General features: G+C 66.1%; 49 protein-coding genes (1 of these 49 only partly in view). 31 read left to right on the top strand and 18 right to left on the bottom strand.

Annotation, left to right across the window (positions count from 1 at the left end; all coding sequences use genetic code 11):
- Positions 1-11: 11 nt before the first annotated feature.
- The gene (locus QRN53_RS06200; RefSeq protein ID WP_285243131.1) at positions 12-632 is read right to left on the bottom strand and encodes an L-threonylcarbamoyladenylate synthase; all 621 of its coding nucleotides are present in this window, start codon (positions 630-632) and stop codon (positions 12-14) included.
- Between the two features lie 174 nt (positions 633-806).
- Here QRN53_RS06200 and QRN53_RS06195 point away from each other — a divergent pair, with 174 nt between their 5' ends.
- The 5 genes from QRN53_RS06195 to QRN53_RS06175 all read left to right on the top strand — a co-directional run bounded on the left by QRN53_RS06195 (position 807) and on the right by QRN53_RS06175 (position 4,390).
- Positions 807-1,238, top strand: a complete 432-nt coding sequence (locus QRN53_RS06195; RefSeq protein ID WP_285243130.1) for a VOC family protein — start codon at positions 807-809, stop codon at positions 1,236-1,238.
- A gap of 109 nt (positions 1,239-1,347) precedes the next feature.
- A complete protein-coding gene (locus QRN53_RS06190) occupies positions 1,348-2,034 on the top strand; it encodes a hypothetical protein (protein ID WP_285243129.1) in 687 nt (228 codons plus the stop codon).
- A 256-nt stretch (positions 2,035-2,290) separates the two neighbouring features.
- The gene (locus QRN53_RS06185) at positions 2,291-3,544 is read left to right on the top strand and encodes an inorganic phosphate transporter (protein WP_285243128.1); all 1,254 of its coding nucleotides are present in this window, start codon (positions 2,291-2,293) and stop codon (positions 3,542-3,544) included.
- Complete coding sequence (locus QRN53_RS06180) at positions 3,541-3,762, top strand: hypothetical protein (protein ID WP_285243127.1); 222 nt, start codon at positions 3,541-3,543, stop codon at positions 3,760-3,762. The genes QRN53_RS06185 and QRN53_RS06180 overlap by 4 nt, the downstream gene beginning before the upstream one ends.
- Before the next feature lie 61 nt (positions 3,763-3,823).
- On the top strand, positions 3,824-4,390 hold the full coding sequence (locus tag QRN53_RS06175) for a dihydrofolate reductase family protein (protein WP_285243126.1): 567 nt from the start codon (positions 3,824-3,826) through the stop codon (positions 4,388-4,390).
- 1 nt (position 4,391) lies between these two features.
- On the opposite strand, the gene QRN53_RS06170 is transcribed toward QRN53_RS06175, so the two are convergent.
- Entirely contained in the window at positions 4,392-4,856 is a 465-nt protein-coding gene (locus QRN53_RS06170) for a hotdog fold thioesterase (RefSeq protein WP_285243125.1), read from the bottom strand.
- Positions 4,857-5,073: 217 nt separating this feature from the next.
- Here QRN53_RS06170 and polA point away from each other — a divergent pair, with 217 nt between their 5' ends.
- The 3 genes from polA to rpsA all read left to right on the top strand — a co-directional run bounded on the left by polA (position 5,074) and on the right by rpsA (position 10,803).
- Positions 5,074-7,716 carry a DNA polymerase I gene (gene polA / locus QRN53_RS06165; protein WP_285243234.1) on the top strand — a complete coding sequence of 881 codons (2,643 nt, stop codon included), beginning with the start codon at positions 5,074-5,076 and terminating at the stop codon, positions 7,714-7,716.
- Positions 7,717-7,792: 76 nt separating this feature from the next.
- Entirely contained in the window at positions 7,793-9,091 is a 1,299-nt protein-coding gene (locus tag QRN53_RS06160; RefSeq protein ID WP_285243124.1) for a GNAT family N-acetyltransferase, read from the top strand.
- Between the two features lie 236 nt (positions 9,092-9,327).
- Complete coding sequence (rpsA, locus tag QRN53_RS06155; RefSeq protein ID WP_285243123.1) at positions 9,328-10,803, top strand: 30S ribosomal protein S1; 1,476 nt, start codon at positions 9,328-9,330, stop codon at positions 10,801-10,803.
- Positions 10,804-10,916: 113 nt separating this feature from the next.
- Here the strand turns inward: rpsA and QRN53_RS06150 are convergent, their stop codons facing one another.
- Genes QRN53_RS06150 through QRN53_RS06140 form a run of 3 tightly spaced genes read right to left on the bottom strand, consistent with a single transcriptional unit; the run spans position 10,917 to position 12,090 of the window.
- A complete protein-coding gene (locus tag QRN53_RS06150; RefSeq protein WP_350224160.1) occupies positions 10,917-11,117 on the bottom strand; it encodes a GNAT family N-acetyltransferase in 201 nt (66 codons plus the stop codon).
- A 45-nt stretch (positions 11,118-11,162) separates the two neighbouring features.
- Entirely contained in the window at positions 11,163-11,417 is a 255-nt protein-coding gene (locus tag QRN53_RS06145; RefSeq protein ID WP_285243122.1) for a hypothetical protein, read from the bottom strand.
- Entirely contained in the window at positions 11,401-12,090 is a 690-nt protein-coding gene (locus QRN53_RS06140; protein WP_285243121.1) for an IMPACT family protein, read from the bottom strand. The genes QRN53_RS06145 and QRN53_RS06140 overlap by 17 nt, the downstream gene beginning before the upstream one ends.
- 106 nt (positions 12,091-12,196) lie before the next feature.
- Here QRN53_RS06140 and coaE point away from each other — a divergent pair, with 106 nt between their 5' ends.
- Positions 12,197-13,411, top strand: a complete 1,215-nt coding sequence (coaE, locus tag QRN53_RS06135) for a dephospho-CoA kinase (protein WP_285243120.1) — start codon at positions 12,197-12,199, stop codon at positions 13,409-13,411.
- Positions 13,412-13,491: 80 nt separating this feature from the next.
- Positions 13,492-15,606 (top strand): excinuclease ABC subunit UvrB, encoded by a 2,115-nt coding sequence (gene uvrB, locus QRN53_RS06130; RefSeq protein WP_285243119.1) that lies wholly within the window; start codon positions 13,492-13,494, stop codon positions 15,604-15,606.
- A gap of 102 nt (positions 15,607-15,708) precedes the next feature.
- Here the strand turns inward: uvrB and QRN53_RS06125 are convergent, their stop codons facing one another.
- A complete protein-coding gene (locus tag QRN53_RS06125) occupies positions 15,709-17,028 on the bottom strand; it encodes an ABC transporter substrate-binding protein (protein ID WP_285243118.1) in 1,320 nt (439 codons plus the stop codon).
- 290 nt (positions 17,029-17,318) lie between these two features.
- On the opposite strand from QRN53_RS06125, the gene QRN53_RS06120 reads away from it, so the two are divergent.
- Positions 17,319-18,347 carry a TerC family protein gene (locus QRN53_RS06120; protein ID WP_285243117.1) on the top strand — a complete coding sequence of 343 codons (1,029 nt, stop codon included), beginning with the start codon at positions 17,319-17,321 and terminating at the stop codon, positions 18,345-18,347.
- Positions 18,348-18,448: 101 nt separating this feature from the next.
- Positions 18,449-19,792 carry an MFS transporter gene (locus QRN53_RS06115; RefSeq protein ID WP_285243116.1) on the top strand — a complete coding sequence of 448 codons (1,344 nt, stop codon included), beginning with the start codon at positions 18,449-18,451 and terminating at the stop codon, positions 19,790-19,792.
- On the opposite strand, the gene QRN53_RS06110 is transcribed toward QRN53_RS06115, so the two are convergent.
- The 3 genes from QRN53_RS06110 to QRN53_RS06100 all read right to left on the bottom strand — a co-directional run bounded on the left by QRN53_RS06110 (position 19,778) and on the right by QRN53_RS06100 (position 24,211).
- Complete coding sequence (locus QRN53_RS06110; protein WP_285243232.1) at positions 19,778-21,061, bottom strand: alpha/beta fold hydrolase; 1,284 nt, start codon at positions 21,059-21,061, stop codon at positions 19,778-19,780. The genes QRN53_RS06115 and QRN53_RS06110 overlap by 15 nt on opposite strands.
- 64 nt (positions 21,062-21,125) lie before the next feature.
- Positions 21,126-21,641 carry a GNAT family N-acetyltransferase gene (locus tag QRN53_RS06105; protein WP_285243115.1) on the bottom strand — a complete coding sequence of 172 codons (516 nt, stop codon included), beginning with the start codon at positions 21,639-21,641 and terminating at the stop codon, positions 21,126-21,128.
- Between the two features lie 26 nt (positions 21,642-21,667).
- Complete coding sequence (locus QRN53_RS06100) at positions 21,668-24,211, bottom strand: DEAD/DEAH box helicase (RefSeq protein WP_285243114.1); 2,544 nt, start codon at positions 24,209-24,211, stop codon at positions 21,668-21,670.
- Positions 24,212-24,307: 96 nt separating this feature from the next.
- On the opposite strand from QRN53_RS06100, the gene QRN53_RS06095 reads away from it, so the two are divergent.
- The 17 genes from QRN53_RS06095 to QRN53_RS06015 all read left to right on the top strand — a co-directional run bounded on the left by QRN53_RS06095 (position 24,308) and on the right by QRN53_RS06015 (position 43,665).
- Positions 24,308-25,087 carry a trans-aconitate 2-methyltransferase gene (locus QRN53_RS06095; protein ID WP_285243113.1) on the top strand — a complete coding sequence of 260 codons (780 nt, stop codon included), beginning with the start codon at positions 24,308-24,310 and terminating at the stop codon, positions 25,085-25,087.
- 143 nt (positions 25,088-25,230) lie between these two features.
- Positions 25,231-27,018, top strand: a complete 1,788-nt coding sequence (locus QRN53_RS06090; protein ID WP_285243112.1) for an ABC transporter ATP-binding protein — start codon at positions 25,231-25,233, stop codon at positions 27,016-27,018.
- Entirely contained in the window at positions 27,015-28,826 is a 1,812-nt protein-coding gene (locus QRN53_RS06085) for an ABC transporter ATP-binding protein (RefSeq protein WP_285243111.1), read from the top strand. The genes QRN53_RS06090 and QRN53_RS06085 overlap by 4 nt, the downstream gene beginning before the upstream one ends.
- Complete coding sequence (locus tag QRN53_RS06080; protein ID WP_285243110.1) at positions 28,823-29,203, top strand: GntR family transcriptional regulator; 381 nt, start codon at positions 28,823-28,825, stop codon at positions 29,201-29,203. Before QRN53_RS06085 ends, QRN53_RS06080 begins: the two co-directional genes overlap by 4 nt.
- Positions 29,204-29,250: 47 nt before the next feature.
- Positions 29,251-32,175: an excinuclease ABC subunit UvrA gene (gene uvrA, locus QRN53_RS06075; RefSeq protein ID WP_285243109.1), complete on the top strand. Its 2,925-nt coding sequence runs from the start codon at positions 29,251-29,253 to the stop codon at positions 32,173-32,175.
- An 82-nt stretch (positions 32,176-32,257) separates the two neighbouring features.
- Positions 32,258-32,974 carry an HAD hydrolase-like protein gene (locus tag QRN53_RS06070; protein ID WP_285243108.1) on the top strand — a complete coding sequence of 239 codons (717 nt, stop codon included), beginning with the start codon at positions 32,258-32,260 and terminating at the stop codon, positions 32,972-32,974.
- The gene (locus QRN53_RS06065; RefSeq protein WP_285243107.1) at positions 32,961-33,629 is read left to right on the top strand and encodes a lysophospholipid acyltransferase family protein; all 669 of its coding nucleotides are present in this window, start codon (positions 32,961-32,963) and stop codon (positions 33,627-33,629) included. Before QRN53_RS06070 ends, QRN53_RS06065 begins: the two co-directional genes overlap by 14 nt.
- Positions 33,630-33,674: 45 nt before the next feature.
- On the top strand, positions 33,675-35,675 hold the full coding sequence (uvrC, locus tag QRN53_RS06060; protein WP_285243106.1) for an excinuclease ABC subunit UvrC: 2,001 nt from the start codon (positions 33,675-33,677) through the stop codon (positions 35,673-35,675).
- A 68-nt stretch (positions 35,676-35,743) separates the two neighbouring features.
- A complete protein-coding gene (gene rapZ / locus QRN53_RS06055) occupies positions 35,744-36,667 on the top strand; it encodes an RNase adapter RapZ (RefSeq protein WP_285243105.1) in 924 nt (307 codons plus the stop codon).
- Positions 36,667-37,686, top strand: a complete 1,020-nt coding sequence (locus QRN53_RS06050) for a gluconeogenesis factor YvcK family protein (RefSeq protein ID WP_285243104.1) — start codon at positions 36,667-36,669, stop codon at positions 37,684-37,686. Before rapZ ends, QRN53_RS06050 begins: the two co-directional genes overlap by 1 nt.
- Before the next feature lie 9 nt (positions 37,687-37,695).
- The gene (gene whiA, locus QRN53_RS06045) at positions 37,696-38,676 is read left to right on the top strand and encodes a DNA-binding protein WhiA (protein WP_015937022.1); all 981 of its coding nucleotides are present in this window, start codon (positions 37,696-37,698) and stop codon (positions 38,674-38,676) included.
- A 99-nt stretch (positions 38,677-38,775) separates the two neighbouring features.
- Entirely contained in the window at positions 38,776-39,402 is a 627-nt protein-coding gene (locus QRN53_RS06040) for a superoxide dismutase (protein WP_285243103.1), read from the top strand.
- 259 nt (positions 39,403-39,661) lie between these two features.
- A complete protein-coding gene (gap, locus tag QRN53_RS06035; RefSeq protein ID WP_285243102.1) occupies positions 39,662-40,672 on the top strand; it encodes a type I glyceraldehyde-3-phosphate dehydrogenase in 1,011 nt (336 codons plus the stop codon).
- 10 nt (positions 40,673-40,682) lie between these two features.
- Complete coding sequence (locus QRN53_RS06030) at positions 40,683-41,909, top strand: phosphoglycerate kinase (RefSeq protein WP_285243101.1); 1,227 nt, start codon at positions 40,683-40,685, stop codon at positions 41,907-41,909.
- A gap of 101 nt (positions 41,910-42,010) precedes the next feature.
- The gene (gene tpiA / locus QRN53_RS06025; protein WP_285243100.1) at positions 42,011-42,826 is read left to right on the top strand and encodes a triose-phosphate isomerase; all 816 of its coding nucleotides are present in this window, start codon (positions 42,011-42,013) and stop codon (positions 42,824-42,826) included.
- A 48-nt stretch (positions 42,827-42,874) separates the two neighbouring features.
- Positions 42,875-43,132, top strand: a complete 258-nt coding sequence (secG, locus tag QRN53_RS06020) for a preprotein translocase subunit SecG (RefSeq protein WP_141941218.1) — start codon at positions 42,875-42,877, stop codon at positions 43,130-43,132.
- A gap of 137 nt (positions 43,133-43,269) precedes the next feature.
- Positions 43,270-43,665 (top strand): RNA polymerase-binding protein RbpA, encoded by a 396-nt coding sequence (locus QRN53_RS06015; RefSeq protein ID WP_285243099.1) that lies wholly within the window; start codon positions 43,270-43,272, stop codon positions 43,663-43,665.
- On the opposite strand, the gene pgl is transcribed toward QRN53_RS06015, so the two are convergent.
- From pgl to tkt, 6 genes are read right to left on the bottom strand one after another with little or no spacing between them, the layout of a single operon-like run.
- Positions 43,618-44,436 (bottom strand): 6-phosphogluconolactonase, encoded by an 819-nt coding sequence (pgl, locus tag QRN53_RS06010; RefSeq protein ID WP_285243098.1) that lies wholly within the window; start codon positions 44,434-44,436, stop codon positions 43,618-43,620. The two genes, QRN53_RS06015 and pgl, sit on opposite strands and share 48 nt — an antisense overlap.
- Complete coding sequence (locus QRN53_RS06005) at positions 44,426-45,367, bottom strand: glucose-6-phosphate dehydrogenase assembly protein OpcA (RefSeq protein WP_285243097.1); 942 nt, start codon at positions 45,365-45,367, stop codon at positions 44,426-44,428. The genes pgl and QRN53_RS06005 overlap by 11 nt, the downstream gene beginning before the upstream one ends.
- Positions 45,364-46,923 carry a glucose-6-phosphate dehydrogenase gene (zwf, locus tag QRN53_RS06000; RefSeq protein WP_285243096.1) on the bottom strand — a complete coding sequence of 520 codons (1,560 nt, stop codon included), beginning with the start codon at positions 46,921-46,923 and terminating at the stop codon, positions 45,364-45,366. The genes QRN53_RS06005 and zwf overlap by 4 nt, the downstream gene beginning before the upstream one ends.
- Before the next feature lie 15 nt (positions 46,924-46,938).
- The gene (locus tag QRN53_RS05995) at positions 46,939-48,570 is read right to left on the bottom strand and encodes a phosphoglucose isomerase-related protein (RefSeq protein ID WP_285243095.1); all 1,632 of its coding nucleotides are present in this window, start codon (positions 48,568-48,570) and stop codon (positions 46,939-46,941) included.
- 6 nt (positions 48,571-48,576) lie between these two features.
- Positions 48,577-49,692, bottom strand: a complete 1,116-nt coding sequence (gene tal, locus QRN53_RS05990; RefSeq protein WP_285243094.1) for a transaldolase — start codon at positions 49,690-49,692, stop codon at positions 48,577-48,579.
- 26 nt (positions 49,693-49,718) lie between these two features.
- Positions 49,719-51,836: a transketolase gene (gene tkt / locus QRN53_RS05985; RefSeq protein WP_285243231.1), complete on the bottom strand. Its 2,118-nt coding sequence runs from the start codon at positions 51,834-51,836 to the stop codon at positions 49,719-49,721.
- A 514-nt stretch (positions 51,837-52,350) separates the two neighbouring features.
- On the opposite strand from tkt, the gene QRN53_RS05980 reads away from it, so the two are divergent.
- On the top strand, positions 52,351-53,310 hold the full coding sequence (locus QRN53_RS05980) for a heme o synthase (RefSeq protein ID WP_285243093.1): 960 nt from the start codon (positions 52,351-52,353) through the stop codon (positions 53,308-53,310).
- A 203-nt stretch (positions 53,311-53,513) separates the two neighbouring features.
- Positions 53,514-55,781, top strand: coding sequence for a SulP family inorganic anion transporter (locus QRN53_RS05975; protein WP_285243092.1), 2,268 nt, complete (start codon positions 53,514-53,516; stop codon positions 55,779-55,781).
- 88 nt (positions 55,782-55,869) lie between these two features.
- On the opposite strand, the gene QRN53_RS05970 is transcribed toward QRN53_RS05975, so the two are convergent.
- The 3 genes in view from QRN53_RS05970 to QRN53_RS05960 are tightly spaced (at most 7 nt apart) and all read right to left on the bottom strand, a layout consistent with a single transcriptional unit that may run on beyond the window.
- Positions 55,870-56,814 carry a COX15/CtaA family protein gene (locus QRN53_RS05970; RefSeq protein WP_285243091.1) on the bottom strand — a complete coding sequence of 315 codons (945 nt, stop codon included), beginning with the start codon at positions 56,812-56,814 and terminating at the stop codon, positions 55,870-55,872.
- A 7-nt stretch (positions 56,815-56,821) separates the two neighbouring features.
- Positions 56,822-57,589: an ABC transporter permease gene (locus QRN53_RS05965; protein ID WP_285243090.1), complete on the bottom strand. Its 768-nt coding sequence runs from the start codon at positions 57,587-57,589 to the stop codon at positions 56,822-56,824.
- Positions 57,586-57,671, bottom strand: partial view of an ABC transporter ATP-binding protein gene (locus tag QRN53_RS05960; RefSeq protein WP_285243089.1) — the end only. It continues 883 nt past the right edge of the window; 86 of the gene's 969 nt are visible here — the last part of the coding sequence; its start codon lies beyond the right edge, outside the window — the gene reads right to left on this strand; its stop codon occupies positions 57,586-57,588. The genes QRN53_RS05965 and QRN53_RS05960 overlap by 4 nt, the downstream gene beginning before the upstream one ends.

Raw genomic sequence — 57,671 nt, 5'->3', positions numbered from 1 at the left:
GACGGCCGCCGTTACTCGAACCGGGACGCGTCGCCCATGCCGTGCCGGACAACTTCCGCTTCGCCGCTGGAGAAATCGACCACGGTGGTGGGCTCGGCGCCGCAATCACCGGCATCGATCACCGCATCCACCTGATGGTCCAGGCGCTCCTTGATTTCCCAGCCCACGGTCAGCGGTTCCTCCTCATCCGGCAGCAGGAGCGTGCTGGAGAGGAGGGGCTCGCCGAGCTCGGCCAGCAGCGCCTGGACCACGCGGTTGTCCGGAATGCGCACCCCCACCGTCTTCTTCTTAGGGTGCAGCAGCCGCTTCGGAACCTCCTTGGTGGCAGGGAGGATGAACGTGTAGCTGCCCGGAGTGACGGCCTTGATGCTGCGGAAGACGTCGTTTCCAATGTTCACCAACTGTCCCAGCTGGGCGAAATCCCTGCACACGAGCGTGAAATGGTGTTTGTCATCCAAGTGGCGGATGCTCCGGATCCGGTCCAGGGCCTCCTTATTGCCCATCTGGGCTCCCAAGGCGTAGCAGGAGTCCGTGGGGTAGGCGATCAGGCCGCCGTCACGAATGATTTTGACTGCCTGCGCAATGGCGCGCGGCTGGGGGTCATGCGGGTGAACATCAAAGAATCTGGCCATCCCCCGAGCCTACGTTCCCGAGGCGGCACCGCACCATCACCGGCGGCACATCGCGGCCGCCATTTCGTGCCGCCAAACACGGGATGAACAGGGGAGGCATCCCCTATCGGGCCGGCACCGGATCGGGCAGGATGGTGAGTGCACCCGTTCCGGCCAAGTGAAGGAGAAACCGCTATGCCCACCATCCTCAATCCCTACCTGAGCTTCAGGGACAACGCCCGCGAGGCAATGAACTTCTACCAGTCCGTCTTTGGCGGCGAACTGACGCTGAGCACCTTTGCCGATTTCCAGGCCAGCGATGATCCCGCCGAAGCCGAAAAGATCATGCACGGCATGCTGACTACCACGCAGGGCCTGGTGCTCATGGGCGCAGACACCCCCAACAGCATGGAATACCACGCGGGCTCATCGATTTCCGTTTCCCTGAGCGGCGACAACGAAGCAGAGCTGCGGGGATACTACGAAAAGCTCAGCGGCGAGGGTGGCGCGGTCACTGTCCCAATGGAAAAAGCGCCGTGGGGAGACGTTTTCGGTATGTGCGTGGACCGTTTCGGCGTGTCCTGGCTGGTTAACGTCAACGGCGCCCAAGCCACGCAGGCACCCTGACAGCAGCCCATCGTGTGGGGACGCGGGCCACTGCCTTCCCCGCCAGGGCAGCTGAATCCACCCCGCCCAACTCCTTGAGGCGGACCCTCCGTCCTGCGAGGATGGAGACGTGAGTCCCCTCATGGAATTTCTTTCCGACAAGTGGTGGCTGGTTTTCCCGCTGATGGCGTTCGCCGGCCGCTGGGCCGGTGGCTGGCGGCGTGCCGCCGAGCGGCGCCACCGGCGCCGGGTTGAACTGTATAACCTCAAGAACCAGGCGCGCGAAGTCGAGAGGGCCTCCCTGGCGGAGGTGCAGGCGGTGATGGCCGCCCATGACGCCACCAACAAACGGTGGCTGGACTACGAACTCGATGTTGGTAAACTCATCGACTTTCCGCTGATGACCGACGTCCGTGAGCCGCTGACGGTCGCTTTCCTGCGGGCCAAGCGGGAAGCCGACGGCCAGCGGCCGGCATCCGCCACGGGCCTCACCTCCGTGACCGGGTTCGAGTCGTACCGGCAGGTCGTCAACAACTTTGCCGTGGCGCTGGACGTCGCGGAACGCGAAGCCAAGCGGATCAGGGACAGCCGGTTCAGCGGCCCGGAGCGCCAACGGCTGGCCACGGCCAGGAAACTCCTGATGATCGCAGAGAACCAGGCCGCCACCCCCGCCGAACGCCAGGCCGCCTACAAACGGGCACGCCGCGAACTGGACGGGCTGATTGTCCTTCCGGATGTGACTGTCGCTGCGGTCGAGAAAAAGATCGCCCCGGAACTGGACGCACCGCCCAGGCCGGCGCAGCTCCACCAAGGCTGACGCGGCGCCGCACACGGCGGCCCGCATCCCCGCCGCGATGCCACGGAACGTGGCCGAAGACGGCGGGCCGCCGCCCGGATTGCAGGGCCGGCCACTGTTTTGTCCTCATGCCGGGGACGCGTACGATCGATAAGGTTTCCCGCCGGTCCTGGCCCCCGCCGCAAGTCATTCCAAGCAAACAGCTGGTGAACTATGCTGTGCAAGGCAGCCTGGTAGGAGAAACTGCTGAACGTCGACTCTGCAGATTGGGCAACAGGTGGATATCACCTTCATGGTGGCGCTGGTCATAGCACTGGCACTATTTTTCGACTTCACGAACGGGTTCCACGACACCGCGAACGCCATGGCCACACCCATTGCAACGGGCGCCATCAAACCACGGACAGCGGTTGCCTTGGCGGCCGTCCTGAACCTGGTAGGCGCCTTCCTCTCCACAGAGGTGGCCAAAACGGTATCGGGCGGAATCATCCGCGAAGGATCGGGCGGCGTGCAGATCACCCCGGAGATCATCTTCGCCGGTCTCATGGGAGCCGTCCTGTGGAACATGGTCACCTGGCTCAAAGGCCTGCCGTCCAGCTCATCGCATGCACTCTTCGGCGGTCTGATCGGCGCCGCCGTGGTCGGGGCCGGGTTCAGCTCGGTCAACTTCGAGAGCCTGTTGCAGAAAGTCATCCTTCCCGCCGTCTTCGCGCCGGTCATCGCAGGCCTTGCCGCCTACGTCTGCACCCGGCTGGCCTACGCGCTCACCGCCCGCCACGACCCTGAGACGGGCAGCAAACTCACCCAGAAGCGCGGCGGTTTCCGCACCGGCCAGATCTTCACCTCCAGCCTGGTTGCACTTGCCCACGGCACCAACGACGCGCAGAAGACCATGGGCATCATCACCCTGGTGCTGATCGCCGCCGGAAGCCAGGCTCCCGGCTCGGGCCCGCAGCTCTGGGTCATCACCGCCTGCGCCATGGCCATCGCCATCGGCACCTACGCCGGCGGCTGGCGCATCATCCGCACCATGGGCTCGGGCCTGACGGAGGTCAAGCCCGCGCAGGGTTTCGCGGCCGAGACCAGCACCGCCTCCGCCATCCTCGCCTCCTCCCACCTTGGCTTCGCCCTCTCCACCACCCAGGTGGCGTCCGGTTCCGTGATCGGCTCCGGAATGGGGCGCCGCGGAACCACGGTCCGCTGGAACATGGTGGGCAAGATCGCACTCGGCTGGCTCTTCACCCTGCCGGCAGCGGGAATCGTCGGCGCCCTGACCGCCCTGCTGGTAAAGACCGGGGCCGTGGGCGTACTGATCGCCGCCGTGGCAGGCAGCGCCGCCGTGCTGTTCATGTTCTTCTACTCGCGCAAGTCTGACGTGGGCCACCAGAACGCGGTCGAGGTCGAGGAAGCCGGCCAGGCCGTCCGCTTCGCCAAGAAGAAGGCCATGGCACGTGCCCGGGCCAAAGCGAAGGAACAAGCCAAGGCCGAGACTGACGCCGCCGCCAACACCCCCAAGGAGAATCAGCGATGAAGTGGTTGGAACTCCTGACCGTCGCGGGTACCACCCTCATTTCGGCCGCCGTCGTGGTCACCCTTTACTCGCTGGGCGTCAGGTTTACGGCAATCGCCGCCGACGCCCAGCAACCCTCTCCCGGAATCAAGCGGTCGGTGGCCTATGTGTGCTTCGGCCTCTGCGGCGCGGCCGTACTCTTCGGGCTCTACCTGATCATCCCGTACTTCACTAAATAGCGTGCCCCGCAGGCTTGGCCCGGTCCTGGGCAGCGCCGCGGGCGTTGGCTAGGCTGGGCTCATGCCGCGCATCCAATACTTCGTTGCCGCCTCCCTGGACGGATTCATCGCCACCTCCGCGGACGACCTCGGCTGGCTCCTGCAGTTCGACGGTTTTGAGGGCGGAGCGGAAAGCTACGACACCTTCATGTCCGGGGTGGGATGCATTGTCATGGGCGGAGAGACCTACGCCTGGCTGCAGGAGCACGACGCCGGCACCTGGCCCTACGCGGGCACGCCAACATACGTCTTCACGCACCACGAGTACACGGCCCCCGCCGGCGCCGATGTCACATTCGTCCGGGGCGACGTCCGCGAATTTGTCACCGACTTTCGGGCATCCGCGCAAGGCAGGAACATCTGGGTGGTGGGCGGCGGCAACCTGGCCGCCCAGTTTGCCGACGCCGGGCTGCTGGAAGAGATCATCCTCTCCCTGATTCCGGTGGTGTTGGGGGAGGGAAAGCGTCTGCTGCCGCTCAAGGGCCCGACGCCGCCGCTTGAGCTGGCTGCCTCGCGCACCCTGGGCCGGGGGATCGTTGAGCTGCGCTACCTGATGGCTGCGGCGGCGCCAGGGCCCGGCGCTGCCTGACTCAGCCGGCGTTGTCGCGGAGCATGTTGGTGATCCGCGCGGATGACAGCCGCCGCCCCCGGGCATCGGTCATGACCACTTCGTGGGTGGCGAGAGTGCGGCCCAAATGGATCGCGGTGCAGGTACCAGTGACGAGGCCCTGTGCTATGGACCGGTGATGGGTGGCGTTGACCTCGATGCCGACAGCGTGCCGGCCGGGGCCCGCATGCATCCCGGCGGCGAACGAACCAAGGGTTTCCGCCAGCACCACGTGGGCACCGCCGTGGAGGATTCCCGCCACCTGCGTGTTGCCCTCCACCGGCATGGTGGCCACGGTCCGTTCGGGGCTCATCTCCAGGAAATGGATCCCCATTTTGACCACCAGGGCGCCGACGCCGAAGGTGCCCAGCCAGTCGTGCATATGGTCGGGGATTCCGGCGGCTGCGAGCTCTTCGGCGAAGGGGCCCGGCGTGAAATTGTCTGTCATGGCAACTAGGCTGGCACCTGTGAGTGAAACAACCAAACCGGCCCCTTTCCCGTCCCAGGTCTTGGAGGCAGAGCCCGCGGCGCAGCCCGACTCAACCCCCAAGGATCCGGCAGCCCAAGCCGCTGCCCCTGCTGCCGCCGGCCCGGTTTCCGCAACGGTTGCCCCCGTGGTCCCCATCACCGGCCAGCCGCGGCTCCTGGTGCTTGACGGACACTCCATGGCGTTCCGGGCGTTCTTCGCGCTTCCGGCGGACAAATTCTCCACCGCCAACGGCCAGCACACCAACGCCATCCACGGGTTTACGTCCATGCTGATCAACCTCATCAAGGAGCAGCAGCCTACCCACATCGCCGTTGCCTTCGACGTCTCGGACGAATCCACGCACCGCAAGGTCGAGTACAGCGAATACAAGGGCGGCCGGAACGAGACACCCCGCGAGATGAGCGGGCAGATCGACCTCATCGGCCAGGTGATGGAGGCCTGGGGGATCAAGACCATCAAGATGCCCGGCTACGAAGCTGACGACATCCTGGCCACCCTTGCCGCGATGGGGGAAAAGGCCGGCTTCGAGGTCCTCCTTGTTTCGGGCGACCGGGATGCCTTCCAGCTCATCACGGACAACGTCTTTGTTCTCTATCCCAAGAAGGGCGTCAGCGACATCCCCCGGATGGACGCCGCAGCCATCGAAGCCAAGTACTTCGTGAGCCCGTCCCGCTACTCCGACCTCGCTGCCCTGGTAGGAGAGTCGGCGGACAACCTGCCCGGCGTGCCCGGTGTCGGGCCCAAGACGGCGGCGAAGTGGATCAACCTCTACGGCGGCCTCGAAGGGGTCCTGGAACACATCGACTCCATCGGCGGCAAGGTGGGCGACGCCTTGCGCGGGAACGTGGATGCCGTCAAGCGCAACCGCCGGTTGAACCAGCTCCACACCGACCTCGACCTGCCGGTGACACTGGACGACCTCTACCAGCCCCGGCCCGACCAGGCAGTGCTGGAGGATCTCTTCGACCAGCTCGAGTTCAAGGCCATCCGCGGCCGCCTTTTCGCCCTGTACGGCGACGCTGACACCCCGGCGGCGGAGCGCGACAGCATCGACACACCGGAGTACAGCACCCCCGCGGACGCTGCGGAACTTGCGGCGTTCCTGGCCGCCTCAGCCGGCCACCGGTCCGCCCTCGCCGTGGACCTGGTACCCGGGCGGATCGGCGAGGACGCGGCGGCGCTGGCGATCGCCCGCGCCGATGCCGCCGCCTACATCGACCTCACCGGCCAGGATGCCGGCACCGAAAACGTGCTGGCCGCGTGGCTCCGTGACCCGGAGGCGCCCAAGGTGATGCACGGCTTCAAGGCCGCGCTGAAGGCATTGGCGGCCCGCGGGCTCGAGCTGGACGGCGTGGTGGATGACACCTCCATTTCCGGTTACCTGATCGAGCCGGACCGGCGCACGTACGAGCTCGCCGAGCTGGCCCAGCACCACCTCAACGTGGGTATCTCCGCGGCCACCGCCAAGGCAGGGCAACTCGAGTTGTCCTTCGACGGCGAGGACACAGCCGCCGCTGACGCCCTGGTCCAGGCCGGCGCCGTGGTGCTCGCCCTCAGCCGTTTCTTCGACGACGAACTCAAGGAGCGCCGGGCCGAAGAGCTGCTGTCCACCCTTGAGCTTCCGGTCAGCCGTGTCCTTGCGGACATGGAGCGCTCGGGCATTGCCATTGACATGGACAAGATGGACGAACAGCTCGCCGACCTGGCGCGGGTGATCGACCAGGCCCAGGAGCAGGCGTTCGCTGCCATCGGGCACGAGGTTAACCTCGGCTCGCCCAAGCAGCTCCAGACCGTGCTGTTTGACGAACTGCAACTGCCCAAGACCAAGAAGATCAAGTCCGGCTACACCACGGACGCCGCATCCCTGAAGAACCTCCTGGAGAAAACCGGGCACGAGTTCCTGGTCCAGCTCATGGCCCACCGCGAGGCCGCCAAGCTGCGCCAGATGCTGGAGTCGTTGAAGAAGTCGGTGGCCGAGGACGGCCGCATCCACACCACCTACGCCCAGAACGTGGCGGCCACGGGCCGGATCTCCTCGAACAACCCCAACCTGCAGAACATCCCCATCCGCAGCGAGGAAGGCCGGCGGGTCCGCGGCATCTTTGTGGTCAGCGACGGTTACGAGTGCCTGCTGTCTGCCGACTACTCCCAGATCGAAATGCGGATCATGGCGCACCTCTCCGGCGACGAAGGCCTGATCCAGGCCTACAAGGACGGCGAGGACCTGCACCGGTTCGTCGGTTCAAACATCTTCCACGTCCCCACGGACCAGGTCACCAGCGCCATGCGGTCCAAGGTCAAGGCCATGTCCTACGGGCTGGCTTACGGCCTGACCTCGTTCGGCCTGTCCAAGCAGCTGGAGATCTCAGTCGACGAGGCACGCACCCTGATGAAGGACTACTTCGACCGCTTCGGCGCCGTCCGCGACTACCTGCGGGGCGTGGTGGACCAGGCCCGGGTGGATGGCTACACGGCCACTATTGAGGGCCGCCGCCGCTACCTCCCGGACCTCACCAGCACGGACCGGCAGCTGCGCGAAAACGCTGAGCGCATCGCCTTGAACAGCCCCATCCAGGGTTCCGCCGCGGACATCATCAAGCGGGCCATGCTGGGTGTGCAGGGTGAGCTGAAGGCGGAGGGGCTGAAGTCCAGGATGCTGCTCCAGGTCCATGACGAACTGGTCCTTGAGGTGGCTGCGGGGGAGCGGGCAGCCGTGGAGAAACTGGTCACCGAGCAGATGGCGGCCGCTGCCGAGCTCAGCGTGCCCCTCGAAGTGCAGATTGGGGTCGGCCCCAGCTGGTACGACGCCGGCCACTAGGCGGCCAGGCAGACCGTAAGGCGGCAGGCGTGTCCGTGCTGGTCAAGCGCCGGATTCATTAGCTAGGCTCGGGCAAATGGGTGATCTGAGCGGAAACTATGAAATCCGGCGCTTTCCGGCGGTGTCCAAGGGCAACGAAGGGTACGCGGAAGCCGAAACCTGGGCCCAGGCCGTAGGGTTCGGTTTCCACGAGTCAACCCGCACTCCCGAACATCGGGAACGGTCCCTTGCCACCTATGAGGCCGACGGCCGGATCTTCACCGGGGTCTACCAGACCGGCCCGGTGGCGCCCTCGTCGCTGCCGGCCCAGGTGCCTGTGGCCACGTTCGGGAGCTTCCGCAAGACCCTGAACGTCGGGTTTGGCCGCATGCTGGAAACCCAGATGGTCACGGCTGTGACCGTGCGCACCTCGCACCGGCGCCGCGGCCTCCTGCGCCGCATGATGACCGAAGACCTCCAGGCCGCCAAGGACGACGGCATCGCCATGGCAGCGCTGACGGCCTCGGAAGGCAGCATCTACGGCAGGTTCGGCTACGGCGTGGCAAGCCTCGAACGCACCGTAAAAGTGGACACCACCGGCCGGTTCGCCCTGCGGCACCAGGCGACCGGTGCCGTGGAGGTCGCGGACCCGAAAATCCTGCTTGACATAGCCCCTGCCGTATTCGAGCGGGTCCACCGCCATACGCCCGGGTCCCTTGGCCGTCAGGAGTGGTACCGTCAGCTGGCCTCGGGGTCGCTGGGACGCGACGGCAAGGAGGATCCCGCCATCAAGGTGGCGCTGCACTACGGCCCGGATGCAACCATCGACGGCTACGTCTCCTATAAGTTCCTCGGCTGGGAAACCTCCCCGTACACGGTGGAAGTGGTGGACCTGGTGGCGGCCACGGACCACGCCTACCTTGAACTCTGGCAGTACCTGGCGGCCATCGACCTGGTGGAACGGGTCACCTGGAACGAAGCGCCGGTGGACGACCCCCTCACCTGGGCTCTGGCGGACCCGCGGTGCATTGACGCCTCGGACAGCAGGGACATGCTCTGGCTGAGGATCCTCGAAATCCCCCAAGCCCTCGCCGCACGGCACTACCCGGCCGACGGACGGCTGGTGCTCGGGGTCGAAGACCCGCTGGGCCTCACGCCGGGGACCTTCGCGCTGACGGTCCAAGGCGGCCAGGCCGACGTCGAACGCCTGCCGGATGGCACCGCGGCCGATCTTGAGCTGGGTGTCTCCGCCCTGTCTTCGATCTTCCTGGGCGGGGTGTGCCCGGTAACCCTGAAGGCTGCCGGCGCCATCGGCGAGCCATCGCCCGGGGCCGCGCTCACGGCGCGGCAGATGTTTGCGGTGGAACGGGCGACGCACTGCCTGACCCACTTCTGAGGCCCCGTCTTCGTCCTGCCGCCGCTTTGACCGGCGTTGCCGGCACCGACTAGAATAAACGGGCGTGTACCACGTGCACGTCTTTACGGCCCTCTCGGGCTGCATTGAAAGTAATCCACAAAATCAGGATGACCCGGAGGATCCGTCGGATTCGCCGTGAATCGCGCCTGCGTTCCATAACGTGGGCGCGCCGGTTTGCCTGACCGACTAACTATCCACAACGGAGCCCCTACTACATGACCATCACCTCCACCGAGAAGCCCGGTACCCCCGTAGTCGCCATTAACGACATCGGTACCGCTGAGGACTTCCTCGCAGCTGTCGACGCCACCATCAAGTACTTCAACGACGGAGACCTCGTCGAAGGTACCGTCGTCAAGGTCGACCGCGATGAAGTCCTGCTCGACATCGGTTACAAGACCGAAGGTGTCATCCCCTCCCGCGAGCTGTCCATCAAGCACGACGTTGATCCCGGGGACGTTGTCTCCGTTGGCGATCAGGTCGAAGCCCTGGTGCTCACCAAGGAAGACAAAGAAGGCCGCCTGATCCTCTCCAAGAAGCGTGCTCAGTACGAGCGTGCCTGGGGCGACATCGAGAAGGTCAAGGAAGAAGACGGTGTTGTCACCGGTACCGTCATCGAGGTTGTCAAGGGTGGTCTTATCCTCGACATCGGCCTGCGCGGCTTCCTGCCCGCATCCCTGGTCGAAATGCGTCGCGTGCGCGACCTGGCTCCGTACATCGGTCAGCAGATCGAAGCCAAGATCATCGAGCTGGACAAGAACCGCAACAACGTTGTGCTGTCCCGCCGTGCATGGCTCGAGCAGACCCAGTCCGAGGTCCGCTCCACCTTCCTCAACAAGCTGGAAAAGGGCCAGGTCCGTCCCGGCGTTGTTTCCTCCATCGTCAACTTCGGTGCCTTCGTGGACCTGGGCGGCGTAGACGGCCTGGTTCACGTTTCCGAGCTGTCCTGGAAGCACATCGACCACCCGTCCGAGGTTGTCGAAGTTGGCCAGGAAGTCACCGTCGAGGTTCTCGAGGTGGACCTGGACCGCGAGCGCGTCTCCCTGTCGCTCAAGGCTACGCAGGAAGATCCGTGGCAGACCTTCGCCCGCACCCACGCCCTCGGCCAGGTTGTTCCGGGTAAGGTCACCAAGCTGGTTCCGTTCGGTGCGTTCGTTCGCGTCGAAGACGGCATCGAAGGCCTGGTCCACATCTCCGAGCTCGCCGTGCGCCACGTTGAACTGGCCGAGCAGGTTGTCTCCGTTGGCGACGAACTGTTCGTCAAGGTCATCGACATCGACCTCGAACGCCGCCGCATCTCGCTGTCCCTCAAGCAGGCCAACGAGGGCGTCGACGCCGACAGCACCGAATTCGATCCGGCTCTCTACGGCATGGCCGCAGAGTACGACGAAGAGGGCAACTACAAGTACCCGGAGGGCTTCGACCCGGAGTCCAACGAGTGGCTTGAAGGCTACGAGAACCAGCGCGCCGCCTGGGAGCAGCAGTACGCTGACGCCCAGACCCGTTGGGAAGCCCACAAGAAGCAGGTTGCCCAGCACGCTGCCGACGACGCTGCTGCTGCAACGTCCGGTGACAGCGACTCCGGCACCACCAGCTACTCCTCCGAGCCTGCTGCCACCGAGTCCGGTGCCGGCACCCTGGCTTCGGACGAGGCACTTGCTGCACTGCGTGAGAAGCTGACCGGCAACTAATTGCCACCGGTGCCGGTTCTTCCGGCACCAACGGAAACAGGCCCCCTGCCAAAGGCAGGGGGCCTGTTTTCTTTATGCCACGGCCTGTGCCGCCGCGGCAGCGTACTGCACCCTCACAGGAGGACGACGGCGTGCACCGTCCCGTCGTCCCCGGGCGTCAGCACGGCGCCTGCTGCTGCCAGGAGGTGCCGGGCGCCCAGGTTGCCGGCGAGGGTGCGGGCAGTGACGCGGTGCAGTCCCGCCCGCCGGGCTTCATCGAGGACCAGTGCAAGGGCGGCGTGGGCGATCCCGCGTGAGCGAAAGCTCCGGCCCAGCCAAATCCCTGTTTCGGCCGAAGCCGGTTCCGCGTCGGGTTCCCGCTAGAGCCGGATGGAACCGGCCACATCACCGCCGCTGAATACAGCCCAGGACTTCTCCGCCGCGGGTCCGTCAAGGCCGGCGGCTGCCGCGTGGTGGTAGCTGAAGAACCAGGCGGTGCGCTCAAGGTTCCAGCCGGGGCCGCCGAGCGGTGGCGCCACTTCGTCGGGGGAGGCATCCCGTTTGGCCAGTTCGAGCAGCTGGTCCGCGACTGCCCGGTCAACATCCACGATGGTGACCTCAGGCAACTTGTTCATCTATCCATTCCGTTCCTTCCGGAGCGAGCGCGGCAGCCCCTGCGGTCAGTTGCTGGATCCGTTCCGTCGCGGCTGCAATGACTTCCGCGTGATCGGGTACGGCAACGCGCAGCACCGTGAGGCGGTCCTCGTAAGTGGTTTCAGCCATCACCAGTCCGGCAGCACGCAGATCGTTCTCCAGCCGCCCGGCCCCGGCATGCGGCACCGCAGTGGAGCATATCCGCAGCCTGCTGCGGCGGATCAGGGGTGCCAGCTCCAAGGACGCGGAGACGGATTCCGAGTAGGCGCGGACCAGGCCGCCCGCGCCCAGCAGCACGCCGCCAAAATACCGTACGACGACGGCACTGATGTCGCTGAGGTCGGTCACCCCGGGTGCCGTCTCCCTTTTCAGCAGGGCTTCGAGCATGGGGATCCCTGCGGTACCGGCGGGCTCGCCGTCGTCGCTGGAACGCTGGATGGTGCGGTCCGGGCCGAGGACGAACGCGGAGCAGTGATGGCGGGCATCGTGGAACTCGCGGCGGAGGCCGGCGACGAGTTCGCGGGCCTCTTCTTCCGTGCCGGACCTGCGGAGGACGGTGATGAACCTGGACCGCTTGATCTCCAGCTCATGCCGGTAGCCCGGGCCCGCTGCCAACGTGGTGTAGGAGGTGGTCCTGCTGTCTTCCGTCTGCACCCGCCCCAGTCTAGCGGCGGCCCATATCAGTGCCTTACGGGTGCGGCGGGCACTCCACAGTGCTCCCATGGCAGCCGGCCGCTCCGCGGTTCAGTAGGGTGGAAGGGTGTTGAAAATCGGCTTGACGGGCGGAATTGCCTCAGGGAAATCGGTGGTGGCGGCCCGGCTGGAGGAGCACGGTGCCGTCCTGGTGGACGCCGACGCGCTGGCCCGGGAAGTGGTTGAGCCCGGAACCGAAGGCCTGGACCGGATCGCTGCGGAGTTTGGCGCGGACATGCTCGACGGCGACGGGCGGCTCGACCGCGCCCGCCTCGGCGCGGCGGTGTTCGGCCGGCCGGAACGCCTCGCCGCACTGAACGCGATTGTCCACCCCCTGGTGCGCTCCCAGGCCGCCGCACTCACGGCGGCAGCCCCGGATGACGCCGTCGTGGTCCAGGACATTCCCCTGCTGGTCGAGACCGGTCAGGGGAGCAGCTTCCACCTGGTGGTAGTGGTGGACGCCCTCGACGACCTCCGGCTGCAGCGCATGCAGGAGCTGCGGGGAATGACCGCCGAGGCGGCCCGTTCACGGATGGCGGCCCAGGCATCTCGAAGTGACCGGCTGGCCGCTGCCGACGTCGTCGTGGACAACTCCAGCACCCTGCAGCACCTCCTGGAGCAGGTGGACCGGCTGTGGGACACGCGACTGGTGCCGTTCGCCCACAACCTCGCGGCGGGGACACGTGCACCGCGCCGGGGGGGAGCGGTGCTGGAACCGCACCGCGAGGAATGGGCCCGCCAGGCCGCCCGGATCGCGGCGCGGCTTGTGGCTGCGGCCCCGGAACTCATCTTGGCGGTGGACCATGTTGGATCCACCGCCGTTCCCGGCCTGGCCGCCAAGGACGTCATCGACCTGCAGGTAGCGGTACAGGATCTCGGGGCGGCCGAACAGCTGGCCCCGTTCCTGGCCGCCGCCGGATACCCGGCGGTCCGGGGGGTCGAATCGGATACGCCTAAGCCAGGTACACCCGATCCCGCAGCCTGGCTCAAGCGATTCCACGCCAATGCGGATCCCTGCCGTGCGGTGAACGTGCACGTCCGGCCGGCCGGTTCGGCCGGATGGCGGTATGCGCTGATGTTCCGCGACTGGCTGCGGGCCGATCCCTCCGCGCTCACCCTCTACCAGGAGCACAAGGCGGACCTCGCCCGCCGCTTCTCCGGCTCCGCCGGAACCGCACCCTACGCGGAGGCAAAGGAACCGTGGTTCACCGATGTCGCGTGGCCGCTGATGTCGGCCTGGGCCCAGGCAACCGGCTGGGAGCCGCCGTCGTACGCGTCCTGAAGCTGCCGGCCGCCCCGGCGGCTGTTCGCCTGTAACGGACGCGGCCACCCAGTGTCAGTGCGCGGCTGTAAATTAGATTCATGAGCCTTGCGCAGGAGATCAACCGTGTTGTAGCGCCCTTCGAAGTCATCAGCGAGTTCAAACCTGCGGGAGACCAGCCGGCCGCCATCGCGGAGCTGACGGAGCGCATCAACAACGGTGAGAAGGACGTGGTGCTGCTCGGTGCCACCGGTACCGGCAAGAGCGCCACCACCGCGTGGCTCATTGAGCAGGTTCAACGGCCCACCCTGGTGATGGTCCAGAACAAGACCCTTGCCGCCCAGCTGGCCAATGAGTTCCGTGAATTGCTGCCCAACAACGCGGTGGAGTACTTCGTTTCCTACTACGACTACTACCAGCCCGAAGCCTACGTGGCGCAGACTGACACCTTCATCGAGAAGGACTCTTCCATCAACGAGGAAGTCGAACGCCTCCGGCACTCCGCCACCAACGCGCTGCTGACGCGCCGCGACGTGATTGTGGTGGCCACCGTGTCCTGCATCTACGGCCTTGGAACCCCCGAAGAATACATTTCCGGGATGGTCACCCTGCGGAAGGGCGCCGAAATGAACCGGGACGACCTCCTGCGCAAGTTCGTCTCCATGCAGTACGCGCGCAACGACATGGACTTCCACCGCGGGACGTTCCGGGTCCGCGGCGACACCGTGGAAATCATTCCGATGTACGAGGAACTGGCCATCCGGATCGAGTTCTTCGGCGACGAAATCGAGAACATCCACACCCTCCACCCGCTCACCGGCGAGGTCATCCGCGACGAGGAAGAGATGTACGTCTTCCCCGCCTCGCACTACGTCGCCGGACCGGAGCGGATGGCACGGGCCATCAAGCGTATCGAGGATGAACTGGCGGACCGGTTGAAGGTGCTGGAGAGCCAAAACAAGCTCGTCGAAGCCCAGCGGCTGCGGATGCGCACCACGTACGACCTCGAAATGATGCAGCAGATGGGCTTCTGCAACGGCATCGAGAACTACTCCGCGCATATCGACGGCCGCGGGCCCGGCACTGCGCCGCACTGCCTGATCGACTACTTCCCGGACGACTTCCTGCTGGTGGTGGACGAGTCCCACGTGACCATTCCCCAGATCGGCGCCATGTACGAAGGCGACATGTCCCGCAAACGGAACCTCGTGGACTTCGGCTTCCGGTTGCCTTCCGCCATGGACAACCGGCCGCTGAAATGGGACGAGTTCCTCCAGCGCGTAGGCCAGACCGTCTACCTGTCGGCCACCCCAGGCAAGTATGAGCTCGGCAAGGCGGACGGATTCGTCCAGCAGATCATTCGTCCCACCGGGCTGGTGGACCCCGAGGTGGTGGTCAAGCCCACCAAGGGACAGATCGACGACCTCCTCGGGGAGATCAAGACCCGGGTGGAGAAGGACGAACGTGTCCTGGTGACCACGCTGACCAAACGCATGGCGGAGGACCTAACCGACTACCTGCTGGGCCACGGCGTGAAGGTGGAATACCTGCACTCCGACGTTGACACCCTGCGCCGTGTGGAACTCCTGCGCGAGCTGCGGATGGGTTCCTTCGATGTCCTGGTGGGCATCAACCTGCTCCGTGAGGGCCTCGACCTGCCCGAAGTGTCGCTGGTCAGCATCCTTGATGCGGACAAGGAAGGGTTCCTGCGCTCGTCCACCTCGCTCATCCAGACCATCGGACGTGCCGCCCGTAACGTCTCGGGCCAGGTGCACATGTACGCGGACCGGATTACCGACTCCATGGCTCTTGCTATCGACGAAACCAACCGCCGACGCGCCATCCAGGTGGCGTACAACAAGGAACACGGCGTCGATCCGCAGCCGCTGCGGAAGAAGATCGCCGACATCACGGACCAGTTGGCCAAGGAAGATGCCGATACCGATGCGCTGCTGGGCAGCTTCGACTACGGCAAGGGCAAGCGCGGCATCACCGGGTCCAACAAGGCCGGCGCCAAGAAGGGCGCGGCGCAGGTCCGTTCGGACGGCCTGGCGGCTGCCCCGGCAGAGGATCTGGTGGGCCTGATCGCACAGCTCACGGAACAGATGCATGGCGCCGCGGCGGACCTCCAGTTCGAGGTGGCGGCACGGATCCGTGACGAAGTCAGCGAACTTAAGAAAGAGCTGCGCCAGATGCAGGCCGCCGGCCACGCCTAGGACGCATACCCGCCACGCGGCCCGGAGTGGGCGATGCAGAATGCGGCGGGCACCTCCCGTGGGGAGGTGCCCGCCGCATTCATGCCAAGCGGTCCCGGCGCGCTACTTCCTGGCGGAGTCGATCATGGACTGCGCCTCCTGCATCAGGCCCTTGGCTGCATCCGAGGGGGACTTGCGGTCGAAGAGGACGTCCGTGCAGTACCGCTGGATCAAGGCCTGCACCCCGGATGAACCGGTCGGAGGCACCGGCGGCCCGCTCTGCAGGTCAGGCTTGATGTCCTTCAGGAACGCTGCGGCGGACTTGTCTGCCGGGGTCAGCAGCGGGTCGATTGCCGTCTGGACCTCCGAATTCGTGGGGAAGCCGCGCTCGGTCAGGATGGTCTTGGCGGAGTCCAGGTTGTTGAGCATGTAGTTGACCACCTCCGCAGCTTCCTTTGGATGCTTGCTGCGCGAGGACACGGACCAGAACATGGACGGCTTGTAGGACATTCCGTTGTCCTTGGCGCTGCCGGTGGAACTGGGCGCGCGCAGGATCTTGACGTCGGTCTTCAGCGCGGACTGGAGGGCGTTCACCTGGTTGGTCCACCACCACGACATCGCGGTCTTGCCGGTGGCGAACAGCGTCTGTTCCACCGGGGCGCTGACGTCCTCGGTGGCAATGTTTGCCGGCGGGGCTGCTCCCGCGTTCCGCAGGTTCAGCAAGTTCTGGAAGAAGGACGTGGCGGTGCCCTCCTTGAAGCCGAGGCCGCCGTCCGACGAGTAGAGCGACTCGCCGTGCTGCATCGCCCAGGTGTTCAGGTCGGAGTCCGTCAGCGAGTAGGAACTGCCATAGTTGGTCTGGCCGCCCTTGGCTGCCGCCTTCGCGATCTGGGCGGCAGTCTTGGTGTAGTCATCCCAGGTCCAGGTCTTGTCGTCCGGGATGGGAACACCGTAGTCCTGGAACATCTTGGTGTTGATCATCACTGCCTTGGCGTTCTGCCCGGTACTCAGGCCGAACTGCTTGCCGCTGACCTGACCGGAGTTCAGGGCGTCCTGGTCGATCTTGGAGGTGTCGATATTGCTTTGCTTTGAAAGGTCCAGGAGGGCGCCGCGGCCGCCGTACTCGGCGATGTAGGCCTGGTCCATCTGGATGACGTCGGGGGAATCGTTGGCCGCCGTGGTCGTAGCCAGTTTGTCCCAATAACTGCTCCAGACTCCGGGCTCGGCCTGGATCTTGATGGTGGGGTGGGAGGCCTGGAACGCGTCAATGACCTGTTGTGTTTCTTTGTTTCGAAGGTCGTTGCCCCACCACGTGAAGCGGACCGTGACGTTGCCGCCGCTGTCGCCGGAGGAGGCGTGAGAGCAGCCGGTGGCAACCATGGCGAGGGTGGCCGCAGCGGCGAGCGACTTGACCACCGTGCTGGTGCGAAGCGAAGTCTTCATGACCGTGACTTTCTGGAAGGTCTAACAGATGGGGCGAGAAACCGCTTTCTCACTGGATGTGATTATGACAGCAGCGCTTGCTGGCGGTCAATGGTTCCGGGAAACCGTTATCCGATGGCGCCGCTGGGGTAGAGTTGAACCCACGTAGGGGAGTATCCCAAGCGCTACGATCGTCAACACGCAGGGCATGGTTGCCCGGCCGGGCGTAGCGGGCCGCCACATCAGCACCAAGTGCACTGGCCGGCCGGAGAGACTTACACCATTTTGTGTACCCTGCGAAAGGCTTTCCCGTGCTCGACTTGCCCGTATGGTTCGAGGTTGGCTCATTTGTCATCCTCGGCCTGATCCTCCTGACCGACCTCTTCCTGGTGGTCCGCCGGCCCCATGAACCCTCCATGAAGGAAGCCGGCCTGTGGGTGGCCTTCTATGTGGCGCTGGCCATGGCGTTCGCCGGAGCGATGTTCGCGTTTACCGGCCCCGAATTCGGCAGCCAGTTCGTCGCTGGCTGGGTCACGGAATACAGCCTCAGCATCGACAACCTGTTCGTCTTCATCATCATCATGGCCAGGTTCTCCGTGCCGCGGAAATACCAGCAGGAGGTGTTGATGGTGGGGATCATCATCGCGCTCATCCTGCGCGGCATCTTCATCCTCCTCGGCGCCATTGTCATCGAACAGTTCAGCTGGGTGTTCTACATCTTCGGCGCATTCCTGCTGTGGACGGCCTGGAAGCAGGCGCAGGACGAGGGCGAAGAGGAAGAAGACCGCGAAAACCCCTTGATTGCCAGGATCCGCAAAGTGATTCCCATGTCGGAGAAGTTCGACGGCGGCAAGCTGCGGACCGTGGTGAACGGCAAAAAGGTGTTCACCCCGATGGTGATCGTCTTCATCACCATCGGCCTCACGGACCTCCTGTTCGCGGTGGACTCCATTCCGGCCATCTTCGGCCTCACCCAGAGCCCCTTCATCGTCTTCACCGCGAACCTTTTCGCCCTGATGGGGCTCCGCCAGCTGTACTTCCTCCTGGGCGGCCTGATGAACCGGCTGATCTACCTCAAGCACGCCTTGTCCGTTATCCTGGCGTTCATCGGCGTCAAGCTGGTCCTGCACGCCATGCACGTTAACGAACTGCCCTTCATCAACGGCGGCCGCCACATTGAGTGGGCGCCCGAGATTCCCACCTACGTCTCGCTGGCAGTCATCGTGGGGACCATCATCGTCGCCGTGGTTGCCAGCCTGCTCAGCTCCAAGGCCAAAGCCGCGGCGATCGATCCGCGGCTCGAGGAAGACGCCCGGAGGAGCCACAGCGACATCGACTAGGCGCCCTGCCGCATCTGTGCAGCGGGTAAGCCCGGGCAGGCCGGGCTTACCCGTTGCACAAGCCCCTGCTGCGCCCGCCGGCACAGGACTATGCTCGTAGCATGGCCCGCACAGCAGCCGAACAGCGGGTGCACCAGGTGCAGCGGCGCACCGTTGTGTTCCTGGACGCAGCCCAGGTTTTTGGCGGCATCGGCACGGGAGCCACCGTATCGATCGGATCCATCCTGGCCGTGGAACTGTCCGGTTCCAGCGCGTGGGCGGGCGCCGTGGCAACGGTCATGACGCTGGGTGCCGCGGCCGCCGCGCTTCCGCTGGCCTCGTTGGCCGACCACCGCGGGCGCAGGGCCGGCCAGGTGGCGGGTCTCTCGGCAGCCTTGGCCGGTGCCCTGCTCATGGTGCTGGCCGTGGTCTCCGGGCTCTTTATCCTGCTGCTCCTGGGCGCCGCAGGCATCGGCGTCGGCACCGCAGCCACCCTGCAGGCGCGGTTCGCGGCCGTGGACCTTGCAGCTTCCGAACACCGGGGGAGGGCACTGTCGGCGGTGGTCTGGGCAGTCACCGTGGGCGCCGTGACGGGTCCCAACCTCATCCAGCCCGGCACGGTGGTGGGGTCGGCGCTGGGCCTGCCGCCCGTAGCCGGACCATTCGTCATCTCCGCGGCCGGCCTGCTTATTGCCACCGTGCTCCTGTTCGCCGGGCTTCGCCCGGACCCGCTGCTGCTGGCACGCCAGCTCGCTGCCGCCGGGACCGGCACCGTCCAAGACCGTGCACCTGTGACTCCCGCCGGCACGGGGGCACCATATGCGGGCAGCTCCCTGATCCGCGGGCTCCGCGCCATCAGGGACTCCCGGACGGCAATCCTGGCAGTGACCGCCGTCATCGCGGCCCACGCGGTGATGTTGGGCGTAATGTCCATGACCCCGCTGCACCTGCAGCACCTGGTGGAAGGCCCGGCGTTCCACCCCGGGCACGTCGCGGAGGGGGACGTGCTGGTGATTATCGGCTTCACCATTTCACTGCACATTGCCGGGATGTTCGCGCTCTCGCCGGTCATGGGCTGGTTGACGGACAAAGCGGGCCGGATCGAGACCATCCTGATTGGCTTCACAGTGTTGACCGGTGCGGTGGTGGTTGCGGGGTTGGGGCAGTCTTCAACGCCGGCCGTGGCGGCAGGCCTTGTGCTGTTGGGCGTTGGCTGGTCGGCGGCCACAATCTCAGGCTCCACCCTGCTGGCCGAAAGCGTGGGGCGGGATGCCCGCGTGGCGGTGCAGGGTGTCTCGGACATGCTGATGGGTGCTGCCGGAGCGGCCGGCGGTGCGGTGTCGGGGCTTGTCCTGGGCGTCGTCGGCTACCTCGGCCTGAACCTGATCGGTGCCGCCATAGGGGCGGCCGTGCTGGCGGCAGCCCTTCTCGCCCGCACGTGGCGCCGCCAGTCAGCGGCTGCCTGACCGCGCCATCCCCAGCAGGCGGCCGAAGATCCGCTCACCGTCATCGGCGATTCCGTCGTGATGGAAGTCGGCGGTTTCCCACGCCTGCAACCCGCGGACCGCTGCCGCCGTCCGGAGGGAGAGGTCCCGGTCAACATAGATGTCGTCGGTGTACACGGCCGCTGCCACGGGGACTGTGTTGGCGGCCAGCGCCCGGGGGTCGTAGAGGGGCTTCCAGTCCTGCTTGGCTGCCAGCAGTTCGGCTACCTCCCGCAGCGGCTGGAGGGCGGGATCCTGCTCGAAGTACCACGGGTACACCATCTCGCCGGTCAGGAGCAGCGGCTCGGCGTCTGGCCTGAACCAAGGGTTTTCGCCAAGGATCCGCCACGCGGACCAGGCAGTGGCCTCCCCTTGGCCGTAGATGGATTCGTGCATCAGCGCATACAGCGGGTTGGAGCGGCGGGAGACGAGGCCCTGGAGCTGGTCCAGGAAGGAGTCGGACAGCCGGGGTCCACCTGGCGTGTCCACGAAGGCATCTTCCAGGAGGTAATGGAGGCTGTCCACGCGCGTGTTGCCGCCCAGGAACGCCCCAGCCATCTGGAACCGCTCCACGGTCAGGGGTGCGCCGTCGGGCATGATCTCGGTGGTGGACCGCAGGTGCCGGGCGATCCGCTCCACCCTGTGCCGGTCTTCGGGGTACCAGCCGAAGTATTCCTCGTTCCGGGCAGCCACGCGCTGGAATGTGGCGCGGTAGACGTCGTCGGCGCTGCCCGTCAGCGGTGCCAGCCCCCCGGTGATGAGCGCTTCGCGGAGCCCTTCGGGAGCGAAGGAAAGGTAGGTCAGGGCGCAAAATCCGCCGTAGCTTTGGCCGTAGATGGTCCAGGGCGGTGACTCGAGGGCGGCACGGATCAGTTCCGCGTCCGCCACGATCGAATCGGCCCGGAAGTGCTCCAGGTAGGCGGCCTGTTCCGCCGCATCCCCGCGCGCCGGCAGCGTATGCCGGTCGATGGGTGTGGACAGGCCGGTACCCCGCTGGTCCAGCATCAGGATACGGAAGTCGGCCGCCGCGGCTTTCGCCCAGCCGCCCAGCGATGCCCACCGGTTGCCGCGGCCGCCGGGGCCGCCCTGAAGGAAAAGGAGCCAGGGCAGGGCGGCCGCTGCCTCTTCACTGTGCGCGGCGGACACGTACTCACGCGCAAACACAGTGATGGTCTCAGCCGCCGGGGCTGAAGGGCCTTCCGGGGCGAAGTGGTCCAGGGGGACGGTGAACCAGTGTTCCACGGTCCGCATGCCGCGGAAGGAATGGCTGGCACCCACGTGGTGCCTGGCGGCCAATGCTGCTCCGCTTCGCCGCTCAACCACGGGCGGCTGCGGAGACGGGGGTGGTGGACTGCGCCCGGCCGAACCGGTCCAGCGCCTGGCCGCTCAGGCGGAAGGTCGACCACCCGTCCATGGGAACGGCGCCGGCACGGCGGTAGAAGTCGATGGACGGCTCGTTCCAGTCCAGCACGCTCCATTCAACGCGCGCGTAGCCGTTCTCGACGGCGATCCCGGCCAAGTGCTGCAGCAGGGCCTTGCCGTGCCCTTCGCCCCGGGCCCCCGGACTGACGTAGAGGTCCTCCAGGTAGATCCCGTGCACGCCCTCCCAGGTGGAGTAGTTCAGGAACCATAATGCAAAGCCCTGCACCTCGCCGCCGGCGTTCTCGGCCATGGCCGCGAATACGCTGGGGTTGCTGCCGAACAAGGCCCGCTGCAGCAGTTCGGGAGTGTTCCGGACGGCGTCGGGTTCCTTCTCGTATTCGGCCAATTCGTGGATCATCCGGAGGATGGCGGGAACATCGTGCGTGGTGGCGGGGCGGATAACACTCATTGTTCGAGCTTACCGCCGCTCCTGCGTCAGAGCCGGTTCACGTCCGTCACTCTCACCGCGGCGGTGCCGGACTCGTCCGATTCCGCCAGGTCCACCTCCGCGGAGATCCCCCAGTCGTGGTTGCCGGCGGGGTCGTCGAAGATCTGGCGGACCTTCCAGGTGCCGCGATCCTCGGTAATGATCAGCAGGCCGGGCCCGCGCGCGTCCGGGCCGGTGCCAATGTCGTCGTGTTCGTCGAAGTAGTCGTCCAGCGCGTCTTCCCAGCGCTCGGCACCCCACCCGGATTCGGCGTCGAGCTCGCCCAATGCTGCGGCGTCCTCGTCGGCGAACAGTTCCACGCGCCGGAACATCTCGTTGCGCACCATCACCCGGAAGGCGCGGATGTTGGAGGTCAACGACGGCGGGGGAGGCGGCGGCGCGTCATGCGGTGTGGGCGCGGCGCCGGAAGCCAGTTCCTCCCATTCGTCCAGGAGGCTGGAATCCACCTGCCTCACCAGCTCGCCCAGCCAGGCGGTCAGGTCCTCAAGGTCTTCCCGCAACATGTCCTGCGGCACGGTCTGGCGGAGAGCCTTGAAGGCATCGGCCAGGTAGCGCAGGACGATCCCCTCGGAACGGGCCAGCCCGTAGAACTGGACGAATTCGCCGAAGTTCATGGCGCGCTCGTACATATCGCGGACCACCGATTTGGGCGCGAGCTCGAAGTCGCCCACCCACGGCGCTGCCTTCCGGTACACCTCGAAGGCTTCGCCCAGGATCTCCGCGAGCGGTTGCGGGTAGGTCACTTCGTCCAGCATGGCCATCCGCTGGTCGTAGTCGATCCCGTCCGCCTTCATGGCCGCCACGGCTTCGCCGCGGGCCTTTTTCTGCTGTGCGGAGAGGATCTGCCGGGGTTTTTCGAGGGTCGCCTCGATCACGGACACCGCGTCCAGGGCGTACGACGGCGACTCCGGGTCGAGGAGGTCCAGTGCGGCGAGTGCGAACGGGGAGAGCGGCTGGTTCAGGGCAAAGTTCGCCTGAAGGTGGACGGTCAGCCGCACCGTGCGGCCGTCGGGACCCTGCTCTTCCGGCGGAATCCGCTCGACGACCTCGGCGGCCAGCAGTTCCCGGTAGATGCCCAGTGCCTTCTTCATCAGCCGCAGCTGGGAGGACCGTGGCTCATGGTTTTCGGTCAGCAGCCGCCTGGCCGCGGCAAACGGGTCCCCGGGCCTCTCCATCAGGTTCATCAGCATCGCGTGCGTGACCGTGAAACTCGAGGTCAGCGGGTCCGGCACCGATTCCACCAGCCGCTTGAACGTCGGCTCGCCCCACGAGACGAAGCCCTCGGGCGGCTTCTTCTTCACCACCTGGCGCAGTTTCTTCTGGTCATCGCCGAACTTTGCGGTGGCCTTGGCCATCGCCTTGACGTTCTCGATCACGTGCTCAGGCGCCTGTACCACCACCGTCCCGGCGGTGTCGTAGCCCGCGCGTCCGGCACGGCCGGCAATCTGATGGAACTCACGTGAGTTGAGCAGCCGGGTGCGGACGCCGTCGTACTTGCTGAGCGCGGTGAGGAGCACTGTCCTGATGGGGACGTTGATGCCGACACCCAGCGTGTCAGTGCCGCAAATAACCTTCAGCAGCCCCGCCTGTGCCAGCTGCTCCACCAGCCGGCGGTACTTGGGCAGCATGCCGGCGTGGTGGACTCCAATTCCGTGGCGCACCAGCCTGTTCAGCGTCTTGCCGAACCCGGCGGCAAACCGGAAGTTGGCGATCAGCTCGGCAATCTTGTCCTTTTCCTCCCGCGTGCACACGTTGATGCTCATGAGGTTCTGGGCGCGGTCGATCGCTTCGAGCTGGCTGAAGTGCACCACATAGACGGGCACCTGCCGGGTGGACAGCAGCTCCTCCAGCGTCTCGTGCACGGGGGTCTGGTGGTAGTAGTAGTGCAGCGGAATGGGCCGCTCCGCCGAGCTCACCGTGGTGGTGGGCCGGCCCGTCAAATCCGTCAGGCCTTCTTCGAAGCGGGCCACGTCCCCCAGCGTGGCGGACATCAGCAGGAACTGTGCCTGCGGAAGCTCCAGCAGGGGAACCTGCCATGCCCAGCCGCGCTGCGGGTCAGAGTAGAAATGGAACTCGTCCATGATCACTGCGCCCAGTTCGGCTGCGGAACCCTCGCGCAATGCGATGTTGGCGAGGATCTCGGCCGTGCAGCAAATGATGGGCGCGTCCTGGTTGACGCCGGAGTCGCCGGTAATCATCCCCACGTTCTCTGCGCCGAAGATGTCGCAGAGCGCAAAGAACTTTTCCGAGACGAGGGCCTTGATGGGCGCCGTGTAATAGCTGCGCCGGCCCTGCGCCATGGCCTGGAAGTGCGCCGCGATGGCCACCAGCGATTTGCCGGATCCGGTGGGGGTGGCCAGGATGACGTTCGCCCCGGTTGCCAGCTCCATGATGGCCTCATCCTGCGCCGGGTAGAGCGAGAGTCCCCGGCTTCCCGTCCACTCCACGAACCGGGTGTACAGGGCGTCGGGGTCGACGGCGGAGGCCTGGTTGGGGGCGGACAGATCGGTCAGCTGGTCAACGAGTTTCATTGAGTTCAACCTTACTGGCACGTGGCGCGCGTGCTCCCGCCCGAGGCCGGGTTAGGCTCGCCCTGGCCGTGTGTGCAGCAGAACCTGGAGAACCTCATGAAATGGGACCCCCTCAAGTACGTCGAGTTTGGCGATTACCGGAACCGGCCCTTTTTTGACCTCACCGCCAGGGTCCTTGCCGGGCACCCCGCAAAGGTGGTTGACCTGGGCTGCGGGCCGGGAAACCTGACAGCGACACTCAGCGACCGCTGGCCCGGCGCCGAGGTGGTGGGAGTGGATTCCTCCGCGGAGATGCTGGCCAGGGCCGCACGCCTCGCGCAGGAGCGTCCGTCGTTGCGCTTCGAACAAGCAGACATCGCTGAGTGGGCGCCCTCGCCGGATACGGACGTCGTGGTCAGCAACGCCGCCCTGCAGTGGGTCCCCGGTCATCAGGCCATGCTGCCGGGGTGGCTTGCGGCGCTCCGCCCGGGTGCCTGGTTCGCCCTGCAGGTTCCGGGCAATTTCGACGCCCCCTCGCACGCGCTTATGCGGGAACTGGCGTCCTCTGCCCCGTGGGCCGGCAAGCTTGCCGGGGTGTTGAGGGGCGGGGAGTCCGTGGGGGAGCCGGGTGACTACCTCGGGATCATGCTCGACGCCGGGTACGTCGCGGATGCGTGGGAAACCACCTACCAGCAGGTCCTGCCGGGACGGGACCCGGTCCTGGAGTGGGTGCGGGGCACGGGGCTGCGTCCGGTCCTCGCCGCGCTGGCGCCGGATGATGCGGAACGGTTCGAAGCCAAGTACGCCGACGCGCTGCGGGACGCCTATCCACAGGGCCCCCACGGCACGGTTTTTCCGTTCCGCCGGATCTTCGCCGTCGGGCGCAGGGACGGCTAAACGGGCGCTCGCTCGTGGGGTGTTTCGCGCTGTCACACCGCCTGACACCAGCGGAATGTGATCTGGCTTACAATGGCGTCTGTGGTTGAGGGGGGTCGAGCCGCCGGCCCGCTTGTCGGCTGTGTGCATTTACGGGGGGTATTTTGCTGGTCGGTCTCATCAGGCGGCAACTCGCGGGGCAGCAGGCCCAGGTCTGGGCCATCGTGCTGCTCCAATTAATCCAGGCAGCGGCCAACCTGCTCCTGCCCACAGTGAACGCCGCAATCATCGACGACGGCATCGTTGCCGGTGATACTGCGGTGATTTCCAGGCTGGGTACGGTGATGGCAGTCATCGCCATTGTGCAGGCTGCCTCCGCGATCGGGGCCGGCTACCTTGGGGCCGTGGTGGCCATGCGGATCGGGCGCCGGCTACGGGCGGAGGTCTTTGCCCGCATCCAGTCGCTGTCCTCGCAGGACGTGGCACTGTTCGGAACCCAGAGCCTCACCACGCGCGCCACCAACGACGCCCAGCAGATCCAGGCCTTCGCCGTTCTTGTCTTCACCATGCTCTTCGCAGGGCCTGCCATGGGCGTCGGGGGCATCGTCCTGGCCGTGCAGCAGGACGTGGCCCTGTCAGCTGTGGTGATCGTCATCGTGCCGCTGCTCCTGCTGATCATGTACCTGATCGTGCGCCGCCTGATCCCGCTGTACCGGCAGGGCCAGCACCTTCTGGACCGTTCGGGCGGAATCCTGCGCGAACAGATCATTGGCGTGGATGTGATCAGGGCGTTCGTACGCCAGGACTATGAAGCCCACCGCTTTGCGCGGGCCAACGCCGGCCTGACCGCGAACAACCTGCAGTCCGCGCTGCTGGTGGCCGGGATGCTGCCGCTGATCATGCTGGTGGTCAACATCAGTTCGGTGGCCGTGGTCTGGTTTGGCGGCCACCGCATCCAGGACGGTCAGATGAACCTCGGGGCCCTCACCGCATTCATCGCCTACATCATGCAGATCCTGCTGGCGATCATGATGGCCATGTACGTCCTCATGACAGCGCCGCGTGCCGCCGCCTGCGCCGAACGCATCCAGGCTGTCCTGGACACTGAACCATCGGTGCGCGACTCTGCGGCCCATGTCCCCGGCGCGGCCAGTGGACCAGCCGTAGCGGACCAGCAGGGGACGGGTGCGGGCAGACCGCCAGCCGGGCCGGGCCTCCTGCAGTTCCACGGGGTTGGCTTCTGCTACCCGGGAGCTGAAGCGCCGGTGCTTGCGGATATCAGCTTCACGGCGGCGCCGGGCACCACCCTTGCGATCGTCGGCTCCACGGGAAGCGGAAAGTCGACCCTGCTGAATTTGATTCCGCGCTTCCTTGACCCTACGGAAGGCCACATCACGGTGGGCGGGCGCGACGTCCGGGACCTTCCCTTGGGCCTGTTGCGCGGCGGCATGGGGATCGTGCCGCAGCACTCCCACCTCTTTACCGGAACCATTGCAGCGAACCTGCGGATGGGCGCGCCGGAGGCCACCGACGAGGAACTGTGGGCTGCCTTGGAGACCGCGCAGACCATGCGGTTCATGCGCGACCTCCCGCTGGGTCTTGCCACCCCGGTGGGGCAGGGCGGCGCGAGTCTGTCGGGCGGGCAGCGCCAGAGGCTCTGCATTGCCCGGGCACTGCTGCGGCAGGCGCCCCTCTATCTGTTCGACGACAGCTTCTCCGCCCTTGACTACCGCACGGACACCAGCCTAAGGCTCGCACTGGACCAGGTTTTGGCGTCCGCCACGGTGGTGGTGGTGGCTGAACGCCTGTCCGCCGTGGAGGACGCGGACCTCATCCTGGTCCTCGACGACGGCCGGCTCGCCGCGCAGGGTACACATGCGGAGCTGTTGCAGGACTCGGAAACCTACCGTGAAATTGCCGAATCCCAGCTCGCGCTGGACGGCCCGCTGTGACGGCGGCGGCGGAAACAAAGGCGGCCGACTCTGCCTTCCGGCCCACCGCCGCCAGGCTCCTTGGCCTCCTGCGGCCCTTCCGGCTCCAGGTCCTGGGCGCGGTGGCGGCCACGTGTGCCTTCGCCGGCCTGAACGTCGCCGCCCCCAAGTTCCTTGGTGACGCCACCGACCTGGTGGTGGACGGCGTCGTCCAAGGCAGCCTGGACCAGCGCCTGGGAACCCTGCTGGCCGTCGTCGCCGGAATGTACGTCCTCGCCTCACTGTTCAACTGGATCCAGGGCGCGCTGACGGCGCGCGCCGTCCAAGGGCTCATGTTCAGCCTGCGCGCCTCGGTGGAAGACAAGCTGCACCGCCTTCCGTCGACCTACTTCCGCGAGCGGTCCCGGGGCGACGTCCTCAGCCGTGCAACCAACGACATCGACAACATTGCCCAAGCCCTGAACCAGGTCCTGACGCAGCTGATTGTCTCCGTCCTCATGCTGTGCGGTTCTCTTGCCATGATGCTGTGGATCTCGCCGCTGCTCGCAGCCATCGCCGTGGCAACCGTTCCGGTCTCCACGTGGATCACCGTGCTGGTGGCGCGCCGCTCACAGGAGCATTTCGCCACCCAATGGAAAGAGACCGGCGACCTCAACGCGCACGTGGAGGAATTCATCAGCGGCCACGAGGTTGTCAAGGCTTTTGGCTGGCAGGAACAGGCTGCGGAAGTCTTCGGCCACAGCAATGCACAGCTGGCCCGCGCGGCCCGCAAAGCCCAGTTCTCCGCCGGCGTGGTGCAGCCGCTGATGGTCCTCATGTCCAACCTCAACTACATCGCCGTGGCGGTCGTGGGAGCCCTGCAGATCATTTCCGGGTCCATGACCATCGGCGGAGTCCAGGCCTTCATCCAGTTCAGCCGGCTCTTCACCCAACCGGTGGGGCAGATTGGCGGCCTGCTCAGCGTCATGCAGTCTTGTGCCGCCTCCGCTGCCAGGGTGTTCGCGCTCCTGGACGCCGGCGAGGACCCCAGGGAAGCGGACGGTCCGGCGCAGGCCGGGCCGGTTGCGGGCCGCATCGTCTTCGACGGCGTCACCTACAGCTATCCGGGTTCGGTGCCGGCGGTCAGCGAGCTGACCTTCACGGTTGAACCGGGACAGGCGGTGGCCATCGTGGGCCACACAGGTGCAGGCAAGAGCACCGTGGTGAATCTGCTGATGCGTTTCCTCGAGCCGTCCTCGGGCCGGATCTCCATTGGCGGGCAGGACATCGCCTCAGTTCCACGGGACCTGCTGCGCGCCCAGTTCGGAGTGGTGCCCCAGGACGCGTGGCTCTTCGCCGGGACCATCCGGGAAAACATCGCCTATGGCCTTCCGGACGCTTCGGATCCCGCCGTCGTCGCCGCAGCGGAAGCCACCCATGCCGACCGTTTTATCCGATCGCTGCCCCACGGCTACGGCACCGTGCTGGAAAACGGCGGCGAGCCCCTCAGCCAGGGACAGCGGCAGCTCATCACCATTGCCAGGGCCCAGTTGGCGGGGCGATCGGTGCTGGTACTGGACGAGGCCACCAGTTCGGTGGACTCCAGGACAGAGCTCTTGATCCGCCAGGCGATGCAGCGGCTCCGGAACGGCCGGACCAGCTTCATCATCGCCCACCGTTTGTCCACGGTCCGGAACGCTGATCTAATTCTGGTCATGGACCACGGACGCATCGTTGAACAGGGAACGCACGAGAGCCTCCTGGCCGCCAACAGCTATTACGCCACGCTCTACAGCGCACAGTTCACGGCCCGCGACGGCCGCGCAGGCGTCCTGGAGGGCGGCCTGTGAACGCCCCGGCGGACTTTCCCGGCGCGTGGCGGCCGAATCCCGCCAGCACCGTGGCCCTGTTCGAGCAACTGCGGTTGCAGGTGATCCACCTCGCGGACAACGGCGCCCTGGCCCCGGGAACCAGGCTCCCGGCAGTGCGGGCCCTCGCGGAACAACTCGACGTCGCCCCGCACACCGTTGCCAGGGCCTACAAGGAGCTCGAAGCCGCCGGGATTGTGGCCACCCGCGGGCGTAACGGCACGGTGGTTTCGGCGCGGGATGAACGGCTGGGAGGCCTGGCCGACGCCGCGGCGGCGTACGCGGACGTGGCCAAGGCGCAAGGGGCCAGCTTCGCGGAAGCAGTCAAGCTGCTCGCGGCCGCCTACGATGTTCCCTGAGGGCGGAACCGCGCATGTTCGAAGAAGTTTTCGATTAGCATTATGGGGTGCCTAAAGCCGTAGCTGAAGAAACCTCTGCCCCCGCCACCTCCTTCACCGCCGCCCCTGCTGCCGTGCCGCCGCGGCCGGACCTCTCCAGGCTCGTCGTGAAGGGCGCGCGGGAGCACAACCTGCGCAACGTGGACCTGGACCTTCCCCGTGACGCCATGATCGTTTTCACCGGCCTGTCCGGCTCCGGGAAATCGTCCCTGGCGTTCGACACCATCTTTGCCGAAGGCCAGCGACGCTACGTCGAATCGCTGTCCGCCTACGCGCGCCAGTTCCTCGGCCAGGTGGACAAACCCGACGTCGACTTCATCGAGGGCTTGTCTCCGGCGGTCTCCATCGACCAGAAATCCACCAGCAAGAACCCGCGGTCAACCGTTGGCACCATCACCGAAATCTACGACTACATGCGCCTGCTGTGGGCACGAGTCGGCCGGCCGCACTGCCCCGTGTGCGGTGAGCCGGTATCCAAGCAGACGCCGCAGCAGATTGTCGACCAGCTCCTTGAGCTCGAGGACGGCACCCGCTTCCAGGTGCTGGCACCGGTGGTGCGCGGCCGCAAGGGCGAGTTCGTTGACCTCTTCAAGGAGCTCAGCGCGAAGGGCTACTCCCGGGCCCGGGTGGACGGCGACCTGGTCCAGCTGAGTGATCCGCCCAAGCTGGGCAAGCAGTTCAAGCACACCATCGAGGTGGTGGTGGACCGCTTGGTGGTCAAGGAAGGCATCAGCCAGCGCCTCACCGACTCCATCGAGACGGCCCTGGGACTGGCGGAAGGCCGGGTCCTGGCCGAGTTCGTGGACCTTGACGCTGAAGATCCCGGACGGATCCGGGCCTTCTCCGAAAACCTCGCGTGTCCCAACGAACACCCGCTGGCCATTGACGAGATCGAGCCCCGCTCGTTCTCCTTCAACAACCCGTTTGGCGCCTGCGCGGCCTGCAGCGGCATTGGTACCCGGCTTGAGGTGGACGAGGAACTCATCGTTCCCAACCCCGAACTCTCGCTGTCCGAGGGCGCCATCGCACCGTGGTCCCTGGGAACGGCCACCACGGAATACTGGAACCGGCTCCTGGAAGGCCTCGCCAAGGAGGTGGGCTTCTCCATGGCCACTCCGTGGGAGAAGCTGGGCAAGGACGTCCGCCAAACCATCCTGCACGGCAAGGACCACAAGGTGGTGGTGCAGTACCGCAACCGGTTCGGCCGTGAACGCAAGTACAGCACCGGGTTCGAGGGTGCCATCCAGTACGTCCACCGGAAGCACGGCGAGACCGATTCCGACTGGGCCCGCGACCGTTACGAAGAGTACATGCGCCAGGTGCCGTGCCCTTCCTGCAATGGAGCCCGCCTCAATCCGGCCTCCCTCTCGGTCCTCATCAACGGCAAGTCCATCGCCGAAGTCGCGGCGTTGCCCATGCGCGACTGCGCGGAGTTCCTGAACAACCTGGTCCTGACCGGGCGTGAGGCGCAGATCGCGCACCAGGTCCTCAAGGAGATCCAGGCGCGACTCACCTTCCTGCTGGATGTAGGCCTCGAGTACCTCAACCTTGAGCGCCCGTCAGCCACCCTCTCGGGCGGCGAAGCGCAACGCATCAGGCTCGCTACCCAGATCGGTTCCGGGCTGGTGGGCGTCCTGTATGTCCTGGACGAGCCCTCCATCGGCCTGCACCAGCGCGACAACCGCCGGCTCATCGAAACCCTCACCCGGCTCCGCGACATGGGAAACACCCTCATCGTCGTCGAGCATGATGAGGACACCATCCATGTGGCTGACTGGATTGTGGACATCGGACCCGGCGCAGGTGAACACGGCGGCCAGGTGGTCCACTCCGGAACCTACAAAGAGCTGCTGGAAAACAAGGAATCGCTGACCGGCGACTACCTGTCCGGCCGGAAGGCCATTGCGGTGCCCAAGAAGCGCCGCAAATACGACAAGAAGCGCGAAATCAAAGTGGTGGGCGCCCGGGAGAACAATCTCGTGAACGTCGACGCCGCGTTCCCGCTGGGCCTCTTCACCGCGGTGACCGGCGTGAGCGGCTCCGGAAAGTCGACCCTCGTCAACGAAATCCTTTACAAGGTGCTCGCCAACAAGCTCAACGGTGCCAAGCAGGTGGCGGGCCGGCACAAGACCGTGCAGGGCCTCGAGCACCTTGACAAGGTGGTCCACGTTGACCAGAGCCCCATCGGCCGTACCCCGCGTTCCAACCCGGCCACTTACACGGGCGTGTTCGACAACATCCGTAAGCTCTTTGCTGAGACCACCGAAGCCAAGGTGCGCGGCTACCTTCCGGGGCGGTTCTCCTTCAACGTCAAGGGCGGCCGCTGCGAGGCATGTTCGGGTGACGGCACGCTGAAGATCGAGATGAACTTCCTGCCGGACGTCTACGTCCCGTGCGAGGTCTGCCATGGTGCCCGCTACAACCGGGAAACGCTGGAAGTCCACTACAAGGGCAAGACCATCGCGGACGTCCTGAACATGCCCATCGAGGAAGGTGCCGAGTTCTTCGCGGCGTTCTCGCCCATCGCACGCCACCTGAACACCCTGGTGGACGTGGGGCTGGGCTACGTTCGCCTGGGCCAGCCCGCCACCACGTTGTCCGGCGGTGAGGCACAGCGCGTGAAGCTCGCGGCTGAACTGCAGAAGCGTTCCAACGGGCGCAGCATCTACGTCCTGGACGAGCCCACCACAGGGCTGCACTTCGAGGACATCCGCAAGCTCCTCATGGTCCTCCAGGGACTCGTGGACAAGGGAAACACGGTGATCACCATCGAGCACAACCTCGACGTCATCAAGAGCGCCGATTGGCTGGTGGACCTTGGGCCCGACGGCGGTTCGGGCGGTGGCCAGATCGTCGCAGCGGGAACCCCCGAGCAGGTGGCCAAGTCCAGCACCAGCCACACGGGCAAGTTCCTGGCCGAAATACTGGGCTGACCAGCGGCGGAATCCGTTCCGAAATATTCCTGCACGGGAATGCGAGTTTCAGGCACTCGCGCTGTCATGAGAAACTAACCCGGTGACTTCAACAACAGTGCCCGTGATCTTTGACCTGGACGGCACTCTTGTCGACCCGGCCGGTGGAATAACTGAGGGCATTGCATCGGCCCTCCGCGGGCTGGGGCTCCCTGTTCCCGCCCAGGACCTGCTGGATGCGATGATCGGCCCCAAGCTGAGTGACTCACTGCTCAACGTAGCGAACGTACCGGCGGACCGCCTCGAAGAGGTGGTCCGCCGGTACCGCGAACACTACGTATCCACCGGAATCGCCCAAAGCCGGCTGTACCCGGGGATCCGCGAAATCCTCGAATCCTTCGCCGCGGCGGGCCGGCCCGTTGCCGTAGCTACCCAGAAGCCGCAGCGCCTGGCCCGCACCGTACTGGCCCACCACGGGATAGACGGCTTCTTCCATGGCATCCACGGCTCCGCCGACGACGAAGCCGCGGTGGACGGCGTTCCGCTTGGCAAGACCGAGATCATTGCCGCCGCCCTGCAGAACCTGGAGACCCAGCACGCCATCATGGTGGGGGACCGCGCCCAGGACGTTTCCGGGGCGATCGCCAACGGCCTGGACTGCATCGGGGTGGTGTGGGGATTCGCACCTTACGGCGAACTTGAAGAGGCGGGGTCTGTCGCCGTCGTCAGCACGGGTGAGGAGCTGGTCACGGTCATCGAACGGCTGCAGGCCATCCACACCGCGGCCATGAGCGGGGTGAGCAACGATGGAAATGTTTGATGCTGTCCGCTGGACCACGCGCAACCTGATCTCCGGCACCTGCAGGCCCACCGTCGTCGGCCTGGAAAATGTTCCCTCCGACGGCCCCTTCATCGTGGCCCCTAACCACCTGTCATTCTTTGACAGCGTCATCGTGCAGGCACTGATGCCCCGCCCTGTCGCATTCTTCGCCAAGGCCGAGTACTTCACTACCGGAGGCGTCAAGGGCAAGGTCATGAAGGCCTTCTTCGAGTCCGTGGGCTCTATTCCGGTGGAGCGCGGCGAGCAGGCGGCCAGCGTCCAGGCGCTCAAGACACTCCTGGACATCCTTGAATCGGGCCGCGGCATCGGCATCTACCCCGAAGGCACCCGCTCCCGCGACGGCATTCTCTACCGCGGACGTACCGGCGTCGGCTGGCTCGCGCTGACCACCGGAGCGCCGGTCATTCCGGTGGGCCTCATTGGGACAGAAAAGCTCCAGCGGGCCGGCGAGAAAGGTGTCAGGCCGCAGCACTTCACCATGAAGGTGGGGGAGCCGCTGTACTTCGACAAGACCGGCCCGGACCACTCCCTGCCCGCGCGCCGGGAGGTCACGGACCGGATCATGGACGCGATTGCTGCCCTGAGCGGCCAGGAGCGTTCCACCAGCTACAACCAGAGCAAGTCCGCGGAGTAGGCCGGGCTGGCAAAGACGTACCCCGCGCCTTAGTAGACTTGACTGGTGGCAAATCCAGCAAGCTACCGGCCCAAAACCGGTGAAATCCCCACCAACCCGGGCGTCTACCGCTTCCGTGACCCGCACGGCCGGGTCATTTACGTGGGCAAGGCAAAGAGCCTCCGGTCCCGCCTGAACTCCTACTTCGCCAACCCGGCAGGCCTGCTGCCGAAGACCTATGCCATGGTGCACGCCGCCAGCAGTGTTGAATGGACCGTGGTGGGCAGCGAACTGGAATCGCTGCAGCTCGAATACACCTGGATCAAGGAATTCAAGCCCCGGTTCAACGTTGTGTTCCGGGACGACAAGACTTACCCCTACCTCGCCGTCACCATGGGCGAGAAGTATCCCAGGGTGCAGGTCATGCGCGGGGACAAGCGGAAGGGGACCCGCTACTTCGGCCCGTACACCGCGGGCGCCATCCGCGAAACCATGGACACCCTGCTCCGCGTCTTCCCCGTTCGCAGCTGCAGCGCCGGCGTGTTCAAGCGGGCCGAAGCGAGCGGCCGGCCATGCCTGTTGGGCTATATCGACAAATGCTCGGCACCCTGCGTCGGACGGATCTCGGCCGACGACCACAGGGCGCTGGCCGACGACTTCTGCGCGTTCATGGGCGGCGAGGCAAAGCGGTTCATCAACAAGCTGGAAAAGCAGATGGCCGAGGCCGTAGCCAAACTGGACTACGAGCACGCCGCCCGGCTCCGGGACGACATTGCAGCCCTGCGGAAGGTCTTCGAACGCAACGCGGTGGTGCTGTCCGAGGACACCGACGCCGACGTGTTCGCACTGCACGAGGACGAGCTTGAAGCCGCCGTCCAGGTGTTCCATGTCCGGGGTGGCCGGATCCGCGGCCAGCGCGGGTGGGTGGTGGAAAAGGTGGAGGACTTCACCACACCGGACCTCGTGGAGCACCTTCTCCAGCAGGTCTACGGCGAAGACGGCGAGACCCACGGCAGGCTGCCGCGCGAGGTACTGGTTCCGGTCGCGCCCAGCAACACGGAGGACCTCGCCACCTGGCTTGGCGGCATCCGCGGGGCCAAGGTGGACATCCGGGTTCCGCAGCGCGGAGACAAGGCGGCGCTCATGTCCACCGTGCGCGAAAATGCCGAACACGCACTCAAGCTCCACAAAACCCGGCGCGCCGGGGACATCACCGTCAGGTCGCAAGCGCTCCAGGAACTCCAGGAAGCCTTGGACCTTCCGGTGCCGCTGCTCCGGATCGAATGCTTCGACGTCTCCCACGTCCAGGGCACCAACGTGGTGGCATCCATGGTGGTGGTTGAGGATGGACTGCCCAAGAAGTCCGATTACCGCAAGTTCTCCATCACCGGACCCGCCGCCTCCGACGACACGGCGGCGATGCATGACGTCCTGACCCGGCGTTTCCGCCACTATCTCCAGGACAAGTCCGCGCAGGTCGATGAGTCCCTCCTCGCCGCGGATGGCCGGGACGCCGCCGCCGGGGACGCCGTTCTGGACACCACCACGCCGGCGCCCAAGGCCAAGTTCGCCTACCCGCCCAACCTGGTGGTGGTGGACGGCGGCCAGCCCCAGGTGAATGCCGCAGCCCGCGCACTGGCAGAGTTGGGCATCGATGATGTCTATGTGGTGGGCCTGGCCAAACGGCTGGAAGAAGTATGGCTGCCGGACAGTGATTTTCCGGTGATCCTGCCCCGCACCTCCCAAGGCCTGTACCTCCTGCAGCGGATCCGGGACGAGGCCCACCGCTTCGCCATCACCTTCCACCGGCAAAAGCGCGGCAAAGCCATGACCGTCTCGGCACTTGACGCCGTCCCGGGCCTGGGTGCTTCCAAACGGAAGGCCCTCCTGGCGCACTTTGGCTCCGTCAAGGGCGTCAAGGCCGCCACCGTGGAAGAGCTCTCCGAGGCGAAGGGTATCGGACCGGCCCTGGCGGGCGCCATCGTGAACCACTTCGCCGGCGGCAGCCCCGAGGCCGCGGCCGTCCCGGCGATCAACATGGCCACCGGCGAAATCATTGAAACTTAGCTAGGGTAAGTGACGGGGCGGCGCCACAGCGGCCGCCCCAGGTACAACAACGAAACGGGGCGGACTTCATGGCAGACACGACGGCGGGATCCGAAGAGGGGCAGGACGGGCTGGAGACAGTCAAGCCGCTCGAAGCGGAGCTGCTGGTGGTCACCGGAATGTCCGGCGCGGGGCGGAGCACCGCCGCTGACGCGTTGGAGGACCACGGCTGGTACGTCGTGGAGAACCTGCCGCCGCAGATGCTTGGCACGCTGGCCGAACTGGTCTCCCACGCCCCCCAGTCCATTCCCCGGCTTGCGGTGGTCATCGACGTCCGGAGCAAGGGACTCTTCGCTGATATCCGCGCGGCCCTGGGGGCACTCGCCGCCAGCGGGGTTACCTTCCGGGTCCTCTTCCTGGACGCCAGCGACAACGTCCTGGTCCGGCGCTTCGAACAGGGCCGCCGCCCCCACCCCCTGCAGGGCGGCGGGCGCATCCTCGACGGCATCGCAGCAGAACGCGAGCTGCTGCAGGAACTGCGGGACAGCTCCGACGTCGTGCTCGATACCTCCAATTACAACGTCCATGGACTCGCCACGGCCATTACCGAGCTGTTCAGCGAAACGGGCCCCGTGGCCCTGAGGCTGAACGTCATGAGCTTCGGCTTCAAGTACGGGCTGCCGGTGGACGCAAACTACGTGGCAGACGTGCGGTTCATTCCCAATCCGCACTGGGTGCCGCAGCTGCGCCCCCTCACCGGCCTGGACAAGGACGTCAGCGACTACGTGCTGGAGGCGGAGGGCGTCAAGAACTTCGTTGATCGGTATGTCCTGGCCCTGGAGCCGGTGCTGGAGGGGTACCGCAGGGAAAACAAGCACTACGCCACCATCGCGGTCGGCTGCACCGGCGGCAAGCACCGCTCCGTGGCGGTCGCGGTCGAGCTGTCCAAGAAACTCGCGCAGTACCCGCGGGTCACGGTGACCACCGCGCACCGGGATCTGGGCCGCGAATAATGGCCCTTTTCACCGGCGCCCTTCCCCTGGTGCCACCGGCCGGCGGAACCGCGCCCGGCCAACAGGAGAAGGGTCCCAACGTTGTGGCGCTTGGCGGCGGCCATGGCCTGGCGGCCTCCCTGTCGGCCCTGCGCCTGCTCACCTCCGAGCTCACCGCGATCGTCACCGTAGCGGACGACGGCGGCTCTTCCGGGCGTCTGCGCGAGGAGTACGGCGTCCTCCCGCCCGGAGACCTCCGGATGGCCCTGTCCGCGCTCTGCGACGACACCGACTGGGGACGTACATGGCGGGATGTCATGCAGCACCGCTTCCGCGCCGGAAAAGGCCCGGGCGGCTCCCTCGACGAACACGCCATGGGCAACCTGCTGATCGTCACGCTCTGGGAACTCCTCGGCGATGCGGTCGCCGGACTCAAATGGGCCGGTGCGCTGCTGGGCGCCAGGGGCCAGGTGCTCCCCATGTCCACGGTCCCGCTCACGATCGAAGGCGATGTCCGCGTCACCACCCCCGGCGGCGGAACAGGGCTGCAGACCATCCACGGCCAGGCGCAATGCGCAGTGGCCGGGTCGCTGGAAGAAGTCCGGCTCCTGCCGAAATCGGCGCCGGCCTGCGTTGAGGCCTTGACGGCGATCGAGCTGGCGGACTGGGTGGTCCTGGGACCCGGCTCCTGGTACACGTCCGTCCTGCCGCACCTGCTGCTGCCCGAGATGCGGCAGGCACTCTGCAGCACCCCTGCCAGGCGCTGCCTGACCATGAACCTTGCCACAGACACCAAGGAAACCTCGGGCATGACGGCCGCGGACCATCTCCACGTCCTCCGGCGCTACGCCCCGGAGTTCAGCGTCGACGTTGTCCTTGCCGATCCCGCCTCCGTACCGGACCGGCAGGAGTTCGAGAAGGCCGCCGCCATGATCGGCGCAGAGGTGGTCTTGGGTAAAGTAGGGGCGTCGGGACGCCGCCCAGTCCACGAGCCACTGCGGTTGGCCACGGCGTACCAGGACATTTTTGGGAACAGTTAGGAAGGTGCCATGGCACTGACAGCATCAGTCAAGGAAGAACTGTCCCGTCTGGACATCAAGAAGTCATCAGTGCGCAAGGCGGAAGTCTCCGCCATGCTCCGGTTCGCCGGGGGACTGCACATCATTTCCGGCCGGATCGTCATCGAAGCGGAAGTGGACCTGGCGTCCACGGCCCGCCGGCTCCGTGCCGCCATAGCCGAGGTCTACGGACACCAGAGCGAAATCATCGTGGTCTCCGCCGGCGGGCTGCGGCGCGCCAGCCGCTACGTGGTCCGCGTGGTCCGCGACGGTGAAGCGCTGGCCAGGCAGACCGGCCTCCTGGACGGCCGTGGCCGCCCCGTGCGGGGCCTGCCATCCGCCGTCGTCAATGGCTCAGCGGCTGACGCCGAAGCCGTATGGCGCGGCGCGTTCCTGGCACACGGCTCACTGACGGAACCCGGACGGTCCTCCTCCCTGGAGGTCACCTGTCCGGGTCCCGAATCGGCCCTCGCCCTGGTGGGGGCAGCCCGGCGGCTGGACATCCAGGCCAAGGCGCGTGAGGTCAGGGGAGTGGACCGCGTGGTCATCCGCGACGGCGACACCATCGCGGCGCTGCTGACCCGCATGGGTGCCCATGACGCCCTGATGGTCTGGGAAGAACGCCGCATGCGCAAGGAAGTCCGCGCCACGGCCAACCGGCTCGCCAACTTCGACGACGCCAACCTGCGCCGTTCCGCGCAGGCCGCGGTAGCTGCCGGCGCGCGGGTGGACCGGGCCCTGGAGATCCTCGGCGACGACGTGCCGGACCACCTGAAGTACGCCGGGGAACTGCGGGTCGCGCACAAGCAGGCCAGCCTGGACGAACTGGGCAGGCTCGCCGATCCCGTGATGACCAAGGACGCGATTGCCGGCCGGATCCGCCGGCTCCTGGCCATGGCGGACAAACGCGCCCTTGACCTCGGCATTCCCGGAACGGACGCCAATGTGACGCCGGAAATGCTGGACGAGTAAGCGCCCCATAGAATCAAAAAGATTCCGGGCGCCAGACGCCCGGATGCACAATCCGAGAGTCACCAACCGGACCGAGTGTCCACGATATTGGAGGATTTTGTGACTGAGTACGTATTGCCCGAACTCAAGTACGACTACGCCGCCCTGGAGCCGCACATCTCTGCGCGGATCATGGAGCTGCACCACAGCAAGCACCACGCGGCCTACGTCACCGGCGCCAACAACGCGCTGGCCCAGCTTGCCGAAGCACGGGAAAAGGGCGATTTCGCCAACATCAACCGGCTCTCCAAGGACCTCGCGTTCCACACCGGCGGCCACGTCAACCACTCGGTCTTCTGGAACAACCTGTCCCCGGACGGCGGTGACAAGCCCGAAGGCGAACTGGCAGCTGCCATCGACGACGCGTTCGGTTCCTTCGATGCGTTCCGCGCCCAGTTCAGCGCCGCGGCGCTGGGCCTGCAGGGTTCGGGCTGGGGCTTCCTGGCCTACGAACCCATCGGTGGAAACCTCGTCATTGAACAGCTGTACGACCAGCAGGGAAATGTTGCCCTGGGCACCACCCCGCTGCTGATGCTGGACATGTGGGAGCACGCCTTCTACCTGGACTACGTCAACGTCAAGGCCGACTACGTCAAGGCTTTCTGGAACATCGTCAACTGGGCCGATGTCGCCCAGCGCTTCGAGGCTGCACGCACCAACGCCACGGGACTCATCACCCTTCCGTAGTGATCTGCGTTATACATCGATGTAACAAACTTCACATTCTGACTTAAACCGGCCGGGATGTGGACGGTCCGCCCCCGCACTTGCGGGGGCGGACCCAGTTAAACGTAAGATAGGTCACGGAAGGCGGTTAGCCTTCAGCAATGAGGCTGGTCGCCCTCCGTGTAAATCATCTCTGCCCAATGGCGTGCGGGATCTGTTAGTTGGCTTGAACGCCCGCTCAACTAGTAGTGCTTCTCATAGCACCAAGGAGACTGTAAAAGTGACGACCCGTATTGGTATCAACGGCTTCGGCCGCATTGGCCGCAACTACTTCCGCGCAGCACTTGCTCAAGGCGCGGACCTTGAGATCGTTGCTGTCAACGACCTCACCAGCCCCGAAGCCCTGGCCCACCTGTTCAAGTACGACTCTGTCGGCGGGCGCCTGAAGGAGACCATCGAGGTCAAGGACGGCAACATCGTCGTCAACGGCAACGTCGTCAAGGTCCTGGCGGAACGCGATCCCGCCAAGCTCCCCTGGGGCGAGCTGGGCGTGGACATCGTGATCGAATCGACCGGTTTCTTCACCAAGGCAGCCGATGCCCAGAAGCACATTGATGCAGGCGCCAAGAAGGTCCTGATCTCCGCTCCGGCGTCGGACGAGGACATCACCATCGTGATGGGCGTCAACGACAACCTCTACGACAACGCCACCCACAACATCATTTCCAACGCCTCCTGCACCACCAACTGCCTCGGCCCGCTGGCCAAGGTGGTGAACGACGAATTCGGCATCGAGCGTGGCCTCATGACCACCGTGCACGCCTACACCGCGGACCAGAACCTGCAGGACGGCCCGCACAAGGACCTGCGCCGTGCCCGTGCTGCCGCCATCAACATGGTTCCCACCTCCACCGGTGCCGCCAAGGCGATCGGCCTCGTCCTGCCCGAGCTCAAGGGCAAGCTGGACGGCTACGCCATCCGCGTCCCCGTACCCACCGGCTCCGCCACCGACCTCACCGTCACGGTCTCCCGCGAAACCACCGTGGAGGAAGTCAACGCCGCCCTCAAGCGCGCCTCGGAGTCCGAGGAACTGCAGGGCTTCCTGACCTACACGGACGAGCCCATCGTCTCCTCCGACATCGTTGGCGACCCGGCATCCTCGATCTTCGACGCCGGCCTGACCAAGGTCATCGGCAACCAGGTCAAGGTTGTTTCCTGGTATGACAACGAGTGGGGCTACTCCAACCGCCTTGTCGACCTCACGGAGCTCGTGGCATCCAAGCTGGGCTAGGGTTAGACACATGACATCTCACACCCTCAACGAACTGATCGCTGAAGGTGTCCGCGGGCGGTACATTCTGGTTCGAAGTGACCTGAATGTGCCGCTCGACGGCTCTACAGTCACTGACGACGGCCGCATCAAGGCCTCACTGCCAGTGCTGTCAAAGCTCACGGACGCCGGTGCCCGCGTGCTGGTAACAGCCCACCTCGGACGCCCCAAGGGCGCCCCGGAGGACAAGTATTCCCTTCGCCCCGCCGTGGATCGCCTCGCGGAACTGGCGGACTTCAAGGTCACCCTGGCAGCCGACACCGTTGGTGACGCTGCCAAGGGCGCGGCGGCGTCCCTGCAGGACGGCGAAGCGCTGGTCCTGGAGAACGTCCGCTTCGACGCCCGCGAGACCAGCAAGGACGACGCCGAGCGCGGCGCCTTCGCGGACGAACTCGTGGCACTGACCGGTGACAACGGCGCCTACGTGGACGATGCCTTCGGTGCCGTCCACCGCAAGCACGCCAGCGTCTACGACGTCGCTACCCGGTTGCCGTCCTACCAGGGCGACCTCGTGCACACGGAAGTGGAAGTCCTGCGGAAACTGACCACTGACACCCAGCGTCCCTACGTGGTGGTGCTCGGCGGCTCCAAGGTCTCCGACAAGCTTGCGGTCATCGACAACCTGCTCGGCAAAGCCGACACCATCCTGGTGGGCGGTGGCATGCTGTTCACCTTCCTGGCAGCGGCCGGCCACAAGGTGGGCTCCAGCCTCCTTGAGGAGGACCAGATCCCCGTGGTCCAGGACTACCTCAAGCGGGCCGCGGACGCCGGCACCGAATTCGTCGTCCCCACGGACGTCGTGGTCGCGGAGAAGTTCGCTGCGGACGCCGCACACGCAACCGTGCCGGCGGACGCCATCGAAAGCAGCAGCTTCGGTGCCTCCGGCATCGGCCTGGACATCGGCCCGGACACCGCGGCCGCTTTCGCAGACCGCATCAAGGGAGCCCGCACGGTCTTCTGGAACGGGCCCATGGGTGTCTTCGAATTCGAGGCCTTCTCCGCCGGTACCCGCGCCATCGCGCAGTCTCTGACGGAAACCGGCGGTTTCACCGTCGTAGGTGGCGGTGACTCCGCAGCTGCAGTGCGCACGCTGGGATTCAGCGACGACCAATTCGGCCACATTTCCACCGGCGGCGGCGCAAGCCTGGAATACCTCGAGGGCAAGGAACTTCCCGGCCTCAGCGTCCTGGACCGGTAGCACCAGCCAGGAAAGCACCGGACTGACCAGTCCTTCGGCCGGCAGGTTGCCCGCGGCAGCCTGCCGGCCGCACACATACCAAGAACTTTTATGGAGATCACGTGACTACGTCAACGAATGGCGCTTTCGACCGCAAGCCCTTCATCGCGGGCAACTGGAAAATGAACATGGACCACGTGCAGGGCATCACCCTCCTGCAGAAGCTGGCCTGGACCCTCTCCGACGCCAAGCACGACTACAACCGTGTTGAGGTTGCCGTGTTCCCGCCGTTCACGGACCTCCGAGGCGTCCAGACACTGGTCCAGGGCGATGACCTGCAGGTCGCCTACGGCGGCCAGGACCTTTCCCAGTTCGACTCCGGAGCCTACACCGGCGACATTTCCGGCCAGTTCCTCGCCAAGCTCGGCTGCACCTACGTACTGGTGGGCCACAGCGAACGCCGCACCATCCACAACGAGTCCGACGACGTCCTGAACGCCAAGGCCAAGGCAGCCTTCAAGCACGGGGTCACCCCCGTCCTGTGTGTCGGGGAAGGCCTGGAAATCCGCCAGGCCGGAACCCACGTTGAGCACACCCTCCAGCAGCTGCGGGCCGGAGTGGCAGGACTCTCCAACGACCAGGCTGCCGAACTGGTGGTTGCCTACGAGCCCGTCTGGGCCATTGGCACGGGCGAGGTCGCAGGCCCGGAGGATGCGCAGGAAATGTGCGCCGCGATCCGGGCGGAGCTGGACACCCTCTTCGGTGCCGATGTCGCCGCCAAGACCCGACTGCTGTACGGCGGCTCGGTCAAGGCCAACAACGCCGCCGCCATCATGCAGGAACGCGACGTGGACGGCCTCCTGGTGGGCGGTGCAAGCCTGGATCCTGCCGAGTTTGCTAATATTGTCAGGTTCGAGAGCCACTTGGTCACGGACTAGTCCGGAACCAGTACAAGCTCCCGCAATCCCAACTCCCGAAAGGCCGTCGTGGACGTTCTTCATGTCATCCTGCAGATCCTCCTGGGCATCACCAGCCTCCTGCTGACGCTGCTGATCCTCCTGCACAAGGGGCGCGGCGGCGGACTTTCCGACATGTTCGGCGGCGGCATGAGCTCGGGCCTCAGTTCCTCCGGGGTAGCCGAACGGAACCTCAACCGCTTCACCATCATCCTGGGCGTCACCTGGGGCGTGGTGATCATTGCCCTCGGCCTGATCATGCGGTTCAGCGGCGTCGGCGACTCCTAGATCATCGCTGGCTAGGGTCCTGAGGCCCTGCCGTTGCCCTGCTCGGGCATCTAAACTGTGGCTGTCGGTTTATCCGGCAGCCACAGTTGCATTTAAGCTGCCCGGACCCGGCCATCCGCTTCAAGGCAGGAGATGTCATGGTCCATCCAGCATCAGGCTTTCGGGGGACACGCGTCGGGGTGACGGCAGGGTCCGGATCGAGTCTGCAGTCCACCGATTCTTCAGCCCGGCCCCTCCCGCGCATCCGCGTCTCCTACTGGTGCGCGAAAGGGCACGAAACCCAGCCCGTCTTCCTCAAGCTGCCTGAGGACCAGATTCCCGTGACCTGGGATTGCCGGCGCTGCGGTGCCCCCGCCTCCCGTGAGGGGCAGGCAGCGGCCTTGGCCGATCCCTATGACGACGGGTACAAGAGCCACCTGGAATACGTTAAAGAGCGACGCTCCGGCCAGGACGCCGAGGACGTCCTGGCCGGAGCGCTGGAAAAGCTACGCGCCCGCGGCGTCCTTCCGGACGAGTTGCTGCGGGACACGTGAGGCCGCGTTTTCGTCAATCAGCCACAGGGTGCGGGAGGTGCCCCGCGGGCCGGCTGCGGGTACCTGGACCGGATTGGCGCCGGCAAGGGCAAGTCCAACAGCCCCGGCCTTGTCCTCTCCAGCCACAACCATCCAGACCTCGGACGCCGTGTTGATGGCCGGCAGCGTGAGGGAAATCCGGAGCGGCGGGGGCTTGGGCGAGTTGCGCACACCCACCACCGTCAGGTTCTTTTCCCGGATGCCCGCCTGCTCAGGAAACAGGGACGCGATGTGGGCGTCAGGCCCTACACCCAAGAGCACCACGTCGAGGCGGGGCAGGGTTGACGGCTCGTCCGGCCGGTCATCGGACATATCGGCCGCATGTTCGGCCGCCGCCGCGTCCCGGAGCTGCCGCGCATAGTCTTCGGCAGCCTCTTCGGCAGTACCGAACTGGTCTGCGGAACCGGGGGAGTGGACTCGTTCGGGGTCTACCGGAATGTGCGAGAGCAGGGCATCGAACGCCTGCTTGGTGTTCCGGTCCGGATCGTTCGTACCCACAAAGCGTTCGTCACCCCACCAGAAGTTGACCTTGGACCAGTCGACGGCGGGCGCCGCCGGGGAATCGGCAACAGCCTTCAGCGTGCCGATCCCCACGGTCCCCCCGGTGAGCACCACGGTGGCTTCGCCGTACTTGTCCTGGACATCAACGAGCTTGGTGATCAGGCGGGCCGCAATCGCGGCCATGAGGACGGACGAATCAGGATGGATGCTTACTCTGGGGTCAACGCTCACTGGGTCGGACGCTCCTTAGATTGGTACGTGGCAGTCCAATAGTAATCACTTCGCCAAATACTTCGTCGGGGTCGAGCCGGCGTAGTTCTTCGGCCAGGCAGTCGCGGAGGCTGCGGCGTGGGAGGGTGATCCGTTGGGCGGGCTGGCCGGGCTGGGTGAGCTCGGCGACGGAGAGTCCGGGGCGGAACAGCTGCACGTCGCCGCCGGGGCGGGTGAGCCGGACGCGGCGGATCCCTGTCCCGGCCGGGTCCGCGACGATGGTCACGGGGGCGTCCAGGGTCAGGGTGAGCCAGGCGGCGAGCAGGATGGTGGAGGGTGAATCCGAGGCGCCTTCGACCGCGACCGCGGTGACCGGTGAGGAATCGACTTCGTCCAGGGCAGCCGCGAGCTGGATCCGCCAGTTTGTCAGGCGGGTCCAGGCGAGGTCGGTGTCACCGGCTTTGTAGGTGTGGTGGATCCGTTCCAGCGCGGCCTGCGGATCCGGTTCGTTGGCGGAATCGGTGATCCGGCGGTGCGCGATCGCGCCGATGGAGGTTTCGCAGGCGTTCGCCGGCGCCCCGTGCGGCCACCAGGCCACGATTGGGGCGTCCGGGAGCAGCAGCGCAGCCACGAGGGATTCGGACTCGTGCGCGAGCTGGCCGTAGCCGCGCAGCACGATGACCTCGGACGCGCCGGCGTCGCCGCCAACCCTGATCTGCGCGTCGAGCCGGTCTTCGTGGTCTTTCCCGGCGTCGGCCAGGACGATGATACGGCAGGGGTGTTCCCTGCTGGCGTCGTTCGCGGCCTCGATCGCTTCTTCCTCAAGACCGGACTTTGTCACGACCACCAGGGTCAGGACCCGGCCCAGGGCGATCACACCGCCCTGCTCTCGCAGGGACATCAGCTTCTTGGATACCTTCGAGGTGGTGGTATCGGGGAGGTTTACGATCATGGCCTTCTCCAGGTTCGTCCGTCGCGGGCCAGCAGCTCATCGGCGCTGGCCGGGCCCCAGGAGCCGGGGGCGTACGGTTCGGGCTGTTCGTTCAGGGTGGCCCAGTATTCCTCGAACGGGTCAAGGATCTTCCAGGACAGTTCCACTTCCTCGTGCCGCGGGAACAGCGGCGGCTCACCGAGCAGCACGTCCAGGATCAGCCGTTCGTAGGCTTCGGGGGAGGACTCGGTGAAGGAGTGCCCGTAACCGAAGTCCATGGTCACATCCCGGACTTCCATCTGGGTACCGGGAACCTTGGACCCGAAACGGATGGTCACGCCCTCGTCAGGCTGGACCCGGATCACCACGGCGTTCTGGCCGAAATCGTCCTCGCCATGGTCACGGAAGAGCAGGTTGGGGGCGCGTTTGAAGACCACAGCGATCTCGGTCACGCGACGTCCCAGGCGCTTGCCGGCACGCAGGTAGAACGGCACCCCGGACCAGCGGCGGGTGTGGATGTCCACCCGTACCGCCGCGTACGTCTCGGTGGTGGAGTCCGCGGGGATGCCTTCCTCTTCCAGGTACCCCTGGACCTGCTCGCCGCCCTGCCAGCCGCCGCTGAACTGGCCGCGCGCAGAGTGCGTGGAGAGATCTTCCGGGAGCTTGACCGCGGCCAACACCTTTTCCTTCTCCGCCCGCAGGTCATCGGCGTTGAAGGAGATCGGTTCCTCCATCGCCGTCAGTGCCAGCAGCTGGAGCAGGTGGTTCTGGATCACGTCGCGGGCCGCGCCCACGCCGTCGTAATACCCGGCCCGCCCACCGGTGCCGATGTCCTCGGCCATGGTGATCTGGACATGGTCCACGTAGTTGGCGTTCCACAACGGCTCGAACAACTGGTTGGCGAAACGAAGCGCCAGGATGTTCTGCACCGTTTCCTTGCCCAGGTAGTGGTCGATCCGGAACACAGCATCCGGCGGGAAGACGGACTCCACGATGTCATTGAGCTGCCGCGCCGATTCCAGGTCATGGCCGAACGGCTTCTCGATCACCACCCGCCGCCACTTATCCCCATCAGCCTGCGCCAGGCCGTGCTTGGACAACTGCCGGCACACCTGCTCGAAGGCCTTCGGCGGAATCGACAGGTAGAACGCGTGGTTCCCGCGGGTGCCGCGGACGTCGTCGAGCTCCTTGATCGTCTCGCCTAGCCGCTCAAACGCCGCGTCGTCGTCGAACTCTCCCTGCACAAACCGGATACCCTCGGACAGCTGGTTCCAGACCGCCTCATCAAAGGGGGTGCGGGCGTGTTCCTGTACGGAGGCCTTCACCTCGGCGGCGAAATCCTCCTTGTCCCACTCACGCCGGGCGAATCCCACCAGCGCGAAGCTGGGAGGCAACAACCCGCGGTTTGCGAGGTCGTACACCGCCGGCATGAGTTTCTTCCGGGCAAGGTCACCCGTGACCCCGAAGAGGACAAGCGAGGACGGACCGGCAATCCGGTTCAGACGGCGGTCACGCGGGTCGCGCAGCGGATTACGCCCGCGGCCCGCGCCTTTCCTGCCGTATTCAGTTTCTGGCATGGTTGCTTCTGCGCCTTAGCTCTCGGTTGCGGATGCGCGGGTGGACAAGGCAGCGACAAGGTCCTGCAGCTGCGCCACACCGGCGGCACGGTCGGTGAGGTGGAGGCGGAGCACGGGACGGCCGTGCTGGCCCAGGACCTGGGCGTCGCCTGCAGCCTGGGCGGCAATAAGCTCGCCGAAGCTGAACGGCCGGTCCGGAATCGCGAGGTCCTCTGCCGCAGCAGCGGTGACCTGCAGGAAAACTCCGATTGCCGGTCCGCCCTTGTGGAACTGCCCGGTGGAGTGCAGGAAGCGCGGGCCCCAGCCGAACGTCACCGGACGGCCGGAGGCTGCCGCGAGTTCATCGCGGATTCCCTCTAGTCCGGCAAACGCCAGTCGGTCGAAGTAGGCCTGGACGCTCAGGTAGCTGTCGGCAGCCAGCGTGCCAAGGAGTGCCTTGACGGCGTCAGCGGCCGTGGTGGCGCCACCGAGCCAGTCGCCCCCGCGGACTTCGATTGCACCGTCCACGAAAGCGGCAGGCGTCGGCTCCGGCTGGGCGTCCAGCAGTCCCCGGGCAGCCACTTTGGCGGCTTCCACATCGGGCTGGTCGAACGGGTTGATGCCCAGCAGGCGGCCCGCAACGGCGGTGGCAAATTCCCAGACCATCATTTGGGTGGCCAGGCCGCCGGCAATGGCCACCTGGTTCTCTCCGGGTTCGACGTCGGCATCCGCGGCCACCAGCCGGACCACCAGGACGTCGGGAGCGCCGGCGGTCACCTCCGGAGCGTTGGGGCCCGCGACGACGGGCAGGATGCCCGTGCCCAGCTTGCCTGTCGATTCAGCGATGAGCTGCTCGGCCCAGTCGGCGAAGCCAACGATGCCCGAGCCGTCCTCCGCAATGACGACCTTGTTGCGCAGCGGGCTGGTTCCGCCCAGGGCCGCGCCCAGGGCAAGACCGATGTTGTCAGGGGCGTCGTCATTGAGGACCTCAGCCGCTTCCTCTGCCTCGTCCAGGAAGGCCTGGATGTCGACTCCGGCCAGGCCCGAAGGCACCAGGCCAAATGCCGTCAACGCCGAATAGCGGCCGCCGACGTTGGGATCGGCATTGAACACTGCCCGGTACCCGGTTTCGCGGGACGACTTGTCCAGCGGAGAACCGGGATCGGTCACGATGATGATGCGGCTCTTGGCGTCCAGGCCGGCCTCGGTGAAGGCCTGCTCGAAGATGCGGCGTTGCGAGTCGGTCTCCAGGGTGGAACCGGACTTGGACGAGACCACGATTGCGGTCTCGGCCAGCCGGTCCTCGAGGGCAGTACGGACCTGGTCGGGGTCCGTGCTGTCCAGCACCGTCAGCTCGACGCCCGCCGTGCCTGCGATGACCTCCGGAGCGAGCGAGGATCCGCCCATGCCGCAAAGCACGATCCTTGTGACGCCCTCGGCGCGCAGGGCATCACGGAGTTCCAGGATGTCCTTGACCAAGGGCTGTGAAACGGTGGCCGCCTCCACCCAGCCGAGGCGGATTGCCGACTCGGACTCGGCGTCAGGACCCCACAGGGTGTGGTCTTTCGCGAAGATCCGGGTGGCGATCCTGTCCTCGACCAGGGCGGGAAGGTGCTGTTCCAGGGCCTGCTGTGCAGCGCCGGTAGCGTCGAAGCTGAGTGTGCTCATTGTGTGTTAGGAAGCCTTCCGTGCAGAGGCGAGGGCACCTTCGACGTCGGCCAGCAGTTCCTTCCAGCTGGACACGAACTTGTCCAGGCCTTCGGTTTCAAGCAGGGCGACGACGTCGTTGTAGGAAATGCCGAGCTTTTCCAAGGCGTCCAGGGTGGCGTTTGCTTCGGCGTAGGTGCCGGTGACGGTGTCGCCGGTGACCACGCCGTGATCGAATGTGGCGTCCAGGGTCTTCTCCGGCATGGTGTTGACGACGCCGGGGGCCACGAGTTCGGTGACGTAGAGGGTGTCCGGGTAGGCCGGGTCCTTCACGCCGGTGGAAGCCCACAGCGGACGCTGGGGGAGCGCCCCGGCCCCGGCAAGCAGTGCCCAGCGTTCGGTGGAGAAGAGTTCCTCGTAGACCTGGTAGGCCAGGCGGGCGTTGGCAACGCCGGCCTTGCCCTTGAGTGCCTTGGCTTCCTCGGTGCCGATCGCGTCCAGGCGCTTGTCGATCTCGGTGTCCACGCGGGAGACGAAGAACGATGCCACGGAGTGGATCTTGGCGAGGTCGTGGCCGTTTTCCTTGGCCTGCTCCAGGCCGGACTGGAACGCGTTGATAACCGCGCGGTAGCGCTCCAGGGAGAAGATCAGGGTCACGTTGACGCTGATGCCCTCGGCCAAAGTGGCGGTGATGGCTTCGAGACCCTCAAGGGTTGCCGGGATCTTGATGTGGACGTTGTCCTTGTTGACCCGCTGGTAGAGGTGCTTGGCCTCGGCGATGGTGCCCGCGGTGTCCCAGGCCAGGCGGGGGTCGACTTCGATGGACACGCGGCCGTCGACGCCCTTGGTGGCTGCTGCCACGGGGGCGAAGAGGTCGCAGGCGTCGGCGACGTCCGTGGTGGTGATCTCGAAGATCGTTTCCTCGACGCTGGCGCCGGCCGCGGCCTGGGCTGCAATGGTGGTGTCGTAGTCAGTGCCCGAGGTGATGGCTGCATGGAAGATGGACGGGTTGGTGGTCACGCCAACCACGTTCTTTTCCTCGATGAGCTTGCGCAGGGTGCCCGTTTCCAGGCGCTTGCGGGAGAGGTCGTCGAGCCAGATGGACACTCCGGCGTCGGAGAGCTGCTGGGTGGGAGTAGTCATTGTCATTTCTCCTGGAAATTGGGGTTTCAGGCCTGGAGGCTGTTGAGGGAGTCCTTGGCGGCAGCGGCCACGGCTTCCGCGGTGATGCCGAACTCCTGGAAAAGGCGCTTGTAGTCTGCGGAAGCGCCATAGTGCTCGAGGCTGATGGAATGGCCGGCGTCGCCGACGAATTCCCGCCAGCCCAGGGCCAGGCCGGCTTCCACCGAGACGCGTGCCTTGACGGCGGCCGGGAGGACGGATTCGCGGTAGGCGGCGTCCTGCTTCTTGAACCATTCGACGCACGGCATGGAGACCACGCGGGCGGCAATGCCATCGGCCTGCAGGGCTTCGCGGGCCTGGACGGCCAGCTGGACCTCGGAGCCGGTGGCAATGAGGATCACGTCGGCCGGCACCGTGGCGCCATCCTTCGACGCCTCAGCCAGGACGTAGCCGCCCTTTGCAACACCGGCGGTGGAACCGAAGGTGTCGCCGTCGGCGTCGCCCGTACCGCGTTCCCAGGTGGGGATGTTCTGGCGCGTCAGGACGATTCCTGCCGGGTTGGCGTGGTTTTCCAGCATGGTCTTCCATGCAGCAGCGACCTCGTTGGCGTCGCCCGGGCGGACAACGTCCAGGCCCACGATGGCGCGCAGGGAGGCGAGCTGTTCCACCGGCTGGTGGGTGGGGCCGTCCTCGCCCAGGCCGATGGAGTCGTGCGTCCAGACATACAGCGACGGCACACCCATGAGGGCGCCGAGGCGGATGGCGGGGCGCTGGTAATCGCTGAAGATCAGGAAGGTGCCGGAGAAGGCGCGGGTGTTGCCCGCCAGGCTGATGCCATTGACGATCGACGCCGCAGCGTGCTCGCGGATGCCGAAGTGCAGCACCCGGCCGTACGGGTTGCCGGACCACGCGTCGGTCTGCTTGGAAGCCGGCACGAAGGACGGCGAGCCCTCGATGGTGGTGTTGTTGGACTCGGCGAGGTCGGCGGAGCCGCCCCAGAGTTCGGGCATGACCGGGCCCAGTGCGTTGAGGACCTTGCCGGACGCTGCGCGGGTGGAAACGTCCTTGCCTGCGGGGAAGACCGGGAGGGCGTCGTCGATGCCCTCGGGCAGTTCGCGGGCTTCGATGCGCTGAAGGAGTGCGGCGCCTTCCGGGTTTGCTGCCTGCCAGGCGTTGAAGGACTCTTCCCATTCCTTGTGTTCGGCAGCGCCGCGTTCAACCACGGAGCGGGCGTGCTCGAGCACTTCCTGGTCCACCTCGAAGGACTTGGCGGGGTCGAAGCCCAGTACTTCCTTCAGTGCGGCGACTTCCTCAGTGCCCAAGGCCGAGCCGTGGATCTTGCCGGTGTTCTGCTTCTTGGGTGCCGGGTAGCCGATGATGGTGCGCAGCGAGATGATGGACGGCTTGGAGGTTTCGGCCTTGGCTGCGAGCAGGGCCGAGTAGAGCTCCTGGACGTCTTCCTTGTATTCGCCAGTGCGGGTCCAGTCCACGCGCTGGGTGTGCCAGCCGTAGGCCTCATAGCGCTTCAGGACATCCTCGGTGAATGCGATGTCGGTGTCGTCCTCGATGGAAATGTGGTTCTCGTCGTAGATCACCACAAGGTTCCCGAGTTCCTGGTGGCCGGCCAGCGAGGATGCCTCGGAGGTAACGCCTTCCTGGAGGTCGCCGTCGGAGGCGATGACCCAGATGGTGTGGTCGAACGGCGACTCGCCCGCCGGAGCGTCGGCGTCAAACAGTCCGCGCTGGCGGCGCTGCGAGTAGGCGAAGCCCACGGAGGACGCAAGGCCCTGGCCCAGCGGACCGGTGGTGATTTCCACGCCGGCGGTGTGCTTGTACTCAGGGTGTCCGGGGGTGAGTGAACCCCAGGTGCGCAGCGCCTCAAGGTCCTTCAGTTCCAGCCCGTAGCCGGAAAGGAACAACTGGATGTAAAGCGTCAGGGAGGTGTGGCCGGGGGACAGGATGAAGCGGTCGCGGCCCAGCCAGTGCGGGTCGCGGGGGTCGTGGCGCATCAGCTTCTGGAAGAGAAGGTATGCGGCCGGGGCCAGGCTCATCGCCGTACCGGGGTGGCCGTTACCCACCTTCTCCACGGCATCGGCAGCCAGGACGCGGATGGTGTCCACGGCCTTCTGGTCCAAGCTGGTCCATGACAGTTCTTGCTCTTCCAAATGTGGCACGAAAACCGGGCCCCTCTCTGTGCTGGCGGCGGTTGGTACACCGGTTCCATCAGAGCGCGCTGTGGGCGGCCGCTGCGGTGTGTGTACCAGCCGTTCACCATCGAAACGTTGATCCTTGCCATCAGTCACCGACAGCAGCGGGAATGCGTTTTCCACCGCTTTCTTGCTGCGTGCTGATCTGGTGACAGCTTAGCTCTTATCCATAGTCCGGGCGGCGCAAATCTCACGTTTTGGACGCAATTTCACCTTTTGTGAAACGTTCCGGCGAGGGGCTGACTTAATCTGCTCGAATGGGCCTTCGAGCAATCAACTGCGCATATGGCGGGCCCGGGACGGGGGTGCCGGCGCGGTATGATATTCGGAGGCCAACACCGGTGGGCATCAATGTCGCCCGGAGTTTCCCGGCTGATGCAGGCACATGGCAATTTCCGTCCGTCGTGCCATGCCCGGGACCGGGCCGTACGACCGGAGCTGCACAGCCAGCCTCAACTGCCACACAGAACGGGTGACTGCCACCGTGAGCACAACAGATACGCCGCTAAACGCATCCCGGGCCTCCGGCGCCGGGTTTGCCCGCAAGGCAAAGGCGTATCTCGCCCTCACCAAGCCCCGCGTGATCGAACTGCTCCTGGTGAGCACGCTGCCCACCATGATCTACGCCGAACGGGGCTTCCCCTCGATCGGCCTGATCCTTGCCACCCTGGTGGGAGGCGCCTTCGCCGCCGGCAGTGCCGGGGCATTCAACTGCTACATCGACCGGGACATCGACAAGCTGATGCACCGCACCGAGAACCGGCCCTTGGTGACCGGCGAAGTCACGCCCCGTGAAGCGCTGGTTTTCTCCTGGCTGCTGGGGGCGGCGGCGATCGTGATCCTCTGGTTTGGCGCCAACCCGCTCTCGGCCTGGCTCGGCCTCGGTGCCATCTTCTTCTACGTGGTGGTCTACACCATGATCCTGAAGCGCCGCACCGCCCAGAACATTGTGTGGGGAGGCGCCGCAGGCTGCTTCCCGGTCCTGATTGCCTGGGCCGCGGTGACCAATTCGGTGGAGTGGCCGGCGATCATCCTTTTCATGGTGATCTTCCTGTGGACCCCGCCGCACTACTGGCCGCTCTCCATGCGTTACGGCGAAGACTACCGCAACGCCAAGGTCCCCATGCTGGGCGCCATCGCCGGCGCCAAGGTGGTCTCCGTCCAGGTAGTCCTCTACGCCTGGGCCATGGTTGCGTGCTCCCTGCTGATGATTCCCGCCGGCGGTGCCGGCTGGGTTTACACGGTCACCGCCGTCCTGGCGGGCGCCTGGTTCCTCTATGAATCCCACGCCCTGTATGGCCGCGCCCAGCGGGAGGACATCTCTGACAAGCGCGCCATGAAGGTGTTCCATGGTTCCATCAGCTACCTGACGCTGCTCTTCATCGCCCTTGCGGTGGACCCTTTCATTGGGCGTGCGGTGGTGGGCGGCTAGCCGTAACACCTCGCAGGACCGAAGGCGGCCCCCACCTCAAGGTGGGGGCCGCCTTCTTGGTTTGCGCCGCAGGCGTGGGGCCCTTTTTGTTGCCCCGGCGAACGATTTGACATATTTGTCATATCGATCACGTTAACTGTCATTGAACATGACCTCCTGCTTAGGGTGGACCGGACCCTTCCCGCAAGCAAAGGAATAAGCCCATGGAAGCCCGTCCCTCAGCCGTCCCGGCGCCCAGCCACAGTCCACCGGGCGGACACCGCAACAAAGACCGGAAAAAACTACGCTTGCCTGGATTTGCTTCACATCTGGGTGCCGACGCCCCGGCATCCCTGGTGGTCTTCCTGGTGGCACTCCCACTCTCCCTTGGCATCGCCGCGGCATCGGGCGCCCCCATCATGGCGGGACTGATCGCCGCCGCCATCGGCGGCATTGTGGCCGGCAGCCTGGGTGGCTCCCCGCTCCAGGTGAGTGGACCCGCGGCCGGGCTCACCGTCGTCGTGGCCAGTCTCGTGCAAGAGTTCGGCTGGCAGGTCACGTGCGCTATTACCGTGGCGGCCGGCGTCGTGCAGCTTCTGCTGGGAATCAGCCGCGTTGGCCGGGCAGCCCTGGCCGTTTCCCCCGTGGTGGTCAAGGCCATGCTCGCCGGCATCGGCGTCACCATCATCCTGCAGCAGCTCCACGTGCTCTTGGGATCGCAACCCGCGGGCTCTGCCCTTGAAAACATCACGGCGCTGCCCGCGGCCATTACCAACCTGGAACTGCATGCGGCCCTGCTCGGCCTCGCAGTCATCGCGATCCTGCTTGGCTGGCGGTTCCTTCCGTCTGGTGTCCGCCGGGTGCCGGGCCCGCTGGCAGCTGTTGCGGCGGGCACCGCGTTGGCCGTCGCCTTTGCTCCGGGGGTTGAGCGGATCTCCCTCGGCGGGTCCATCTTCGATGCCGTCGCCTTGCCGCAGCTGCCGGATGGAAACTGGCGGGCGTTTGCGTTCGCGGTCCTGACCATGGCCCTGATCGCCAGCATCGGATCCCTCCTTTCCGCGGTGGCCGTGGACAAAATGCACACCGGCCCGCGCACCAACCTCAATAAGGAACTCGTCGGCCAGGGCGCCGCAAACATCGTCTCCGGATCACTGGGCGGCCTTCCCGTCACGGGGGTGATTGTCCGCAGCGCCACCAATGTGGAAGCCGGCGCGGCCACCCGGGCGTCCGCCGTGCTGCACGGCGTCTGGGTCCTTGCCTTCTCGGCGCTCTTCGCCGGGCTGATCCAGCTCATTCCGCTGGCCGTCCTGGCCGGGCTGCTGGTGGTCATCGGTGCGCGCCTGGTTAAGGTGGCCGATATCCGCACCAGCCTGCGGACAGGCGACCTGCTCATCTACGCCGTGACCCTGGGTGCGGTCGTCTTCCTTAACCTGCTGGAGGGCGTCATGATCGGGCTGGCCCTGGCCGCCGCCTGCGTGTTGTGGCGCGTCCTGCGGGCCCCGATCCATGCCCACCCGCCGGCCGTGCCGTCGTCGCCCTGGCGGGTGACCGTTGCGGGATCGTGCAGCTTCTTCGCCCTTCCGCGGTTGAACGGGACGCTGCAGTCCCTTCCTGCCGCCGCGGACGCCGTGGTGGAGTTGAATGCGGACTACGTGGACAACTCGTTCCGCGAAGCCCTGCTGGCCTGGCAGGTCCAGCAACAGGCCGCGGGCGGCACGGTGAGCCTCGAAGAGCACGGGAACACGTTGTTCCGGGATGCCGCGCACCAATCGCCGCGGCGTGGTGGAGCCAGCGAGCTGCCGCTGCCGCCGCGGAAGGAATCCTTGCTGCAGGGCATCAATAAATATCACCGCCGGTTCGCGGACCGGGTACGTCCGCTGGTGCACGACCTGGCCGAAGGGCAAAATCCGGACGCCCTGTTCGTGGCCTGCGTCGACTCCCGCGTCAACCCCAACCTGATCACCAGTAGTGGCCCGGGCGATCTCCTGACCCTGCGGAATATTGGGAACGTGGTGTGCAACAAGGGCCAGGATGCCTCGATCGACTCGGCGCTGTCCTTCGCCGTCAACGGCCTGGGCGTGAAGTCGCTCGTGATCTGCGGGCACTCGAACTGCGGCGCCATGAACGCGCTGATTGCGGAGGCGGACGGTGCGGACCACGGTTCCCTGGATCCTTCGTTCGGCCGCTGGCTGGGGCACGCGCGCCAAAGCCATGCGGAATGGCTCGCGGGCCACCCCGTGGGCAGGCAGGCCGCGGCTGCGGGGTACTCCGCGGTGGACCAGTTGGCGATGGTCAATGTTGCCGTGCAGTTGGGCAAGCTCGGCACCCATCCGCACGCCGGGCCGGCCCTGGCCGGCGGACGGGTCCAGGCAATTGGGCTGTTCTACGACATTGCCACCGCTCGGGTCCTGGAAGTGCGGCCGGACGGCATAGCGGACCTCGATCCCGCGTTAGGGTCCGGGTTGCAGGACAGCGTCCTGGCGTCCGGTTAGGCCCGGCGCCTGATCCAGGGTTCGCCACAATGCACAGGCGCCCCGGTCCGGAGGGACCGGGGCGCCTGCTCTGTGGCGGTGTCTTGGCCTAGCTGGCCGTGCTTGAGCGTGCGATGTCCCAGGCGTTCGTGGAAGCGGCCATGAGCAGCGCCGCACCGAGCATATGGGCCGCCACCAGCAGCGCGGGAATGCCGTTGTAGTACTGGGTGAACCCGATGACAGCCTGCAGGACCGTCACTCCGAGGAGGGCCAGGACAGCGGTCCTGAACGGTCCGCGGATCCGCCGGCGGATGACCAGGACCAGGGCAACCACCGTGCCGGCAGTCACCAGGTAGGCGGGCACGGCGTGGATGTGCGAGACGAGGTCCCAGTCGAGGTCGTTGCGGGGTGCATTCGCGTCCCCCGCGTGCGGGCCCGCTCCGGTCACCACTACGCCGAGCATGACGGCAACAGCAGAGAAGAGGGCGACGGCGGCCGTCACCGGGCGCACGACGGCAGGAAGGACCGCCGGCCGTGCCGCCGGGAAACGGCCCGTTCGGCCGAAGGCGCGGTTCACCAGCAAAGTGGAGAACACCACCAGGGCCATGGACACCAGGAAGTGCAGGCCCACCACCCACGGGTTGAGGTTGGTCAGGACGGTGATGCCGCCGATCACTGCCTGCGCCGGGATGCTGGCCAGCAGGCCCAGGGCCAACAGGAAGAGGTCCTTGCGTTCCTTCCGCAGGTTCCACAGGTAGACCAGCAGCAGCACGGCTACGGCGGCCAGAACAAACGTCAGGAGCCGGTTCCCGAACTCGATGAAACCGTGAATGCCCATTTCCGGGGTATTCACCAGCGAATCAGAGGTGCAGCGCGGCCACGTGGGGCAGCCAAGTCCGGACGCCGTCAGCCGGACGGCGCCGCCGGTGACCACCAGGAGTGTCTGCCCGATCAAGGAGGCGACGGCGAGACGGCGGACGCGGACGTCCACAACGCGGGGCAGCCGGGACGCCAGGCGGCTGGCGAACTGGGGGAGGCGTGAAGCCGTGGTCACGATTTTCTCAATTCCACTTGAACCAACGGATGGCTGCGGCGCCGGCGATGACCGTCCAGAGCAGCAGGATGAGGGCGGCGCCGCCGTTCACGGCTCCGCCCAGGAATGCGGCGCGCATGGACTCGCCGAGCGCGCCGGAGGGCAGGAAGTGGATGACGGCCTGTGCTGCGGCCGGCAGCCGTTCGGCCGGGATGACGATGCCGCCCATGGCCCCCAGGAGGATCCACAACAGGTTGGTGATGGCCAGGGTCGCTTCCGGCCGCACCGTTCCGGCCACCAGCAGTCCCAGTGACGTGAAAGCCGCCGCGCCAAGCGCCAGCAGCCCCAGGCCGGGAAGCCAGCCCGCCGCCGTCGGCTGCCAGCCCAGCGCCAGCGCCACGGTGCCCACCACAACCACCTGCAGGCACAGGACCGCCAGGACTGAGAGGACCTTCCCGGCGATCAGGCCACCGCGGCCCAGCGGCGTGGTGGACAGGAACCGCAGGACGCCGTACCGGCGGTCGAATCCGGTGGCTATGCCCTGGCCGGTAAAGGCGGTGGACATGGCGCAGAGGGCGAGGATGCCGGGGACCGCCACGTTCACGCGGCTGGAGCCCATGCCGTCCAGGAACGGGGTCACCGTCAGGCCGACGAGGGCCAGCAGCGGAAGCACCACGGCAAGGATCAACTGCTCGCCGTTTCGGAGCATGGTCAGCGCCTCGTACTTGCCCTGCAGCAGCACGCGACGCAGCAGTGTGGCGGGCTGCTGTTGCTCCTTCAAGGCTGCGGCGCTCATCGGATGTCCTTTCCCGAAATGTCCAAAAAGACGTCTTCAAGGCTACGCGCCTGGAGGCTCATGGACGCCGGCATGATGCCTT

Source organism: Pseudarthrobacter sp. fls2-241-R2A-127 (assembly GCF_030209355.1).
In the GTDB taxonomy this organism is placed as follows: Bacteria; Actinomycetota; Actinomycetes; order Actinomycetales; family Micrococcaceae; genus Arthrobacter.
The sequence above is the reverse complement of the archived record's forward strand: the minus strand, read 5'-3'. Positions and strand labels throughout refer to the sequence as shown.

Bases quoted from the DNA above. Each gene is read 5' to 3' on its own strand.
- QRN53_RS06200 (WP_285243131.1), bottom strand. From the start codon at position 632: ATGGCCAGATTCTTTGATGTTCACCCGCATGACCCCCAGCCGCGCGCC.
- QRN53_RS06145 (WP_285243122.1), bottom strand. From the start codon at position 11,417: ATGAACAAGTTGCCTGAGGTCACCATCGTGGATGTTGACCGGGCAGTC.
- QRN53_RS06170 (WP_285243125.1), bottom strand. From the start codon at position 4,856: ATGACAGACAATTTCACGCCGGGCCCCTTCGCCGAAGAGCTCGCAGCC.
- QRN53_RS06100 (WP_285243114.1), bottom strand. From the start codon at position 24,211: ATGAAACTCGTTGACCAGCTGACCGATCTGTCCGCCCCCAACCAGGCC.
- tal (WP_285243094.1), bottom strand. From the start codon at position 49,692: ATGACTACTCCCACCCAGCAGCTCTCCGACGCCGGAGTGTCCATCTGG.
- QRN53_RS06105 (WP_285243115.1), bottom strand. From the start codon at position 21,641: ATGAGTGTTATCCGCCCCGCCACCACGCACGATGTTCCCGCCATCCTC.
- QRN53_RS06160 (WP_285243124.1), top strand. From the start codon at position 7,793: ATGGGTGATCTGAGCGGAAACTATGAAATCCGGCGCTTTCCGGCGGTG.
- polA (WP_285243234.1), top strand. From the start codon at position 5,074: ATGGCGTTCCGGGCGTTCTTCGCGCTTCCGGCGGACAAATTCTCCACC.
- QRN53_RS06065 (WP_285243107.1), top strand. From the start codon at position 32,961: ATGGAAATGTTTGATGCTGTCCGCTGGACCACGCGCAACCTGATCTCC.
- QRN53_RS06175 (WP_285243126.1), top strand. From the start codon at position 3,824: ATGCCGCGCATCCAATACTTCGTTGCCGCCTCCCTGGACGGATTCATC.
- QRN53_RS05975 (WP_285243092.1), top strand. From the start codon at position 53,514: ATGGAAGCCCGTCCCTCAGCCGTCCCGGCGCCCAGCCACAGTCCACCG.
- QRN53_RS06005 (WP_285243097.1), bottom strand. From the start codon at position 45,367: ATGATCGTAAACCTCCCCGATACCACCACCTCGAAGGTATCCAAGAAG.
- QRN53_RS05965 (WP_285243090.1), bottom strand. From the start codon at position 57,589: ATGAGCGCCGCAGCCTTGAAGGAGCAACAGCAGCCCGCCACACTGCTG.
- QRN53_RS06115 (WP_285243116.1), top strand. From the start codon at position 18,449: ATGGCCCGCACAGCAGCCGAACAGCGGGTGCACCAGGTGCAGCGGCGC.
- QRN53_RS06050 (WP_285243104.1), top strand. From the start codon at position 36,667: ATGGCCCTTTTCACCGGCGCCCTTCCCCTGGTGCCACCGGCCGGCGGA.
- QRN53_RS06030 (WP_285243101.1), top strand. From the start codon at position 40,683: ATGACATCTCACACCCTCAACGAACTGATCGCTGAAGGTGTCCGCGGG.
- QRN53_RS06125 (WP_285243118.1), bottom strand. From the start codon at position 17,028: ATGAAGACTTCGCTTCGCACCAGCACGGTGGTCAAGTCGCTCGCCGCT.
- rapZ (WP_285243105.1), top strand. From the start codon at position 35,744: ATGGCAGACACGACGGCGGGATCCGAAGAGGGGCAGGACGGGCTGGAG.
- QRN53_RS06015 (WP_285243099.1), top strand. From the start codon at position 43,270: ATGGTCCATCCAGCATCAGGCTTTCGGGGGACACGCGTCGGGGTGACG.
- QRN53_RS05995 (WP_285243095.1), bottom strand. From the start codon at position 48,570: ATGAGCACACTCAGCTTCGACGCTACCGGCGCTGCACAGCAGGCCCTG.
- QRN53_RS06180 (WP_285243127.1), top strand. From the start codon at position 3,541: ATGAAGTGGTTGGAACTCCTGACCGTCGCGGGTACCACCCTCATTTCG.
- rpsA (WP_285243123.1), top strand. From the start codon at position 9,328: ATGACCATCACCTCCACCGAGAAGCCCGGTACCCCCGTAGTCGCCATT.
- QRN53_RS06095 (WP_285243113.1), top strand. From the start codon at position 24,308: ATGAAATGGGACCCCCTCAAGTACGTCGAGTTTGGCGATTACCGGAAC.
- zwf (WP_285243096.1), bottom strand. From the start codon at position 46,923: ATGCCAGAAACTGAATACGGCAGGAAAGGCGCGGGCCGCGGGCGTAAT.
- QRN53_RS06195 (WP_285243130.1), top strand. From the start codon at position 807: ATGCCCACCATCCTCAATCCCTACCTGAGCTTCAGGGACAACGCCCGC.
- whiA (WP_015937022.1), top strand. From the start codon at position 37,696: ATGGCACTGACAGCATCAGTCAAGGAAGAACTGTCCCGTCTGGACATC.
- QRN53_RS06110 (WP_285243232.1), bottom strand. From the start codon at position 21,061: ATGCGGACCGTGGAACACTGGTTCACCGTCCCCCTGGACCACTTCGCC.
- uvrB (WP_285243119.1), top strand. From the start codon at position 13,492: ATGAGCCTTGCGCAGGAGATCAACCGTGTTGTAGCGCCCTTCGAAGTC.